58 protein-coding genes (1 of these 58 running past the window's edge) are annotated in these 56,192 nt (G+C 60.6%); 29 read left to right on the forward strand and 29 right to left on the reverse strand.

The genetic code is table 11. From position 1 onward, the window contains the following. The 5 genes from HNR11_RS13310 to HNR11_RS13330 form a co-directional block, all read right to left on the reverse strand. Positions 1-1,144: proton-conducting transporter transmembrane domain-containing protein (locus HNR11_RS13310; protein WP_179443030.1), on the reverse strand; the 1,144-nt coding region annotated here is incomplete at its 3' end. A 191-nt stretch (positions 1,145-1,335) separates the two neighbouring features. Beyond that, on the reverse strand, positions 1,336-1,791 hold the full coding sequence (locus HNR11_RS13315; protein WP_179443031.1) for a sodium:proton antiporter: 456 nt from the start codon (positions 1,789-1,791) through the stop codon (positions 1,336-1,338). Continuing rightward, positions 1,788-4,583: a hydrogen gas-evolving membrane-bound hydrogenase subunit E gene (gene mbhE, locus HNR11_RS13320; RefSeq protein WP_179443032.1), complete on the reverse strand. Its 2,796-nt coding sequence runs from the start codon at positions 4,581-4,583 to the stop codon at positions 1,788-1,790. Before mbhE ends, HNR11_RS13315 begins: the two co-directional genes overlap by 4 nt. A gap of 486 nt (positions 4,584-5,069) precedes the next feature. Then, on the reverse strand, positions 5,070-7,175 hold the full coding sequence (locus HNR11_RS13325) for a BCCT family transporter (protein ID WP_179443033.1): 2,106 nt from the start codon (positions 7,173-7,175) through the stop codon (positions 5,070-5,072). 854 nt (positions 7,176-8,029) lie between these two features. Further along, positions 8,030-8,692 (reverse strand): GntR family transcriptional regulator, encoded by a 663-nt coding sequence (locus HNR11_RS13330; protein ID WP_179443034.1) that lies wholly within the window; start codon positions 8,690-8,692, stop codon positions 8,030-8,032. 171 nt (positions 8,693-8,863) lie between these two features. Between HNR11_RS13330 and HNR11_RS13335 the strand changes: the two genes are divergently transcribed. The 10 genes from HNR11_RS13335 to HNR11_RS13380 all read left to right on the forward strand — a co-directional run bounded on the left by HNR11_RS13335 (position 8,864) and on the right by HNR11_RS13380 (position 18,778). After that, positions 8,864-9,907 carry a TRAP transporter substrate-binding protein gene (locus HNR11_RS13335; RefSeq protein WP_179443035.1) on the forward strand — a complete coding sequence of 348 codons (1,044 nt, stop codon included), beginning with the start codon at positions 8,864-8,866 and terminating at the stop codon, positions 9,905-9,907. Beyond that, the gene (locus HNR11_RS13340; RefSeq protein WP_179443036.1) at positions 9,904-10,443 is read left to right on the forward strand and encodes a TRAP transporter small permease; all 540 of its coding nucleotides are present in this window, start codon (positions 9,904-9,906) and stop codon (positions 10,441-10,443) included. The genes HNR11_RS13335 and HNR11_RS13340 overlap by 4 nt, the downstream gene beginning before the upstream one ends. Then, positions 10,443-11,714: a TRAP transporter large permease gene (locus HNR11_RS13345; RefSeq protein ID WP_179443037.1), complete on the forward strand. Its 1,272-nt coding sequence runs from the start codon at positions 10,443-10,445 to the stop codon at positions 11,712-11,714. The genes HNR11_RS13340 and HNR11_RS13345 overlap by 1 nt, the downstream gene beginning before the upstream one ends. 52 nt (positions 11,715-11,766) lie before the next feature. Beyond that, entirely contained in the window at positions 11,767-12,507 is a 741-nt protein-coding gene (locus HNR11_RS13350) for an HpcH/HpaI aldolase family protein (RefSeq protein WP_179443038.1), read from the forward strand. Positions 12,508-12,534: 27 nt separating this feature from the next. Further along, complete coding sequence (locus tag HNR11_RS13355; protein ID WP_179443039.1) at positions 12,535-13,494, forward strand: C-terminal binding protein; 960 nt, start codon at positions 12,535-12,537, stop codon at positions 13,492-13,494. 44 nt (positions 13,495-13,538) lie between these two features. Beyond that, the gene (locus tag HNR11_RS13360) at positions 13,539-14,402 is read left to right on the forward strand and encodes a ribokinase (protein WP_246310690.1); all 864 of its coding nucleotides are present in this window, start codon (positions 13,539-13,541) and stop codon (positions 14,400-14,402) included. 466 nt (positions 14,403-14,868) lie between these two features. After that, positions 14,869-15,507, forward strand: coding sequence for a type IV toxin-antitoxin system AbiEi family antitoxin domain-containing protein (locus HNR11_RS13365; protein WP_179443041.1), 639 nt, complete (start codon positions 14,869-14,871; stop codon positions 15,505-15,507). Beyond that, the gene (locus HNR11_RS13370; RefSeq protein WP_179443042.1) at positions 15,497-16,426 is read left to right on the forward strand and encodes a nucleotidyl transferase AbiEii/AbiGii toxin family protein; all 930 of its coding nucleotides are present in this window, start codon (positions 15,497-15,499) and stop codon (positions 16,424-16,426) included. The genes HNR11_RS13365 and HNR11_RS13370 overlap by 11 nt, the downstream gene beginning before the upstream one ends. A gap of 1,223 nt (positions 16,427-17,649) precedes the next feature. Next, positions 17,650-18,162: an excisionase family DNA-binding protein gene (locus HNR11_RS13375; protein WP_179443043.1), complete on the forward strand. Its 513-nt coding sequence runs from the start codon at positions 17,650-17,652 to the stop codon at positions 18,160-18,162. A 37-nt stretch (positions 18,163-18,199) separates the two neighbouring features. After that, complete coding sequence (locus HNR11_RS13380) at positions 18,200-18,778, forward strand: PIN domain-containing protein (RefSeq protein ID WP_179443044.1); 579 nt, start codon at positions 18,200-18,202, stop codon at positions 18,776-18,778. 185 nt (positions 18,779-18,963) lie between these two features. Here HNR11_RS13380 and HNR11_RS13385 read toward each other — a convergent pair whose 3' ends face one another. Further along, complete coding sequence (locus HNR11_RS13385) at positions 18,964-20,379, reverse strand: MFS transporter (protein WP_179443045.1); 1,416 nt, start codon at positions 20,377-20,379, stop codon at positions 18,964-18,966. A gap of 72 nt (positions 20,380-20,451) precedes the next feature. Between HNR11_RS13385 and HNR11_RS13390 the strand changes: the two genes are divergently transcribed. The 4 genes from HNR11_RS13390 (at position 20,452) to HNR11_RS13405 (ending at position 23,877) form a co-directional block, all read left to right on the forward strand. Next, entirely contained in the window at positions 20,452-21,384 is a 933-nt protein-coding gene (locus HNR11_RS13390) for a LysR family transcriptional regulator (RefSeq protein ID WP_179443046.1), read from the forward strand. A 192-nt stretch (positions 21,385-21,576) separates the two neighbouring features. Beyond that, positions 21,577-21,804 carry a type II toxin-antitoxin system RelB family antitoxin gene (gene relB, locus HNR11_RS13395; protein WP_179443047.1) on the forward strand — a complete coding sequence of 76 codons (228 nt, stop codon included), beginning with the start codon at positions 21,577-21,579 and terminating at the stop codon, positions 21,802-21,804. Beyond that, positions 21,788-22,051: a type II toxin-antitoxin system RelE family toxin gene (locus HNR11_RS13400; RefSeq protein WP_179443048.1), complete on the forward strand. Its 264-nt coding sequence runs from the start codon at positions 21,788-21,790 to the stop codon at positions 22,049-22,051. Before relB ends, HNR11_RS13400 begins: the two co-directional genes overlap by 17 nt. 107 nt (positions 22,052-22,158) lie before the next feature. Then, on the forward strand, positions 22,159-23,877 hold the full coding sequence (locus tag HNR11_RS13405; protein ID WP_179443049.1) for a type IV secretory system conjugative DNA transfer family protein: 1,719 nt from the start codon (positions 22,159-22,161) through the stop codon (positions 23,875-23,877). A gap of 101 nt (positions 23,878-23,978) precedes the next feature. On the opposite strand, the gene HNR11_RS13410 is transcribed toward HNR11_RS13405, so the two are convergent. The 4 genes from HNR11_RS13410 to HNR11_RS13425 are packed head-to-tail and all read right to left on the reverse strand — an operon-like array spanning position 23,979 to position 27,309. Continuing rightward, complete coding sequence (locus HNR11_RS13410) at positions 23,979-24,482, reverse strand: DUF4913 domain-containing protein (RefSeq protein ID WP_179443050.1); 504 nt, start codon at positions 24,480-24,482, stop codon at positions 23,979-23,981. Continuing rightward, complete coding sequence (locus HNR11_RS13415; RefSeq protein ID WP_179443051.1) at positions 24,479-25,411, reverse strand: hypothetical protein; 933 nt, start codon at positions 25,409-25,411, stop codon at positions 24,479-24,481. Before HNR11_RS13415 ends, HNR11_RS13410 begins: the two co-directional genes overlap by 4 nt. 21 nt (positions 25,412-25,432) lie before the next feature. After that, on the reverse strand, positions 25,433-26,920 hold the full coding sequence (locus HNR11_RS13420; protein WP_179443052.1) for a relaxase/mobilization nuclease domain-containing protein: 1,488 nt from the start codon (positions 26,918-26,920) through the stop codon (positions 25,433-25,435). Then, the gene (locus HNR11_RS13425; protein ID WP_425488279.1) at positions 26,917-27,309 is read right to left on the reverse strand and encodes a plasmid mobilization protein; all 393 of its coding nucleotides are present in this window, start codon (positions 27,307-27,309) and stop codon (positions 26,917-26,919) included. Before HNR11_RS13425 ends, HNR11_RS13420 begins: the two co-directional genes overlap by 4 nt. A 410-nt stretch (positions 27,310-27,719) precedes the next feature. Here HNR11_RS13425 and HNR11_RS13430 point away from each other — a divergent pair, with 410 nt between their 5' ends. Both HNR11_RS13430 and HNR11_RS13435 read left to right on the forward strand, forming a co-directional pair. Continuing rightward, entirely contained in the window at positions 27,720-27,983 is a 264-nt protein-coding gene (locus HNR11_RS13430) for a hypothetical protein (protein WP_179443054.1), read from the forward strand. Continuing rightward, a complete protein-coding gene (locus tag HNR11_RS13435) occupies positions 27,980-28,294 on the forward strand; it encodes a hypothetical protein (RefSeq protein WP_179443055.1) in 315 nt (104 codons plus the stop codon). The genes HNR11_RS13430 and HNR11_RS13435 overlap by 4 nt, the downstream gene beginning before the upstream one ends. A gap of 403 nt (positions 28,295-28,697) precedes the next feature. On the opposite strand, the gene HNR11_RS13440 is transcribed toward HNR11_RS13435, so the two are convergent. Both HNR11_RS13440 and HNR11_RS13445 read right to left on the reverse strand, forming a co-directional pair. Further along, entirely contained in the window at positions 28,698-29,096 is a 399-nt protein-coding gene (locus HNR11_RS13440; protein WP_179443056.1) for a hypothetical protein, read from the reverse strand. Positions 29,097-29,145: 49 nt separating this feature from the next. Next, the gene (locus tag HNR11_RS13445) at positions 29,146-29,622 is read right to left on the reverse strand and encodes a hypothetical protein (protein WP_179443057.1); all 477 of its coding nucleotides are present in this window, start codon (positions 29,620-29,622) and stop codon (positions 29,146-29,148) included. A gap of 482 nt (positions 29,623-30,104) precedes the next feature. Here HNR11_RS13445 and HNR11_RS13450 point away from each other — a divergent pair, with 482 nt between their 5' ends. The 3 genes from HNR11_RS13450 to HNR11_RS13460 all read left to right on the forward strand — a co-directional run bounded on the left by HNR11_RS13450 (position 30,105) and on the right by HNR11_RS13460 (position 32,091). Continuing rightward, a complete protein-coding gene (locus tag HNR11_RS13450) occupies positions 30,105-30,302 on the forward strand; it encodes a hypothetical protein (protein ID WP_179443058.1) in 198 nt (65 codons plus the stop codon). Between the two features lie 868 nt (positions 30,303-31,170). Further along, positions 31,171-31,767 (forward strand): hypothetical protein, encoded by a 597-nt coding sequence (locus tag HNR11_RS13455; RefSeq protein WP_179443059.1) that lies wholly within the window; start codon positions 31,171-31,173, stop codon positions 31,765-31,767. A 78-nt stretch (positions 31,768-31,845) separates the two neighbouring features. Continuing rightward, positions 31,846-32,091, forward strand: a complete 246-nt coding sequence (locus HNR11_RS13460; protein ID WP_179443060.1) for a hypothetical protein — start codon at positions 31,846-31,848, stop codon at positions 32,089-32,091. 25 nt (positions 32,092-32,116) lie between these two features. On the opposite strand, the gene HNR11_RS13465 is transcribed toward HNR11_RS13460, so the two are convergent. The 4 genes from HNR11_RS13465 to HNR11_RS13480 form a co-directional block, all read right to left on the reverse strand. Further along, complete coding sequence (locus HNR11_RS13465; protein ID WP_179443061.1) at positions 32,117-32,716, reverse strand: hypothetical protein; 600 nt, start codon at positions 32,714-32,716, stop codon at positions 32,117-32,119. Then, positions 32,713-33,801: a transglycosylase SLT domain-containing protein gene (locus tag HNR11_RS13470; RefSeq protein ID WP_179443062.1), complete on the reverse strand. Its 1,089-nt coding sequence runs from the start codon at positions 33,799-33,801 to the stop codon at positions 32,713-32,715. Before HNR11_RS13470 ends, HNR11_RS13465 begins: the two co-directional genes overlap by 4 nt. A gap of 190 nt (positions 33,802-33,991) precedes the next feature. Then, positions 33,992-34,735, reverse strand: a complete 744-nt coding sequence (locus HNR11_RS14320) for a TipAS antibiotic-recognition domain-containing protein (protein ID WP_179443063.1) — start codon at positions 34,733-34,735, stop codon at positions 33,992-33,994. Next, on the reverse strand, positions 34,732-35,220 hold the full coding sequence (locus HNR11_RS13480) for a VOC family protein (protein ID WP_179443064.1): 489 nt from the start codon (positions 35,218-35,220) through the stop codon (positions 34,732-34,734). The genes HNR11_RS14320 and HNR11_RS13480 overlap by 4 nt, the downstream gene beginning before the upstream one ends. A gap of 1,033 nt (positions 35,221-36,253) precedes the next feature. On the opposite strand from HNR11_RS13480, the gene HNR11_RS13485 reads away from it, so the two are divergent. Together HNR11_RS13485 and HNR11_RS13490 are read left to right on the forward strand one after the other, a co-directional pair. Then, positions 36,254-37,039 (forward strand): AMIN-like domain-containing (lipo)protein, encoded by a 786-nt coding sequence (locus HNR11_RS13485; protein WP_218850038.1) that lies wholly within the window; start codon positions 36,254-36,256, stop codon positions 37,037-37,039. A gap of 1,088 nt (positions 37,040-38,127) precedes the next feature. Next, positions 38,128-38,796: an AMIN-like domain-containing (lipo)protein gene (locus HNR11_RS13490; protein WP_179443066.1), complete on the forward strand. Its 669-nt coding sequence runs from the start codon at positions 38,128-38,130 to the stop codon at positions 38,794-38,796. 248 nt (positions 38,797-39,044) lie between these two features. Here HNR11_RS13490 and HNR11_RS14380 read toward each other — a convergent pair whose 3' ends face one another. The 4 genes from HNR11_RS14380 to HNR11_RS13510 form a co-directional block, all read right to left on the reverse strand. Beyond that, on the reverse strand, positions 39,045-39,623 hold the full coding sequence (locus tag HNR11_RS14380; protein ID WP_425488278.1) for a DUF4383 domain-containing protein: 579 nt from the start codon (positions 39,621-39,623) through the stop codon (positions 39,045-39,047). Beyond that, on the reverse strand, positions 39,586-40,167 hold the full coding sequence (locus tag HNR11_RS13500; protein ID WP_179443068.1) for a CBS domain-containing protein: 582 nt from the start codon (positions 40,165-40,167) through the stop codon (positions 39,586-39,588). The genes HNR11_RS14380 and HNR11_RS13500 overlap by 38 nt, the downstream gene beginning before the upstream one ends. 158 nt (positions 40,168-40,325) lie before the next feature. Further along, complete coding sequence (locus HNR11_RS13505) at positions 40,326-40,502, reverse strand: hypothetical protein (RefSeq protein ID WP_179443069.1); 177 nt, start codon at positions 40,500-40,502, stop codon at positions 40,326-40,328. Between the two features lie 64 nt (positions 40,503-40,566). After that, on the reverse strand, positions 40,567-41,004 hold the full coding sequence (locus tag HNR11_RS13510) for a hypothetical protein (protein ID WP_179443070.1): 438 nt from the start codon (positions 41,002-41,004) through the stop codon (positions 40,567-40,569). A gap of 165 nt (positions 41,005-41,169) precedes the next feature. Between HNR11_RS13510 and HNR11_RS13515 the strand changes: the two genes are divergently transcribed. From HNR11_RS13515 to HNR11_RS13530, 4 genes are all read left to right on the forward strand, one after another. Then, complete coding sequence (locus HNR11_RS13515) at positions 41,170-41,766, forward strand: MarR family winged helix-turn-helix transcriptional regulator (protein WP_179443071.1); 597 nt, start codon at positions 41,170-41,172, stop codon at positions 41,764-41,766. 582 nt (positions 41,767-42,348) lie between these two features. Next, entirely contained in the window at positions 42,349-43,209 is an 861-nt protein-coding gene (locus tag HNR11_RS13520; RefSeq protein ID WP_179443072.1) for an AMIN-like domain-containing (lipo)protein, read from the forward strand. Between the two features lie 78 nt (positions 43,210-43,287). Beyond that, positions 43,288-43,725, forward strand: a complete 438-nt coding sequence (locus HNR11_RS13525; RefSeq protein ID WP_179443073.1) for a TIR domain-containing protein — start codon at positions 43,288-43,290, stop codon at positions 43,723-43,725. A 318-nt stretch (positions 43,726-44,043) separates the two neighbouring features. Continuing rightward, a complete protein-coding gene (locus HNR11_RS13530; protein ID WP_343050699.1) occupies positions 44,044-44,751 on the forward strand; it encodes a polysaccharide deacetylase family protein in 708 nt (235 codons plus the stop codon). A 521-nt stretch (positions 44,752-45,272) separates the two neighbouring features. Here HNR11_RS13530 and HNR11_RS14385 read toward each other — a convergent pair. Beyond that, the gene (locus HNR11_RS14385; RefSeq protein ID WP_179443074.1) at positions 45,273-45,545 is read right to left on the reverse strand and encodes a helix-turn-helix domain-containing protein; all 273 of its coding nucleotides are present in this window, start codon (positions 45,543-45,545) and stop codon (positions 45,273-45,275) included. A 333-nt stretch (positions 45,546-45,878) separates the two neighbouring features. Here HNR11_RS14385 and HNR11_RS13540 point away from each other — a divergent pair, with 333 nt between their 5' ends. The 4 genes from HNR11_RS13540 to HNR11_RS13555 all read left to right on the forward strand — a co-directional run bounded on the left by HNR11_RS13540 (position 45,879) and on the right by HNR11_RS13555 (position 49,673). Further along, complete coding sequence (locus HNR11_RS13540) at positions 45,879-46,100, forward strand: hypothetical protein (RefSeq protein ID WP_179443075.1); 222 nt, start codon at positions 45,879-45,881, stop codon at positions 46,098-46,100. Next, positions 46,093-47,223, forward strand: coding sequence for a peptidoglycan recognition protein family protein (locus HNR11_RS13545; protein WP_179443076.1), 1,131 nt, complete (start codon positions 46,093-46,095; stop codon positions 47,221-47,223). Before HNR11_RS13540 ends, HNR11_RS13545 begins: the two co-directional genes overlap by 8 nt. 464 nt (positions 47,224-47,687) lie before the next feature. Beyond that, on the forward strand, positions 47,688-48,509 hold the full coding sequence (locus tag HNR11_RS13550; RefSeq protein WP_179443077.1) for a hypothetical protein: 822 nt from the start codon (positions 47,688-47,690) through the stop codon (positions 48,507-48,509). Positions 48,510-49,190: 681 nt separating this feature from the next. After that, on the forward strand, positions 49,191-49,673 hold the full coding sequence (locus HNR11_RS13555) for a DUF805 domain-containing protein (protein WP_218850039.1): 483 nt from the start codon (positions 49,191-49,193) through the stop codon (positions 49,671-49,673). Positions 49,674-50,097: 424 nt separating this feature from the next. On the opposite strand, the gene HNR11_RS13560 is transcribed toward HNR11_RS13555, so the two are convergent. The 8 genes from HNR11_RS13560 to HNR11_RS13595 form a co-directional block, all read right to left on the reverse strand. Further along, positions 50,098-51,159: a YdcF family protein gene (locus HNR11_RS13560; RefSeq protein WP_179443078.1), complete on the reverse strand. Its 1,062-nt coding sequence runs from the start codon at positions 51,157-51,159 to the stop codon at positions 50,098-50,100. Further along, positions 51,156-51,614 (reverse strand): hypothetical protein, encoded by a 459-nt coding sequence (locus tag HNR11_RS13565; protein ID WP_179443079.1) that lies wholly within the window; start codon positions 51,612-51,614, stop codon positions 51,156-51,158. Before HNR11_RS13565 ends, HNR11_RS13560 begins: the two co-directional genes overlap by 4 nt. 176 nt (positions 51,615-51,790) lie before the next feature. Further along, positions 51,791-52,654 (reverse strand): ABC transporter permease subunit, encoded by an 864-nt coding sequence (locus HNR11_RS13570; protein WP_179443080.1) that lies wholly within the window; start codon positions 52,652-52,654, stop codon positions 51,791-51,793. Next, positions 52,651-53,604, reverse strand: coding sequence for an ABC transporter ATP-binding protein (locus HNR11_RS13575; protein ID WP_179443081.1), 954 nt, complete (start codon positions 53,602-53,604; stop codon positions 52,651-52,653). Before HNR11_RS13575 ends, HNR11_RS13570 begins: the two co-directional genes overlap by 4 nt. Before the next feature lie 139 nt (positions 53,605-53,743). Then, positions 53,744-54,328: an HAAS signaling domain-containing protein gene (locus tag HNR11_RS13580; RefSeq protein ID WP_179443082.1), complete on the reverse strand. Its 585-nt coding sequence runs from the start codon at positions 54,326-54,328 to the stop codon at positions 53,744-53,746. A gap of 41 nt (positions 54,329-54,369) precedes the next feature. Next, the gene (locus HNR11_RS13585; RefSeq protein ID WP_246310691.1) at positions 54,370-54,690 is read right to left on the reverse strand and encodes a PadR family transcriptional regulator; all 321 of its coding nucleotides are present in this window, start codon (positions 54,688-54,690) and stop codon (positions 54,370-54,372) included. Between the two features lie 842 nt (positions 54,691-55,532). Next, complete coding sequence (locus HNR11_RS13590) at positions 55,533-56,000, reverse strand: hypothetical protein (RefSeq protein WP_179443084.1); 468 nt, start codon at positions 55,998-56,000, stop codon at positions 55,533-55,535. Positions 56,001-56,131: 131 nt separating this feature from the next. Then, positions 56,132-56,192 carry the 3' end of a GNAT family N-acetyltransferase gene (locus tag HNR11_RS13595; RefSeq protein WP_179443085.1) on the reverse strand. It continues 431 nt past the right edge of the window, so only the last 61 of its 492 coding nucleotides appear in the window; the start codon falls outside the window, past its right edge — the gene reads right to left on this strand; the stop codon is at positions 56,132-56,134.

Here is a 56,192-nt window from a genome sequence, read left to right on the forward strand (position 1 = left end):
GAGTATCACTGCGGACCGGGTCCGGGTCGGCGCCCCAGAAGGCTCCGTTCCAGATCTTCAACATCGAGAGCAAGGTGAATAGGCTAATCAGCACTGCGAAAGCCGCCGCGATGTAGGCCTCACTTTCCAGCGCGGCCAAGATCAGAGACATCTTGGCGATGAAGCCAGAGAAGGGTGGGACCCCGACCAGCGACAGGGCCGCAATCAAGAACACCAGACCCAGAACGGGTTCACGCCGGGCATAACCGCCAAGCTGGGAAAGCTTTCCGGTCCCGGCGTGGTGCTCCACGGCGCCACAGGCCAAAAAGAGTGCGGCTTTGACGATGATGTGATGGACCATATAGAAGATCCCGGCGGTCAGACCCAGAGGACCAAAGAACGCCAAGGGAAGCAGAATGTAGCCAACCTGGCTGGTCATGTGAAAGCTCAGAATCGAGCGCATGCCGTTCTCCCCGAGAGCGCCGAATACCCCCACAGTCATAGTGGCAAGCAAGACGATCAACCAGAGCCACTGCAGAGATGCGTCTCCGTTGTAGACCACGGAGTAGATACGGAAGATGCCGTAGACGCCAATCTTGGTCAGCAAACCAGATAACAACGCGCTGACTGCGACAGAGGCGAAGGGATAGGAACGAGGCAACCACGTGTGCACCGGCACCAGCGCGGCTTTGGCACCTAGGGCGAGCAATACGATTCCCATGGCCAGAGCCGTTGCCGTGGATTCCTGCGCGGCCCCTGCCAATTCTCCTAGGTTGACCGTTCCTGCGGTTCCGTAAACCAGCCCCACACCAGCTAAGAGCATCGCGGACACCAGCAGGTTCACTGCGAAGTAGATGCGCCCAGCATTCATCTGGGTGGCCCGTCCACTACGACTGAGCAGCACATAAGAGGGGATGAGCGCTACCTCGATCATCACAAAGAGGTTGAACAGATCCCCGGTTAAGAACGCACCGTAGACGCCACCAGAGAGGATCAGCACCAGCGGGTGGAAGTAGGGATCTTCATCGTCACCTGTAGTCATGGCAAAGAATGAGCACACCAGCACCATCAAAGCGGCCACGGCCACCATGAGGCCGGCAAAGGTATCCATCACGAAGGGGATCGAGACCCCACCTGGCCACCCTGAAACCTGTTCAGCGATCACGCTGCCATCTCGAGTGAGCGCAAATGAGTAGAGAGCACCGATGAAGATCGTGAGGTGCACTGCGGTTGCTGCGATGCGCTGGGCTAGCTTGCTCCTTCGTAATATAAGGGAGGCAGCCGCGGCGAGGATCGGAAGCCATAAAGCCGCAGGCAATAGCATTGAGATGGCTGCTTCTAGGTTCGGAGACATAGTCATCTGTAATGCCCCCCGCCCAGGTGCCCGGTGTGTGACTCCCCGATGGTGCCGCTGTCGAGAGGATCGATGTCTGCGTTCATGGTGGGGTCATTCTGTTCCGGGGTCGGAGATATATATCTTGCGGCGTCGTCCTGATGAGGATGATCCGAGGGTGTCCCGTCGTCTTCTGCTCCGTGTCCGGCCATGACGAGCATGTAGACAGTCAGCGCGAAGGTGATCACAATTGCGGTCAGGGCGAATGCCTGGACCAGCGGGTCGGAGATGACGCTGGGGTCGGTGTCTTGCCCCACATAGCCTGGCTCTCGTTGGTGCATTCCTCCTGCGGCGAGGAGGATCACGTTGACCCCGTGGCCAATCATTACGAAGCCAAACGCCACGCGGACCAGGCCTCGCTGAAGTACTAAGTACACCCCTGCTGTGACGAGCACGGTGACGAGTATCGCTGCGCTCATCGGCTTACACCTTCCCTTCGCGTTGCCCGATGTTCTTTGTCCGTCGCTGAGCTCACATGGTGTTCTTCCAACGGGGGTACCGCACCTCGGGTGAGGCGATCGAGCGCGGCTGCGACCAGTCCAAGTACGGCAAAGAAGACTCCCAGATCAAAGATCAGTGAGGTCGTCAGTGATTGGGTGAACCCGCCAACTTCCACCGCACCTTGTATTGGGCGCAGGAAGGATCCCTCGATCAATCCGACGAGTCCGCCCACAACTGCCACGATGAGCCCGGAGCTCAACAAAATAGCCGGCCTGATAGGTGGAGGATCGGCAGCGTGTCGGGGCAGTCGAGCCATCACCAGTGCCAGGCTGGCCACTAGAGCTGCGACGAAGCCTCCTCCTGGTTCATAGTGTCCCCGCCAGAGCAACCAGATCGAGACCAACCCGATGAGCGGCACCAAGATTCTGGTGGCTGTAGTCAATACGGTGCGATCCCCGGGAAGATCCATACTGGCGGTCCGTTCATTGGCTGGGGATTCGCCGCGCAACAAGGCCAGGAGCCCCACGGCGGCCACCGCGAGGACTGTGATTTCACCGAAGGTATCCAGGCCACGGAAGTCAACAAGGATGGTGTTGACCAGGTTGGTGCCGCCGGCGAGCTCCTCGGCCTCGGCTACGAAGAACTCAGCCGCAGCAGAGGGTTCGCGTCGGCCGGTCAGCAGCCAGGTGCCGGCCCCCGCGGTCACCCCGAGGACGGAGGCTGCCAGGAGACCTCCCCAGCGACGAAGCCCTGGTGCAGGGGTGAACAGGACGGGCAGGCGCCGCAACACCAGCACCGCTACCGCCACGGTGAGGATCTCGACCAATAACTGGGTCATGGCCAGGTCCACTCCTCCGAGCAGCATGAACCAGCCAGCCATGAGGAACCCGATCACTCCCAGCATCGCGACGGCGCCAAGCCTCGATCGAGTCCAACACAGACCCAGAGCAGCGAGAGCGGTGAGCGCGACTACCACCCAGTCTTCAGGCCGGGAGGTCGCAGCTGGAGGGGCGCCCTGGATGTCCCCAGCGAAGAGCACCCCCACGGCGAGAAGCACCAAGGACCCCAGTGGCCATAACAGATGGTTCGCGAGCACCCCAGTGCGTGCCGGGCGACTGACCAGCTCGCTGAACCGCAAGATCCCGGTGTAGCAGGCATCGTATGCAGCCACGCCGCTTATGGGCAGGTAGAGCCTCTGCAAAACAGTGTCTACAGGATCTTTGAAGGCATAGAGCGTCAGGCCCAGGCAGACTGTTGCGACCGACATCCACAGGGCGGGAGATGCGAAGCTATCTGGCCAGAGACTCAACCCTGCCGAGGCGTTGGCATCGAGGACCGTGGCCTGGGCAGAACGGTCGAAGAGGGGGTTGAGATAGACCACGAAGATCCCCAGGACTAGTCCACCCAACGCCGGCACCGCTGCCGGGGCGAGGAAGGCCCACCGAGGTTCGTAAAGATTTTTTTGAACGGTGACCCCGCCGAAAGCCCCTGACCAAATGCGAAAACCGTAGGCGAAGGTCACCGCCGCTGAGGTCACAGCGGTTAAACCAGCCACCCATCCCCACACTCCGGGAAGCTCCAAGAAGGCGTAGTAAGCCTCTTCCTTAGACACAAACCCGAGGAACGGTGGCAGGCCCGCCATCGAGAGCGCTGCCAATCCAGTCAACGTGGCAGTCACGGGCATCACGCGATAGAGACCAGAGAGTTCCCTGATATCGCGACTTCCTGCTTCTTTGTCGATGACCCCGACCAGCATAAATAAGGTCGCCTTAAATAAGGCGTGAGAGAAAGTATGTAGACCTGCGACGGCCAACGCCGCCGGTGTGCCAACTCCGATGAGAGCGACAATCCACCCGAGCTGACTCACTGTCGAATAGGCCAGCAACGCTTTGAGGTCGTGCTGTTTCAAAGCGAAGACAGCACCAAAGACTGTGGTGACCAATCCGATCAACACCAGAGTCACCGTCCACCACATAAAATCAGTGAACGGCTGCGAGAACCGCATCAACACATAGATCCCCGCCTTCACCAGTGTGGCTGCGTGGAGGTAGGCGCTGACCGGGGTCAACGCGACCATCGCGTCAGGGAGCCAGAAGTGGAAGGGAAACTGCGCTGACTTGGTGACAGCGGCGAAGATGATCAAGCCCCCTATCCAGGGGGCTGCTGCTGATGCTGAAACCTCCTCGGATCGAGCCAGGATCTGTGTGAGATCTGTGGTGCCGGTGACAGACCACAGCAGCACCACCGCTGCAAGTAGACCCAGTCCGCCACTGGCGGTGATGACGAATGCTCGCGTTGCTGGGCGTGCCTCGTGGAGCCCTTGTGCGCCGATAAGAAAGAACGAGCACAGCGTTGTGATCTCGAAGAAAACGAACAGCAGCACAATATCTGCCGAGAGAACCATGCCCAGCATTGCAGTGGCGAACATCGCCAACAGCATGTACAAGCGCCCGTGGTCGTACTCATCGCTGAGGTAGTGAGTGCAGTACACCATGATCAAGGCCCCGACACCGAGCACGAGTATTGTAAAAATGAGGCTCAGCCCGTCGAGGTGCAACCTCAGTGCTATGTCGAAAGTGGGGATCCAGGTCCACTCGCCGGTGACTACATCTCCATTAAAAACCTGGTGCGCGTCGCGGAGGATGAAACCCAGCGAGGCTAGAAAGAGCAGAGCCATGGGGTAACCGGCATTGCGGCCCATGCGGGCGGCTAATGGTCTTGCTAAAGCTACGGCTACGAGCATCACCAATAGCGACGTCATCAGCGTCATCAGCACGTCCTTCCGATTAAGGGGTGTCGTCCTGGTGGCACTTATATCGCTGAGTCACGGGGTGCGTACTCTTCGACCTTCTGCGCACCAAAATCTCCGGGTTTTACATCTTATCGTTTGACGATGTCAATATCTTCCGACTACCAAGTGTTTCTTCTGCAAGAACACCTAGCGGGACTCATCGACCAGGACACACTTGCCCGAGTTCAGTCACCCCCCTCGAATACTCACACCTACACGACGCCTTCTCCGCGTGGTGAGCACACTTGCCTTCCAATTTGGTCCGTTCGCCAACGACGCCTTAGGAGTGCTGAAAGCTCGCTGGGGCTACTGTCCTCACTGCCGTGAGCTCCTCCACCGCGCCCTCGTGCATCACGTCTAGGTTCACTGCCCCATCCAGACGAGAGCGGGGCCCCAGTTCCATGGGATTGGGGCCCCGCTCTCTCTTCGACAGAGCCTCGTAAAGCAGCAGCTCGATCCGCGGAATCAGTGCTGAGGGGCCTCTTCGACGCTCGCGGGAGAGCTCGGCGTTGGAGTCGACTCGGTCTCGCCGTTCCCGACGGCCTCTTCGTAGATCTGCTCAGACTCCCACTGCTGGCCCGTGGCGGATTCAGCGAACTCCGGGGTCTCGAACACCTGGTCGGCGATCGGGTCGTGGTAGGCCACGTCCTCATCCCAGCCGATGGTGCCCGTCTCCGGGTTGACCACGGTGGAGTGGGCCGGCACGTCCTGGATCGCGAAGACCATGTCATCAGCGGAGAACTCCTCGGGGGCGTCCGCCTGCTTCGATGTGGGCTTCTCCAGTCCGGAGAGCGTCGCCGAGGTGCTGCCGAGGAAGCCCTTCAGGGCGGCGCGCTGGCCGGTGACCATGGAGCGGAGGTTCCGGTGGACCTCCCGGGTCGAGTCTCCCTCGACGCCGTGACGCGCTGTGTCGACCAGCGCTGTCTTGCTCGCCGTGGGGCGGATCCGCACATAGCGCGGCATGGTCTGCGTCTCGTAGGTGAACATGCGGATCTGCGCGATCACGGCGAGCACCATCACGATGGACAGCGGAGCCGCCGCGGCGATGGAGGTCACCTGCAGCACGCGCAGCGCCGCATCGGCGGCTTCGCCTCCGGCTGCCAGCAGCACGATCGCGGTGATCGCGATGAAGATGGTCCAGAACACTCGGGTGAGCTTCGGGGTGTCGGTGCGCCCGCCGTAGGAGAGCACGTCGGTGACCAGTGATCCGGAGTCTCCCGAGGTGATGAAGAAGATCGCGATCACCAGGATTGCCACCACGGCGGTGATCGAGGCCAGCGGGAGCTGCTCGAGCAGGGTGAAGGTGGCGCCGACGGTGTCGACGTTGCCGTCCTGGACCATCACGCCCTCGGTCATCTGGTAGTAGATGCCGGAGGAGCCGAAGATCGTGAACCACAGGATGCTGACCAGCGTCGGAGCCAGCAGCACGCCCAGGACGAACTGGCGAATGGTGCGCCCGCGGGAGATCCGCGCGATGAACATGCCCACGAACGGAGCCCAGCTCATCCACCAGCCCCAGTAATAGATGGTCCAGTCTCCGGACCAGCCGGCATCCTCGCCGCCCACGTAGTTGGCGCTGGTCTCGAACATCAGCTGCGGGAAGGCCATCAGGTACTCGCCGAGGTTCCCCACAAAGGCCTGCACGAGGAACAGCGTGGGACCTGCAACGAGCACGAACAGTGCCAGGATCGCGGCCATGACCATGTTGAAGTTCGAGAGCCACTTCAGGCCCTTGTTCACACCGGAGACCACCGAGAAGGTGGCGATCGCCATGATGACCACGATGATCACGGTCAGCAGGACGGTGTTGGCAGGATCCTCGATCCAGCCCATGAAGCCCAGACCGGCCGCGATCTGCTGCGTGCCGATGCCCAGGGAGGTCACTATGCCGAAGACCGTGCCCACGATGGCGACCACGTCGATCACGTGCCCAACCCAGGATTCGATCAGCTTGCGACCGAAGATCGGCTCGAGCAGCCAGCGGACCGAGAGCGGACGTCCGCGGCGGAAGGTCATGTAGGCCAGGCCCAGCCCGACCACCACGTAGATGGCCCAGGCGTGCAGGCCCCAGTGGAAGATCGACTGGCCCATGGCGGTGCCCATGGCCGCCGAATCCCCAGCGGTCACGACCTCGCCAGCGGCGTCGGTGCCGACGGCGCCGGTGACGTCCGGGGGAGCGATGAAGTGCCACAGCGGCTCGGCCACGCCCCAGAAGACGAGTCCGATGCCCATGCCGGCGGCGAAGAGCATGGTGAACCAGGAGCCCAGGGAGAACTCAGGCTTCTCGTCGTCGCGGCCCAGCCGGATGTTGCCCACCTTGGACAGGCCGGCCCAGAGGGCGAAGACCACGAACCCGGTGGCGATCAGGACGTACCACCAGCCGATCGTGTCCACGATGGTGGCGTTGAGCGTCTCAAAGGCATCGGCTCCGTTGGCTGAGCCCCAGATGGTGGCAAAGATCAGGCCGATGACGATGATGAGCACCGCCGGGATGAATACGGGCTTGTTCAGGCCGCGCCAGGCATCAGCTGGCGACCAGTCCCGTAGTCGAGCTTCGGGTTGCGAAGCCATTAAGTCCTCCTCAGTCAGATGAAAGTGTTCTCCGATCATGGTTCGGCGAACTCTCCAATTTCACAGCTTTTCTACTTTACGCCGAGACGTTCACGACTCGATCTCACAGATGATGCTTCAGGAAGGTGATCGGACGGCAGTGAATGGAGAGAACCACATCGTCCGCGGTGAGAGCGCACGTGGGGATAGTCGCCCTGACGTGGGTGAATACCATTTTTGTCTCTCGGATACTGCCAGGGAAAGGATCGGAAGCCCAGAGGCCTCCGGTCTTTCGCAGTACTGAGAGCCGCTCGCAATCGGGGTCTTCACGTACTACACAATCTGTGTACACACAGTCCTGGACTCCATTTGGCCCAATCAAGCTAGTCTAGAAAAAGTCGTCCGGAGTCGAGACGCGAATTTTATGAGGCTTCACCGCACACGGCAGGAAGTCTTTCTCGTTATCTTAACGACCAATTCGGCGTTGGCCCTGACCGCTGTAGTCAAAACATGCCGGTCTTTCGCGCAGTTTGTGGTCGCCGGTACGGGTCCCTCGTAGTCTATCGAACACGGCATCGGGGAAGTCGGGTCTCATAGCCTCGACGCGGCGTCGGTCAGGGTTCGACTAGAGGACTAATTCAGGGCCCCGACCGGCCTGAAGGCGCTTGACTGAGACCACACCCCTCCAGAGTGAGAATCACGCACCGTCCCCATGTACTCAAAGATGTCGGATCGAGCGGTACAGGTAGTTATAAATACCGCTATACCGGGGAGTGCGGGACACGCGGTGGTGACCCTTCTTGGGGCCGTGGACCAGTCGACGGCAGGAGATCCGCCGAGCCCCGTGAAACGGACTCATGCCCCCCAAGCAGACCTCAAGTGGCCTCGCGCCGTATCGAGCGCTGCTCGAGTGAGTGGAGAAAGCGCTCTCCGGCACCGTCCAAGTGCTTCTTCAGAATCTCTCTCCATTGACCTGAACCCGCCTCGAGGTAGCGACAGAGCAGTAAGTGCTCTTCAGCAGAGGCAACGAGCCCCTCTGCCGGAAGCGGGTTAATTTCGAACAGCGCCCTCAGAGTGGGCTCCACTGTGCCCCAGATGGTCTGTAGCCGCTTCCCTCCGCCCACTTCGCAGAAGTGCCGGTGGAACTCCATATCTAGCGTCGCGAAGCGCTCCTGGTCGCCCTCCTGAGCCGCAACGAGTAACTCCCGCGCCAGAGAGGTCAATCGTCCCCAATCGACCCCCGCGGATTGAGCGGCTTCAATGCCCATGCTTTCGACCATGAACCGGATGGAGTAGACCTCTTCGATATCGGCCCTGGTCAGCGCGGAGACGCGATAGCCCTGGCTCGCTGAGTAGACCATCCCGTCGCGTTCAAGCTCGCGCAGAGCTTCTCTGACCGGCCCTCGGCTGACACCGTAGGTCTCTGCCACACGGACTTCTTTCAGGTGGGCATCCGGTTCGAGTTCTCCACTCAAGATTCCGCGGCGCAAATGATGCGCAAGCTGGGAGCCAAGCAGGGGAGTTCCAACCAAAACCATGTCCCTCATTATGTCGTACGTGCCATATCCAGCTCTTCGGGTGGAGCCGAGCATCCCACCTGGAGTGACTTGACGCACCTGATGTGAGGTGATTCACTCAACCGTGGAATGTAAACGGTTTACATTTTGAGTCCTTGTTTGTTCTACCGACGAAGTTGAGTGAGAACCACGATGCTTGAATCACTGGCCAGGACAAGAGTGCATAGGCGCACTCTGCTGGCTGCCATGGGGTTGTCCGGTGTGGCGGCGTCTCTGGCCGGGTGCGCCCCAGAAGGTCGCAGCGATGCCGAGTTCACCATTACTGCCGGCCATGGCGCCACGGTGGATCACTTCCACCACACCTCGTACCTGTATTTCCGAGACCTCATCCAAGAAGGCTCCAACGGACGCATTTCGGTCAAGGTCCATCCCAATGGTGTCTTCGGCGGCGACCGTGAGGTCATCGAGCACGTCCAGCTGAACAACTTGCAGGTCGGCCTACCCTCGGCAGCTCCGCTGGCTGCGTTCATCCCACAGATGAACCTGTGGGAGATCCCGTTCCTGTTCAACTCTGCTGAGCACGCCTACGCCACCGTCGATAGCGCCTTCGGCCAGTCCATCCTGGACCGGGCTGATCAGTTCGGGATGGTGGGCCTGGCGTATTGGGACAACGGGTTCCGAAACCTCACCACACGCAGTACTCGAGTAGAGGGTCCCGCTGATGTGGAGAATCTCTCCATTCGAACCTTGGAGAACACCGCGCACATCCGCGCTTGGCAGGCTGTTGGGGCTAATCCGACTCCCATGGCGTTTGGCGAAGTGTATGTCGGTCTCCAGCAGGGCACTATCCAGGCCCAGGAGAATCCGCTGCCGCTGATCGAGTCTCAGCGGTTCTACGAAGTCCAGCAATACGTCGTGCTCACTCGACACTTGTATAACCCAAGCCCATTTCTGATGAACCGGGACTTCTACTCCGGCCTTCCCAGCAGCCTGCAAGATCTTGTGTCCCAAGCTGCTCTTGATACCCGCGATTACTGTCGGGATCTCGGAGAGCAGGCAGACCAGAGCGCACTGGAGACCATTCAGGATGCTGGAGTCGAAGTCGTAGAACTCGAACAGAGCCAACGCGAGGCATTTGCTCCGCAGATGCAACGGGCTGCTGAAGGCTACATCGAGGCATTGGTCGGTCAGAGCATGGTCGAACAGCTCTACAGCGCCGTCGAGGAGGCTGCATGAACACCGTCGAGACTGCGTCCAGCGTCCCGGACGCTACGGTGCCGACACAGCGGCAGCGATATGCCCCCGAGGAGGTGCTGACAGCATGCGCCCTGATCATCATGGTCATCACCCTTTTCGCGCAGGTTATCGCCCGGTACTTCTTCAGTGCATCCTTCACCTGGAGCGAGGAGCTCTCCCGGTACCTCTTTGTGTGGCTGGTTTTCGTGGGGCTCGGATCGGTCACTCTGCGTGGAGAACACGTGATCGTCGACGCTGCGATCAGTCGCTTCTCCCCACGAGTCCGCCGTGGTCTATCCCAGATGACATATGGGGTTCTGTTGCTCACCAACATCCTCATTGGCCTCGCCGCAGCATTCATGGTCTACACCTTGTTCGACCTCGGTCAAAGCTCACCGGCCATGGGAATCCCGATGTGGATCATCTACCTGTCTCTGCCGGCAGGGATGACCGTGGCCAGCCTCCGATTGATCCAAATCAGCGTCAAACTCTGGCGCACCCCGTATGAGGCGAAGACTGAAGAAGGTGGCCAGTAATGGATGTCCTCACCCTGTGTCTGGTTCTTCTCGGCGCGATCGCTATCGGGCTGCCGATTGCCTATGCGCTGCTGCTCTCGTCCATCGTGTTTATCTTCGCCTTCGATCATGGTCTCTCCATGGGTCTGCTGGCCCATACCTTGACCACAGCCAACGACTCCTTCCCGATCTTGGCGGTGCCTTTCTTCATCCTCGCTGGTCTGATCATGGGTCGAGGAGGGATCTCGCAGCGACTCTTCGCTGTTGCCACTGCGTGGGTTGGACATATCAAGGGAGGAATTGGTGTTGCGGCTGTCCTCACGGCTATGTTCTTCTCCGCGATCTCTGGCTCTGGACCAGCAACCGTGGCCGCCGTGGGAGGGATCATGATCCCTGAGATGGTCAAATACGGGTACAGCAAGACATTCGCCGCTGCTCTTATCGCCGCCGCCGGCACCATGGGTGTCGTCCTTCCACCATCGATTCCACTGGTCATCTTTGGCGTCATCACTGGCACCAGCATCGGCGACCTCTTCCTCGCCGCCATCATCCCGGGACTCATCATGGGAGCTCTCCTGATCATCTGGGTCGTGACGCATGCCCGCCGACACGGCATCGAGGGAACCCCGAAGCACTCCCTACGGGAACGATTTGGTTCGCTGAACCAGGCCAAAGGCGCCCTTGCGCTCCCGGTGATCATCCTTGGCGGGATCTACGGTGGGATCTTCACTCCCACCGAGGCGGCCGTGGTCGCCGTGGTCTTCGGGACCGCACTCTCGACTCTGCTCTACCGCGAGCTCACCCTCCGGACCTTGTTCCACACCATCGTCAACGCCGCCACCACCTCAAGCGCCCTGATGGTGATCGTCGCCAGTGCCGCTGTGTTTGCGCTCCTGCTGACAATCGCTGACGCCCCGACCTACGCCATTGACGCGCTGACCTCAGTCTCGACCAACCCGGTGATCATCATGCTCATCATCACGCTCTTCATGCTGCTCTTGGGCGCGTTCATGGAAACCATCGCCGCGGTCACCATCACAGCGCCCATCTTGGTGCCCGTGATGGCTGAGATCGGCATGGACCCCATCCAGATCGGGGTAGTGCTGATCATGTTGCTCGCCCTGGGCTTCATCTCCCCACCACTGGGGGCGAACCTGTTCGTCGCCGCGAAGACCGCGGGCACCACCAGTGAGAAGACCTTCGTCGCGGTACTGCCTGGCTTCGCACTCTTGACCGGCGCGTGCCTGCTGGTCGCTTTCATCCCGGCATTGACGATGACCTTCATCAGCTAACACCCCTCGAACTTGCCTTCGACACTTGAACCCGATCGAAAGAAGACCCTTCATGACTGCTCCCACCACCGCACATGCCACCGCCTCATTTGGCATGTGGATGATGCTGCCCAGCCCAGAACTCGCCGCAGCCGCCTCGGCCGAAGGCTATGACTACGTAGCCCTGGATCGACAGCACGGCTACATCGCCCAGCACGACGTCCCGGTCTTAGCACGCGCCATCCGCAGCGCCGGTGACGCCCAGGTCACCGTGCGGTGCACCAAAGTGGACTTCGCCGAACTCGGCGCCCTAGCCGACGCAGGAGTCGACACCGTCATCGTGCCTCTCATCTCCTCGGCCGCCGACGCGGCAGAGTGCGTGCGCGCTCTGAACTACCCACCAGTGGGGGAACGCTCCTGGGGACCCACCGCCGACCTGGTGACCGGCTCCCCGGACCCCACCGACAGCACCAGACGGCCACAACTGTTGGTCATGATCGAGAACAAAGCCGGCCTCGATGCTCTGGAGGAGATCTGCACCGTCCCCGGAATCGACGGCATCTACATCGGTCCCTCAGATTTGGCGTTCGCCCTGGGACACACCCCGGGGGTCCCCCACGTCGAGATCGAGACCACCATCGAGGACATCCGCACCCGTGTCGAACACCACGGGCTGGTTGCAGCAATCCACTGCGGCTCCGGCGCAGAAGCCCAGACACGGGCGGCGCAAGGTTTCACGGTCGTGACCTCAGCTATCGACGTGCTGGCTGCCCGTGGAGCCTTCGCACACGAGCTGACCACCGCACGCCACTGAACCCCACTGCACGAGAGAAAGAGCCCCATGCGCGTCGTCGTTACCGATCACGAATTCCCCCACCTCACAGCCGAACAAGAAGCCACCACAGCACGCGGGGCTGGGTTCAGCGTCCACAACACGCGCGATGAGGACGAGGTCGTAAGCATCACCGAAGGTGCGGACGTCGTGCTGCTCGCGTTTGCCCCGATCACCGAGCGTGTGCTGCGCGGACTGGCGAAGAACGCGACCGTGATCCGCTACGGCGTCGGGTACGACACCATCGACGTCGAGGCAGCCACCCGCCACGGGGTTCGGGTCTGCAACATCCCCGACTACGGCTCCGACACGGTCGCCGACCACACGGTCATGCTCGCCCTCACGGTGTTGCGCCGGACTCTCGAGTATGACCAGACGCTGCGCGGCCCCAGCAACGGGTGGATCTCCGCCCGCGAGATTGGAGAGATCCCTGCGCTGAGTGACGTGACGTTCGGTCTGATCGGCACCGGCACGATCGGGCGGCTGGTGGCTTCCAGGATGTCCAGCTTCGGCGCCAAGCTCATCGCCTATGACCCCTACGCCGATGCTCACACGCTGGAGCAGCATGGAATCGAACAAGTCGGCTTCGATCACCTCCTGGAAGAAGCGAATATTCTCTCGCTGCATGCTCCGCTGACTCCGGAGACGCACCACATCCTCGATGAAACAGCGCTGCGGCGCACTAACCCTGGGACCATTGTGATCAACACCGCCCGCGGTCCACTGCTGGACACCCTCGCGGCCGCCGCATTGACCGAGTCCGGCCACCTAGGAGGGCTCGGACTCGATGTCTTCGAAGAAGAGCCCCTAGCCGCCAACCATCCGGTCCGGCAGGCTCCGCGAACGGTGTTGACCCCACACGCCGCGTTCTATTCCGCCCAGTCTCTGCGTAATATGCAGGACTACGCTGCCGCAGAGATCAATCGGGCACTCTCAGGACAGCCACTCCGGTGTCAGGTCAACCGTTGAGAACTGAAACGCAAAATCCACCGTCCGGATCGTCTGCCGGTCGGATGCTGGTGTACGGGTCTATCAATGAGGACATCGCACTCCAGGTCTCAGTCTTCCCCTCTCCGGGGCAGACCCTCAAAGCCCACGGCTCAGCTCGAGCGACCGGGGGCAAAGGTGCGAACCAGGCCGCGGCAGCAGCGCTACATGGCGCCAGGGTGCACATGATCGGTGCAGTAGGAGATGATCCTGCCGGCGAGGCTGCCAGGCTCGCCCTCGACGCGGCCGGCGCCGACACTACTCTGGTGCGCACCGAGCCGATCGTGCCCACCGGGACCGCGTATATCTACGTGCGCTCCGATGGGGAGAACACCATCGTCGTGGACCCCGGAGCCAACACCAAGGAAACTGTCGACGAGATTCCCGAAGAAGTCTTCGAAGAAGCTCGCTGGTGCCTGCTGAGTCTCGAGGTCCCCGAAGACCAAGTGATGAGGTTCGCCGCCAGGGCCCGTGCTCACGGTGTGAAGGTGGCACTAAACGCCTCACCCGGACTCGACGCGGCACTCGAAAAGGATCTGGTGGACGTGTTGATCGTCAATGAAGGCGAAGCTGACGCGATCGCGGGGGAGGGGTGGCGAGAGCTCGGAGATATTGCCGATCATCTCGGCGTCGAAGCGGTGGTGGTCACCCAGGGTGGAGACGGTGCCACCGTACTCCAGCGTGACGCCGCGGCCGTCCATGTTCCCGCCGAGAGAGTGAAGGTTCGCGATACCACTGGCTGTGGAGATGCCTTCGCGGGTGTCATGGTGGCGGCACTCACCGATGGGTGCAGTTACGCAGACGCTATCGGTCAGGCGGCGAGGTTCGCTGGACGGACCGCCGAGCACCCCGGGGCGATGGCTGCGTACTTCGAGCTCCACAGGGACTAGCCGAAGCTGCACGTGGCCGACCTGGCCTGTCCGGTCTGGCCGCCGTCGAGCTTATTCAGCGAGGCCGGCTCGGCCCCCAGGCTTTTGGTGAAGGACGCGCAGCAGCGGTCTGAGCATCGCACGGTCATTTCGTGGTGAGCCCACGGGACACCTCACTACGAAGCATCTTTCGCTCGGTGCTTTGGAGGTTCGATGGTCGGGTCCTGACGGCACGTTTAACTACTGCCGGCGACGCTCTTCGAGCACCGGTCAAGCATGGTGCCTCACCAATGGGAGGTGGCGCGGCCCTGCCGCGCCTTCCTAGAAGGCACCGTAGGCGTGAGGCTTCTGACGTGGCGATGTATGTGCACTGGGGTCCTTCTTGGCCAGGGTGCCCATTCTTGTACGCAAGGTGCACCCGACTCTCAATAGCACTGCAAGGCTGACTAGTACAACGTTTATTGCTCTATACGTTAATATTGTTGTCATGAGTGCGTCGACGATGGCGGCTATTGGGGTTCTGGCCGAGGACCGGTGGGGCATGTTCACCGCCGCTCAAGCCTCTGGAGTCGGAGTCAGTGCTCCCCAACTGTCGCGGCTGGTCTCGGCCGGAGCTTTGGAACGCATGACCCAAGGTGTGTACCGGGTCGTCGGAGCCCCCACTGGAGAACACGACATGCTGCGTGCGACGTGGCTCGCGCTGGGAGGTCACCTCAAGGCTGAGGATGGTGCCCCCCGTGTCGTTGCGGCAGGAACGACTGCCGCGGAGCTTCACGGTGTGGGGGATTTTTATCTAGACCTGTATGACTTCGTGGTGCCACGGCGACGAGGGACAAGGATGAGAGGCGTCCGCCTACGCGTGCGAGAACTCACCCGGTCGGAGATCACACATGTCGACGGGATGGCCGCCATGACCGTGGAGCGCATGATCGCAGATCTGGTCGAGCTCAACCAAGAGCTCTCACTGGTCGGTGACCTGATCGCTGAAGCTCATGGCAAGGGGCTTATAGCGTCGGTGTCCGGGCTCTCGTCGTATCTGCAACCACTGGCCAGACGCAATCGAGCCGCATCCGGTGAACAGTTGCGCAAGAGGCTCTTCGAGGAGGCGGGCATAGATGACAAGTAGAGATACCTATAGCAGTTGGAAAGCACTCGCCTCCGCTTTGAAGGAAGCGGCGAAGAAGGACTCGACGGCGAGCGTGGACGCTCATATGCGTTTCGCCGTGTCGGATCGTTTCCTCAGCCGTGTTTTCGCCAGTTCCGAGGACAACGAATGGACGCTCAAGGGAGGGACCGGGTTGCTCGCGCGGGTGCCGAATTCTCGTGCCACCAAGGACGTAGATCTGGTCACCACCGAGAAGGAGCTCGAAGAGGCTCAGGCAGCGTTGATCGAAGTGTCCCATCGGGACTTGGGTGACCATGTGGAGTTCAATTTTAAGTCTTCCCATCCCACTGGGGGAGGGAACAATCAGCCGAACGTGCAGGCCCGGCAGGTGGTCTTCACCTGTATAGATATCGATACGGGGAAGCGAATCGATGACGTGAAGGTCGATCTCGCTGTAGAGCAGGCGCCCACCGGGGAGGTGGAGGTCCGGCATCCATCGAACCGCCTATTGCTCGCGAAAGATGTGCCGAGCTCGCCATATCGCTTGTTTCCCGTGGCTGACCAGATTGCTGACAAGGTGTGGGCCACCGTTCAGACCTATGGTCATGGGCGATCCACACGCGAGAAGGATCTAGTGGACTTGGTAGTACTCTCCCGGACTCAGACAGTCGATCTCCTGCAGTTGCGTCAAGCGTTGGAGGCAGAGCGTCTACTGCGTGGTGAGGACAGAATCAAGACGTTCTCTGTTCCTGATACCTGGGGGCCACGGTTCAGTGTTCTCGCGCGAGCAACCGAGCTGTGTTCGGGGCTCACCACGGTTCACGCCGCCACGGATCATGTTCGGCGCCTGATCGATCCTGCTATAGCGGCTGCAGAGCCTAGGACGAACATGACGTGGTCACCCGAGACAGGCTGGGGTCCAGCCTCCACAGTCAACTAGTTCAGGGGACAGCGCCCACGGGGACCACGGCGACGACCGCGGCGAGCCCGGCGGTGACGAAGGTGATCGTGATGATGATGAGCGCGACGCTATCGCATCCCGAACTAGTCACACCAGATGGTTTTCTGGGTCAGCGGAGGCTGTTGGACTCGTCGCTCTGCTCGCGAGACAGATGGAGCGCTACATCGAGGTCGTGGGATCTGATTCGCGGGGCCATACTTCGGAAGATCCCACCCGCCGAGGGCAAGTCCCACCCTTCGCCGGTCGCCTACGTGTCGTACATATCTCGGTGCGCGTCCGCTGGGGTCGTGGATCCTCGATACGGCCACGACAAAACCCGGATGGTGCTGATGATGCAGAACCCAGACGTGCAGCAGGCGCGCTGGAAGGCCCGCCTACGGACCGACAACCTGACATAAGATAGATTATCGGCATATCGGGTGTGATTGCGCATGTGGTTGCGCCATTGATATTGAATGGTCAGCATGGGATGCTCAACGTCATGTCGTTCACAGCACCTGAGCCGGCTGACCGGCGGGCTCACCGCAAATCCGTCGAGCTTGCCGATAATGAACTGGTGTACGAGCTGCGGGAGCTACTGGGTTTCCAGCTCGTGGCAGACATCGGTCCAGTCAAAGAAACTCGAGCGGTGCGCCAGTGGGTCGAGGGCGAACGCAGGCCTTCCGCGGCGACCATGGGGCGTCTTCGCAGTGCGTACTTGGTTGCAGCGATTCTCCATGAGAACTACCCGGCGCCAGTAGTCCGGGCATGGTTCTCCGGGCTAAATCCCGACCTGGGTGACTCAACTCCAGCGGTACTCCTTCGTAGTGGGCCACCTGAGCAGACGGGGCCTGTCGTTTTGGCAGCTGCACGTGCGTTTATCGCCGCAGACCGATCTGAGGAACAGGGCCTCTAGGAGCATCATCGCGTGAGCGCCCCGTCCCGCCGGCGTGTGCGGGCGCTTCAAGGACGCCAGGTTTGCGCGCCTGACACACTGTGATCCTCGGACTTCTCCCGCGCGCCCTGGAGGGTCCAACAGCCCGTTGGACAAAGACTGACTAGGCAGTCCCCGAGACGACAAGGCCGTAGCGTTTTTCGGCTGCCCTGCCCCGGCACGAACAGATTCGAGCCAGGTTGTCCGAATCGAGGGCCAGCCAAGAGCTGGTTTCGTAACTTTCGTAAGACGGCTACAATCGGAGCTACTGAACCTGAGGAGGTCCCCCATGAGTGCACTACAGAAGCCCCATCCAAGTGGTTCCTCTGAGGCCATCACCGAGAGTGAGACCGCCGCTCAGGTCCTCAGTTTCCTCGATGCACATGAGGCGCGACATGGTGCCTTGCCTTCGCCTCGCTATTTTCTCTCTGGCGCTGACGAACACGACCGAATTGAGCTCACTGAGCAGATGCATCAGATGCTCAGGGAAATCACGGATGCCCTCTCTAGAGGTCACTCAGTCAGTGTTCTGGCTCGTGAGCAAGAGATCACGACCCAGCAGGCTGCTGAAGTGCTCGGCCTGAGTCGCCCAACGGTGGTGAAGCTCATCGATGAGGGTGAACTCGACGCCTCGATTCCTGGGAAGAACCGCCGGAAGCTGAAGCTGAAAGACGTTCTGCGGTACCGCGATGAGCTGAAGACTCGACGCAGGGACTTTATCGCTGAGTCGGCGGCCGCCTACGAAGACGTCGACGAGGACCAGGTCTCCGAACTTCTGGACCAGGCGAAGAGGGTCCAGTAAGCCGCTCGAGCACTAGGTCGATGGGATACTGAGGCGCATGTACCGTGCCGTTCTAGATACGTGCGCCTTAGTCCCCGGCCTTCAGCGGGATTTCCTTCTACAACTGGCGGCCGAACAGACTTACTCGCCGCTCTGGGGTACCGGGATACTTCATGAGTTGGACTACGTCCTCGCGAGATTAGACGCCGCACGAGAAGTCCCGAATAGTGTAGGCCGTCGGCGTCATCTTTTTACTCAGATGCAGCGTGCATTCCCGGGGGCATGCATTGAAGCCCCCAAGAGTGGGGACTACGCCCACTATCAACTGCTGGATCCTGATGATGGCCACGTGGCCCATGCGGCCATCATGGGGAAGGCTGACGCCATAGTCACTGATGATCGACGAGCAGGATTCGATCAATCTCCAACACTGGCTTCTGCTGAGGTCGAGATCCTGCCACCTCAGACTTTTGCCGCTAACACCGTGGTTGCGCACCTCGAGGCAGGAGCCCGGGCGCTCCATGCTCTTGCGAATAGGTCCGCCGCTCCTCCGCGAACGCCACAACAGATCCTTGATCTACTAGCAGCCAAGCACCGGATGATTGAGGTCGCTGAACTACTGGATGACTCGGTCTGAGGCATTCAGCGACAGCCTTTGCCTAAAGTGGGGCATCTAGACATCATCCCGCTGGCAAACCGACCTCTGGGCCGTAAGGCGGGGCTCTGTCTGCTGGGTGTAGATGGCAACATGTGAGATTCAAACAGAGTGCTCGTGAAGTCATAACCGCCAGATGCAAGTGCAGTAGCGGCGTCCTGGAGGACTCATCGACGGTGAACCGATCGCTGCTGTCCCAAGGCCATCAGGGCTGCGCCGATCCCGAACGTCGAGTAGAGGAATGCGCCTGCTCCCAGTGCGGTGTGGGCCCCGGTAGCCAGGTCTCCTTCCTGTCCAGCGCTGTAGTGCAGTGCGATCACGCCGAGTGCGGCGATGCCGATCCCGCCGCCGAGGGCGAAGGAGCTCTCTTGGATCGCGCCCGCATCTGCTGTGCGAGTAGTGGGAGCGGAGCTCATCAACGCGTTCGAGGCCAGCGCCATCACCGTTCCGGCGCCGAGACCGAGCAGTATCAGGCTGAGAGGATGCGGGGTCTGAGGCAGCGAGATCACCAGGAGCGAGCCAAGTGACGTGGAGAGGAAGCCAGCGGTCAACAGGTGGGGCTCGGCGATCCATCGAGTTAACTGTGGAGCCAGGATGCCTCCGGCCATGCTCGCTGCAGCCAAGGGCAGAAGCGCCACCCCAGCGGAGATCGCGGTGTGCGTGTCCTCGCTCAGAAGCTGCTGAGTCAGCAGGTACAGCGTTCCGTTGAAGAGCCCCGAGGTGGCCACGATGCTTAGGGCGGAGACGCTCAGCACAGGGTTCTTGAAGAGGGTGATGTCGAGGTATGGACGGCGCAGACGTGTCTGTCGCCAGCAGAAAACGACTCCTGCCGTGGCGCTTCCTATCAGCAGTGCTGGTGCGGCAGCAGGTAAGTCGTCTCGCGTGATCACTTTCAGTGCGAGGATCAGTGCGCCCAGCCCGACCGTGGAGGTCGCGATGCTGAGCGGATCCAGCTTGGGTGGTGTCGTGTTTCTCGACTCCGGCAGCACCAAGCTGGCGGCAATGAGACACAGTCCAAACACTGGCACGTTGATCCAGAAGATCCAGCTCCGCGAAAGTTCCTCGAGGAGCACTCCACCCAGGAGGGGCCCGAGGCCTGTGCCTGCGCTGAAGCTGGTGACCCAGAGCCCGTAGGCGACGCTTCGAGATCTCAGCGTGGGGAAGGAGACTCGGATGATCGCGACGGTCGCGGCGATCAGCAAGGCAGATCCGATCCCCTGGCCGATCCGTCCAGCGATCAGCATGGCCGGACCTGTGGCGGCACCCGCGATAACAGCGCTCACTAGGGCCACGCATAGTCCCGCGGTGTAGGCGCGTTTTCGTCCGTAGCGGTCTGCGAGGACGGCGCTGGGAATGATTGCCACACCTGTAGTGAGGGCATAAGCATCTGCTGTCCACAGTGCCTGGAGCGGGCTCAGAGACAGACGTTCAGTGAGCTCGGGCAACGCGGCCGCGACTTTGGTCATGTCGGTGCCACCGAAGATCAGCACCACAGTGAAGACAGCCAGGATCGCGCAGACCCGGGCGAAGGACAGTGGCTCATCATGGTGACGAAGAGGGGCAGACTGTGTGGAGTGGGACATGGACCTAGTTCATCGACGAATGAAGTCTGCGTCCAGGTTCACATAGTCACGCTGACCGTGCAGTATGAGTCCATGATTGATTCACGCTTGCAGCTGCTTCTGGCCGTCAGTGAGTACGGGACCGTGACTGCCGCAGCGGAGGCGCTCTTCCGGAGCCCCTCAGGGGTCTCCCGGCAGATCAAACAGCTCGAGGCAGAGATTGATCTCGACCTACTGGAACACGACGGGCGTCGGGTGAAGTTGACTTCGGCCGGGCAGCGATTGGTCGAACACACACGGGCATTGAACGCCCAGTGGGAATCTGCACTTAGCGACACGGCCTCTGCAGCTACCCAGCTGTGTGGTCCTGTGGTCATCGGTGGGTTCGCCACGATCTTGACCGCCGTGGTCACCCCGGCCGTGGTGCGGCTGCGTGCCGAGCACCGGCAAGTGAAGCCGGTGGCCAAGGAGATCTATTCACAAGAGATCTCGAAAGCCTTAGAGACCGGGGCGATCGATGTGGGCTTGTTCGTGGCGGATGAATCCACCAGTCGGCTTCCTGACTATCTGGAGGTCGAAGAGTTCATGGACGACCCTATAGACCTCCTGGTTCACCGGGACCACGTCTTCGCCGTACGAGATGAAGTGCGACTCGAAGAGGCGCGTCACGAGGAATGGATTACCGGGCTCCCCCATCAAGACTCGTATATGGAGCTCTACGCCGCGACCCGATCCGCCGGCTACGCACCGCGCTCCAGCCACTATGCCCAGGACCTCACAGCCACAACGGCGATGGTCGCAGCAGGGCTGGGGATCTCCGCGTTCCCGCGCATCGCACAGGAGATCTCGCACCCACAAGTCCGACGTATCCCCCTCGCCGGTGAGCATCGGCCACACCGTCGGATCATGGTGACCTTCCGCGCAGGTTCACGAGGGAACCCGCGGATCGATGCCGCTATCCACGCGATGGAGACGGTTCGAACAACGCTGGCGGATCGCACCCCAGGACCAACCACCGGCCCATAGCGAGATCCAGTTGTGAGTCACAGCGAGTTCCTCAGGTCCAGGTGAGTCGGAACTACTCGGGCGCCCGTCATCGGTCACAACTGAACGACACCGACCGTTCCCTCCGCGGCATACCCCCTAGTCGAGGGATCGCAATGAGTCCCTGCACCGGCTGATGCACGTGTAATACACTGTGGTGCAGGAGGTTCAGCCATGACGACAACCGTTCGACTACCAGCCGAGCTTGAAGCTCGCCTAGCTCGGGTGGCCGAGGGCACAGGGCGCCCGAAAAGCTACTACCTGCGCGCGTTGCTGGAAGAAAACATCGAACGCCTGGAGTGGGAACTCTCTCTCGAGCGAAAGGTCGCGGATATTCGTGCAGGCAAGCGTCAGAGATATTCACTCGAGGAAGTAGAGCGCGAGCTTGACCTGGAAGATTGAGCTCGATGAGGACGTCCGTAAGACGCTGAAGAAGCTCGACAAGCCGGTCGCTCAGCAGATTCTGCGCAAACTCCGCGAGATCGAGTCCTTAGACGATCCCATCACGATGGGTAAACCGCTCTTGTCTCACCACAAGGGGTTCTGGGTCTACCGGGTCGGGGATTTTCGAGTCCTCTGCGATATCCAGTACGGACAGCTGATGGTCCTGGTGATTGAACGTCAGCACCGCAGCGAAGCCTACAAATAGGGCTGAGAGATTCACGAGGTAACTGGCGGTCAGTCACCCTCGTGATGACGTTTGTCCCCTACTAGAAGACCGCCCCTAGAGAGACCACGCATGAGAGAGGATCTGACATGAACCAGCGCGCCGGCAGAAGAAACCAACCGGGCTCCGAGGAGACGGGCTGGATCATCCTCGGCGGTTTCATCGCGATAGTTCTACTGCTCGCCGCTGGATGGTGGGCGGCGGCGCTGATTGATCCTGCGATCACTGGCCCTGCCGGGGCTAACGATCCGCTGACGATCATCGGTGGTCAGATCACGGGTGCGCTGCCGGTCACGGCGGCGCAGCTCGTCATGTTCGGCACTATCGTCTTCGGCGTCCTGGTGCTGGTGGGGCTGCTGGTCTTTGCAGCGGTGCGCCAGCGGGGGAAGTCCTCGCGGGTCGATCACCTGGCGCGGTCTATGTCGCGGCCGAAGGATCTCAGCGGGCTCGGCATGAAGTCCCAGACGGCCGACGCGGAACGGCTGAAAGCCTCCAACGCGTCACCGGGGGTGCCGCTGGCGCGTGCGGTGGCGAACAACAAGGAGCTGCGCGCCTCGTGGGAGTGGGTGCAGACCTGGATCATGGGGCCTCGTGCGGGTAAGACCTCGTGTGTGTGCGTGCCTCAGATTGTCGAGACCAACGGGCCCGTGCTCGCGACCTCGAATAAGCGAGACATTGTGGATCTCACGCGCGGCCCGCGCCTGGCCAAGGGCCGGGTGTGGGTCCATGATCCCCAAGACATTATTGGTGAGGAACCGTCCTGGTTCTGGAACCCGCTGAGCTTCGTCAAAGACATGGAGACCGCACAGAAACTCGCGGACGTGTTCATTACCTCCGAGACCTCGGCCGGGGCCTCCCAGGATGCTTATTTCACCTCCGACGGTAAGCGTCTGCTCTCACACCTTCTACTCTCGGCCGCGTTGTCCTCGCGTCCGATCACGGACGTGTTCACCTGGGCCAATGATCCCGATGACCCGACTCCGCGGACTGCGCTGCGCAAGGCCGGCAGTCCCAATTACGCGGATGCGCTGGGCCAGATCATGCAGCTCACCCCGAAGCAGCGCGACGGCGTCTATGGCACCGTGCGCCCGTGGGTCTCGGTCCTCGGAGATGAACGGGTGATGCCGTGGCTGCGCGATCCTATGCTGCCTGGCGTGGTCGAGTTTGATCACGAAGAGTTCTCCAAGACCACGGACACGCTGTATCTGATCTCGCGTGAGGGTGGCGGATCTGCTCGGGCGATCACGGCTGCGTTGGTCATGGCCACGCTGACGACTGCGGAGAAGCGCGCTGGCCGGCTGCCTGGTGGCCGGCTTTCCCCGCCGGTCATGGCTGTTCTTGATGAGGCCGCGAACGTGGTCCGGTGGCGTGAGCTGCCGGACCTTTACTCGCACTATGGTTCGCGCGGGATCGTGGTCTCAACGTTCTTCCAAAGCTTCGTCCAAGGTGTGGAGGCGTTCGGCAAGGAAGGGATGCGCAAGCTCTGGTCCTCGGCCAATATCCGGGTGGCCGGCTCGGGGCTCTCTGAGGATGCGTTTCTGCCGTTCCTCTCCCAGCTCGTGGGCGAACGTGACGTGATCAAGCGGCAGACCAGCAGCGCGCAGCGCGGCCGGTCTACCTCGACGTCGATCCAGCGTGAACGGATTCTCGACGTCGCGGATCTCGCGGGGCTGCCCCCGGGGCGTGCGTTGCTGTTCAGCTCCGGTCAGCCGGCCGCGCTGATGAAGCTCGAACACTTCTCAGCGAAGCCTTATGCAAAGGACGTCAAGGTCTCCCAGGAGCACTACGAGGCCAAGCTCGGCCAATAATCCACGCAGTAACCCCGGGCCCTGTAGAGGCCCGTGGAACGCCGCACAGACAAATGTCCCCCCGTCCGCATTCAGCGGACGGGGGGACATTTGCGTGAGGCTTACTGTTCGCGGGGGTCGCCTGCCTCGCGGAACCACCCGTGGGGCGTGGGGTTGGTTTCCCAGGCCGGGGGCACGGTGTTGCTTTCGACCTCGGGGGGCTTGGTGTGGAGGTTCCAGAACGGCCCATCAGCGGCGGTGAGCTGGTCCATGATCGGGTAGAGGTAATCGCGGTAGAACACCGCGATTCCTGTCCCTGGTTCCAGGCGTAGATGCTCCCAGGCTTGCCAGAGTGCTTCGAGTGCGCCGCCGACCTCTTCGTAGTGCCACCAGTTCGGGTCCCAGCGGCGCTTGCTGCCCCCTAGCTCGCGCCGGTAGTGCGGCAGTAGCCAGCCGTTTACCCATGCGCCAGCGTTGGGGTAGGCCAGTGTCGGCGTTTCGTCCTCGGTGGTCTCTTCGTCCGCTGTGGTCGGCACCGGTTCGGTGGCCTCTACCGCTGGTGATTCCTCGGGCTCGTCTGGCTCGGGGATCTCTAGGTCGGGGGCGAAAGCGCTGGTGTCACTCATCGAGAGATCACCTGATCCTTGCTCTGGGTCTTCACGGCTCCGCGTGCCGGGGTGGGTCCGGTGTTTCCCTTCCCGGTGACGGCTTTCTGCGCCGACATGGGGAAGCCTTGGGCCTGGCGCTGACGCACCGCGACCAGGGCGGGATCGAGCTTCTGGATCTCGTTAAGCTCCTGCTTGCTGACTCGCGCATAGGGCTGCGGCTGCCGGCCTCCCGTGGCTTCCTCGGCGCGGGTGTGCTCGTGGTCCTGGTTGACCTCTGAGCCAGCCCGGTCAGCGGCGGCAAGGTTCGCGGTCTCTGAGGTCTTGGCCTCGGCGGCGCGGTCCTCGGCCGCGTTGACCTCTGGACCGTCCTGGGTCTTGCCGGCCTCGGCGGGCGCGGCTGCCTCTGACTGCTCGGCCGACTGCTCGGCCTCGTTGTCCAGGGTCGGTGTTTCGACCTCGGGGGTGGTGGTTTCCCGCTGCGCGTCGATGCGTCCCTGGTCCGCTTCGGCGTCGGAGCGTGCCCGGGTGAAGTAATCATCGAGGGCATCGCGCAGCGCGTGGTGTCGATCTTCCAAGGAGTTCGGATGATCGCGGTTCATCTGCTCGACGTTGATCCCGAAATCATTGCGCAGCACATCGGCGGTGTGCATGGCTGCCATGCGCGCGTCGGGCTGGGTGCGTCCAAGGTGTGAGGCCACGGTCATGTGGTCAGCGATGTTCTCACTCGACGCGGTACGCCAGAATTCGCGGCTGTAGACCTCTTGGCGCAGCCCTGATGCTAGTTGCGCTTCGCTGCGCTGCACATTGGCTTGCGCGGCAGCGCGCTGCTGCGCCTGGGCCTGATGGTCCCGGGTCGCGGATTCACGGACCTGCATCGCAGACCCGGTGAGGGTGCGCGCCATAATGGCAATGCTCTCGGTGATCTCTGACTCTTCGTTGTCTGCCATTGCTCTACCTTCCGTAGTGGCTTAACGTCCGTATCCCTGGTCTGCGCTCCCACGTCCGGGGCGATGAACACTCATAGGGGTTCGCGTGGGGGAATCCTTCGTCGGTGCAGCCGCTGTGCTGGTCGCGTTCTCCTTCTGGACCCGGATGATCTCGGCGCGAATGATCCGGTCTGCCTGGGCCAAGGCCGGCAAGGTCGCAGCACTGAGCTGCGGACGGCTGCTGGCCAGCTTGTCATCGGTCATGGCGCGGGCAAGCCGGTTGGCTTGCTGCAAAACAGCGAGCCAACTGCGCGCAGAGTTCTTGGACGCGAACCGGGCTCCCAGCCGCACCGCGTGGGCGGCGTTTCCACTGCCCTGTGAGGCACGCGCATAGTTCTCCGAGAGCTGGTGAAACACTCCCGGCTTGTCGCGCTCCATCGACATAGAGACCCGCGCGTAGATGTTCGCCAGCGCATCGGGTCCGGCGTTGCCGGCCATGAGGTGCTGCGCGCGGCGCGGCTCGAAATCAGGCGCCTTGCTCGTGCGATCTGGCTGCGCAATGGAACCGGTATGGACTCCGCGCAGCAGCCGGTCAGCGCCTTCTTTCCCTTCACCGTTGAAGCGGGCGCTGATGTAGGGCCAACCTAGGGTGCGGTCGATCTTTGATGGCGCGTAGTAGATCGTTGATTCCTTGGAACCGGGCTCGGGTGTGAGTCCAACCCGGTAGCCCACGATCCTGTCGGTAGAGCCCTTGGCGAAGCGTGGAGCGACGCGCACGCCTGAGTCCATGAGGCGTTGCACGTACTCGTGCTGGTTCGATGACGTGGCCAGTGCTGCGCGCATCCGGCGGCGCAGCTCGACCGGGGCCGGCATCGCGTGGCCCTGGCGCTGCGCGGTGGTGCGTTCGGCCGGCTTGTCCCCGGAGAGTCCACGACTCTTGTCCCTGGATTCGAGCACGACGAGACCGTGCTTCTCCTCGATCTCACCGGCGACTTTCTGAGACCGGCGCTTGTCGAAATGAACGTCTGCTTTGGTGCCGTCCTCGCGGACCATCTGCACAGCGATGTGAATGTGGTCGTTGCCGTTCTTGGACTCTCCGTGGTGGATAGCCGCCCATCGGGACGTCTTAGCGCCGTCGGGGTCGATGAAGCCCATTCCCTCAACGAAATCGTGAGCGATCTCGGCCCACTTCTCATCGCTGAGTTTTCCCTCATCAGCTTTCAGGGCCAGCGAGCAATGCCAGACGTGAGCGTCCTTCTTGCCGGTCGTCACGTACTGCGAGGTTTCCTGGTCGAACTCTTGCACTGGCACCTGAACGGTCGTGCCGTGCTGCTTGCGTGGAGCGTCGAGAACATTAGCAATGTCCAGCGCGTCATCGCGGCTCAGTGCCTTGCCTGGTTCAACGGCAAAGGTCACCAAATCGTGTCCAGCGATGAGGCGCTGATCGGTGTGCTCGTTGGCTCGACCAGGACCGGCAAGGTACATGACGAGTCCAGCCATACGACCACCCTGCGTGACGTTAGGCATCATGTGGCATCGGCCTCTTCGGGCGAGACTGCCAGGCTAGGAAGTGCGTCATCTATGCGTCGCATCGTGGCGCGCACCTGAGCCAGTGAATGAGTCAGCTCCGCGCTGATCTCCTTGGTGACAGCTTCCTCGGCGTTAGCGCGGCGAGCGAGCTGGTTGATGTTGTTGCCGATAGCCGCCAGCGAGCCCTGGAGCTGATGCAGTCGCGTGCTCAGTTCGTGGCGCTCTGACACGGACATGCCGCGATCACGCGAGAGCGCAGATTCCTTCAGGAATCGCGCGGGCGTCATGCCGGCCTGTGAAGCAGCGAAGTAGAGAGCGTTGTCCTCGAACTCGGTCAGCTTCACCTCACGACGGATCGGGCGACCGCCAGCGGCATTCGCTTGCCGCATCCGTCTTGCCAAGAAAATCACCGCCCTTTAAGCCCAGTGCAACGACGCTTGAAACCTCTAGGTTCAAGGGTGCCACAGGCCCAGCGCAGCGACAAGGAACCAAAGCGAGTTAGCCGTGCTAACTCTACAGCTTGCTCCGCCTTGCTCCGCCTCGGGTATCTTCTGGTGGTCTTTTCGGGTTTGGACGTGCGGACTCGGAAAGACAAGCGTTCTTTTCGCAGGGTGAGCTTACGGGCTGCGCAGAACCGGTCAAGCCTTCCGACCGGCTTTCGCGGCATATCCTCACTCAATCGCTGCGCTCAATCGCTCCGGTATTCCACGGACCACTCTCCAGGCTGGACCGAACCTGCTCCACCCGATATTCGGCAGTTGCCGAAAAGAACGGTGACCAACCAAACCAGGAGGAACCCATGCCACGGATCATCACTCCCAGCGAAGTAGCCAACCAACTTAACGTCGCAGAATCGGACCTTGCCGCATGGCGCAACAGTGGGTTAGGACCGGTGTGGCTGAACATCGAGCCCAACACGATTCGCTACGTCGATACTGCCGTGCATCGCTGGGTAATTTGGCAACTCGATCACCCCACACCGACACTGCACGTCACTCGATCCGATGAGGACACAACGCCCCTTCAGAATGAGCAACTACCAGACGTAGACTCAGGCTCATGAGTGAACTCACACCAGCACAGCAACATGTCCTCGATGAAGCCGAGAAGGTCAATCAGGAACGCATGGCGGCGGTCCAGGATCTCGCGGTCGCGGTCGCTCGGCGCGTGGAACTGGAACACGAACTCAGCGAGGCGAAGAAGGAAGAGAAGCGGCTGATGGTCGCGGCTGAACGTCAGGGGTGGACCCGGGCCCAGGTGGCTCGATTCTCCAAGCCGCCCAAGAGCAACACGCGCAAGAACTCAGCCAGCAGCCGAAGCGACGCACACCAGGATGAGATCGGTGGATCTCGCTCAGATGTAACTGAGGACTGAGCAGATGACTAAGCCAACGCAGGGCAAGGACACCGCAGTGTTCTTCTTCGTCGCAGCGACGTTTGTTCTCATCTTTCCCGTTGTTCTACTTCCAGACTCCCCAATATGGCTACGTATCCTCAGCCTCATAGTGGGCATCACTCTCATGGTTCTCGGATTCCCAAGACTTGCTGCCGAGCGGGCTAGGAAGAACTCAGCTCGGAATCAGCCACCGACGACCCAGGACCAATGACTCCTGAAGGTGAGCGGGGTCAGCGGGGAGCGCGAGGGGCGGCAGCCCCTCGCCGGTTCACGCCGCTCGACGCGGCGTGAACCGATGCCGCGCTAAACTCACAAAGAAAGGCCCGGACCTAGCTACTTGCTCTAGCTAGGTCCGGGCCTTCTCTCGTCTCCGGTCACTGGGTTAGGACTCGATCCCGTGGTGTCCCTCGGATGAGTTCTCCAACTCGAAACCTGAATCGATGCGCAGCATCACCCCGGCGAGGCTATCGGCGTAGATTCCATTGGCGCTGTAGTGGGTGATCGTCTCTCCCTGGCGCTGGTACTCCACGCGGATATCGTAGAGGTCCGCAACGCTTAGCGTGATCATCACCCGCATGTTGCGCGGGGCCTCTGAGCGGTCGCCGCTCTTCTTAAACGGCAGCACCCGCGCGAGAAACACCAGGGCGTGTGTCCCGTTCTGGTGGGTGTAGCTTCCGAGCTTGTGCGCTCCAAGACTCAACAACACAAGCGGCGTGACCTGGCGGCGGATCGTGGCGGCAACGTACTGGGCTTCTTCGCGGGTTTCGGTAGTGGTCGTCATGGCGGTTACTCCTTACGTGGCGGCTTGGTCTTCTGGTCGTTGCTGCGGCTTAGGCGTAGCTGGTGCCGTGCTGGGCTTCTTCGTCAATGGGCCGAGCCATTGCGAAACTGTTGATCTTCACCCAGGGCTGTGAGTGGGGGTCTTGGACCTTGCAGCGGAACGCGTCCCCGGTGAACTCTCCGCGCTTCGGGGTCGCGGTATAGGTTCCCCAGCTCTCGCCGTTCTCCTTTGCCAGTGAGATCGGGCGAATCATGACCGTCTTCGCGGTGGCCTTGGTGACTTCGTAGAAATCAATGTTGGTCTGGCCATAGCCCCAGGAGGACACCAGCACGGTTCCCACGGGCAGCCCGTGGGCCTCAGCGGTGGCGGTCTGGGCGGTGTGCGTGGCGGTGGTGGTCATCTCTGCGTCTCCTGGCTCATCGGTGCGGAACGTGGCGAGGGCTTCTACCTCTGCGTCTGAGAGGTAGTAAGTAAAGCTGCAATTGCCGGCCTTCTTGGCCTCGACCTTGGCGGCTTCCCGCGTCATGTGGACGCTAAGGATCTGGGTCACTGCGACGTTTAGAACTGCCCAACGGGCTAGTGGCTGTGTGACTGGCATCGTGGTCTCTCCCCCATCGTTTTTTCCTGCTGGCGAGCTTGTCGAGCGGCCCGTGACGGAAGGGGTACACCGAAGGCCAGCCGGCCGAAAATCTGTGAGGAAATAAGCGAGGAACGAGCGCCGATCAGAATTTCGGTTGGCGCAGACCCGGTGAGGAATGAACCGGGTTGTGCCCCCGGAGCACGGGCGTAAACTCCTAGAGCAGTAGGAAAAGCGGGGACGGTGTGCAGCGAGGAACGAGCGGAGCACCGGACCAGAACAGGCCAGGTCGATGCGAGGAACGAGCAGCGGCCCGGACCTCTAGTGCAGCGCAGCGGGTCATCGCGCTGGACAGTCCGTGGACCTTCTTGGCGGTCCGCACGGGAGTACAGCGGAGGGTGCGGGCGAAGCCTCGGCGCTAGGGTGGCTAAATGGAATCCCTCTTATTCACCATCGGCGGCGTCGTCTTGATCATTGGAGGGATCGTTGGTTCTATCCACTACAAGAAGGTCGACAAGATTTTCGACGGTGGACCCTTTCAAGACGCCCCCGCTGAGTTCCTACTACTCCCTCTGTGGGGCGTGGCCGGCATAGGGCTCTCCCGCTTCTTCGAGTGGGGTTATGTCTGACCCTTTCGTGCGGCTTCTGCGGCGGATATTATGAAGGGGACCAGTCCAGCCGGTTTCGACTGAACTGGCCCCCTTGAGCGGTCTAGAACGTGTGGCCCCGTCGATGCTTTGCAGAGCATCGGCGGGGTTTTTCGTTGCGCTGCTTGCGCAGCTCAACGACTGCTACCGCCAGATTCACTCCGGCGGTCATCAGTCCTAGACCGGCAAGGACGATAGCGGCAACCATTTCTGGCACGGCCTCGTCCTTTCGTGCGCCGAGTTTCGGCGTCTTGCGCTCACTCGTTTGTGGAGCACTCCCTGGCCCAGTCGGTCCGGGTGGGCTGTCAAGGCCGAAGAGTGCCAGCAGATTCACCGGCAACGGCGAGGGTCGGGAAAGTTCTGGCGCGAAATAAGGGAGCTTGCGACCGCGCGCCCGAAGTTTTCCGCCCCTCGGTCCCGAGGCACGAGGGACTGAATCTGGTGACACGTGCCTTGACAGGTCGGGCCCCGGACCCGACTAGGCTTAGGAGGCTCAACAGCGACCCCAGGTGACCACACGGGGGTTTCGTCGGGGTTCCGCGCAGCGGGACACCGACACCCACACAGCCGGCAGGCCGTCCCCTGATGCCGTGCGCGGCTCCCCGATTCCTCTAGGGCCGGAAGATGGCACCCTGGCTCATCATCCTTATTGGCACCGTCGTGTTCGTCGGCGGAATCATCGGGTCCTTCCGCTACCGAACCATCCACAAGCGCTTCTTCCAAGGTCACATCTTCCAAGACGCCCCTCCCGAATTTCTGCTTCTCCCGCTCTGGGGAGGAGCAGGTATAGGTGGAGTGTTCATACTCATGGGCATTTTTCGATGACGAGGTGATGGGTAGGGTCAGGACGATGAGGACTGGACCAGCACCGGCACGGCTGCGCCGCTGGTTCGCTCTGGCGTGGCTGATGTCCCAAGCCTTCACCAAGCACCAACCGGGCGCGATCCTGGCCTACCCGGTCACCCTTCTCACTGTCGGGATCTATCTCCCGCGCCGACAGGTCTACGAGACAGACGACGGCACCGGAATGGTGATCTTCGGACGCTTCCGCATCAGCAATGAACTCAGCGCGGCCGCACTGGTGTTCCTCGCCTTCTTGGGTGTCGTAGTACTGACCGGGGTCACGATTGGCCCTTGGGGACTAAACGTGGCCGCGCTGCTGTGGCTGCCCTTCACGCTGGGTCTTGCTCAACTCGATTCCGGGGCGTTGTCGATGACACCGGTCGGCCCTGAGACTCCGCGCGGTGAGCGATGGCAGGTCGCAGCACTGGCGCAGCGTCCCGATACCCGTCTCACCGCCTTACTTCTGACCCGGAGTCTTCTGGCGTCCTTGCCCTCTGGTGCGGTGGCAGTCGCCGCTGCCGCAGATGACCGGCTCTTGGCGGCGTATCAGCGGTTGGGCTTCACCAAGGGAAAGCGGAGGCGGGTCTACCGAGTGACCCGATGAGCCGAACGTCAGACCCGTAAGGTTGTCCGAAATGCCTCCGACGTGGGAGTTTGCATAGTCGTCTCGTAGAGTGAACCGATGAGTCGAAAAGGAACCCCAGGGAATTGGGCCAAGGGTGTCATCGGAAATCGAGCGGCCAGAATTGCGGTGCTCGTGGTGGCATTGCTCTTTGCGGGAGGCTTTTGGCTCCTTCAAAACACCGGGGTGATCGAGCCCAGTGAGACGGTCGCCATCGTGGGCGTTGCCCTCTTCGTGCTAGTCGCGTTCCCCGTCGCGCTTCTCACCGGTCGGTCTAGCGACAAGGCACTGAACCGAGAAAAGTAGCCCTTTCAGGGCTAGCACCAAGTCCTCACACCGTGTCGTAGTTGAAGTCGCTGACCAACAGTTCGCCGTCGTCGGTGGTCTCGAAGTTGAAGAAGTACAACCTGCGCTCAGTGGGGTTGGTGATCACGTCCCCGTCTTCGGTGACCCATATCCAGGTCACCTCGATGGACACGACCTCGTTAGAGGTCGCCCGGTTCGGCGTTGCGGTCGGCTGACTGGTCGCGCCGGCTGCGGCGGCGTCGAGCCATGCGGCCCCGGTGGCGGGGCGCTCGGGCGCGGTGATCGAGTCGGCAAGTTCCTCGGTCATGAGATCCGCTGCGCGCATTTCGGCTGCGGTGCGGTTGTAGTCCTTGTTGGGGTCCCAGGTGGTCATGATCTCTGCGACCTTCATCCCCAGTTCTTCCATTGCCTCACGATCCGCTGCCAAGGGGTCTTCGTCCTGACCCTCGTCCAAGGTCTCTTCGGCCGGCTCGGGCTGGACCTGCGTCGGGCTCGGCTCGGGGCTCTGCTCGGGTTCCTGCGCGGTGGGCTCATTTGAGGACACTGCGACGTAGGCGAACGCTCCCCCAGCGGCACCCAGGACCAGCACGGCGACGATGATGGCAATGATGGCGTTGCGGCTCATGAGTCGATGCCCTTTTCTCTCAGCAGTGGTGTGGGGTCTACCAGGTTGTCCCATCCTGGGGTGGCTTCGTCACCTTCGGGGATGCCGACCTGGAAGTGCAGATGATCCCCGGCCGATGAACCGGTGTTGCCCTGGGTGCACAGCGGTGTACCTGGTGCCACGGTATCGCCGGGGCCAACGTCGATGCTGTTGGCCGCGCAGTGGGCGAACTCGACATGCAGCCCAGGGGCATCGGGCATTTTCCCGAGCACGACCCAGCCGAGTTGTTCCCAGCCGTTGATCACTCCGGTGGCGCGGATCTCGAGATCCATTGGGGCCACGATGGTGGCACCAGTGGGGCCGGCGAAGTCCAGGCCTCGGTGATCGGAGACTCCACCGGAGCAGTTCAAGGCGTTGAGGATCGGGCAGGATCGAGCACCGAAACCAGAAGTCATGGTGGATCCCGGTAGCGGGTGGGTCCACTCCCCTGTGCCAAGCTCTCCGATCTCTTGGCCTCCCACGGGTGAGCAATCGGCCGAGTAGTTGCCTTGAGCACTTCCCATGATGGTTTCCACGTACTCTTCGGTCTCAGTGAAGCCGGGGATTCCTCCGGCGCTTTGGACCGCGCCGGGGCCGGCGTTGTACGCCGCGAGGGCCAGTTCTGCGAGTTCGCGCTCATTGCCGGCAAGGTCAGCGACTTCGTCGGAGACTGAGGCCATATAGCGGCCCATCGCCGCTATCGAGTCCTCGGGGTTGAAGGGGTCTCCCCCGTCGCCGTAGGTCTCCCAGGTCTGGGGCATGAACTGAGCGATTCCCTCGGCTCCTACGGGGCTCACAGCGTCGGGGTTCCAGGATGATTCGGCGTCGATCTGCGCCGCCAGGAGATCCACGGAGAGACTTGATTCAGCGGCCGCGGAATCAAGGGCCTCCCGGTATTCCTCCGGGATCGCGGAGGCATCCTCCGTGGTGCCGGGTCGGCAGGAGGCTTGCGGCTCGGGTTCTTCTCCCCCGCTGATCGCTATGACCAGGATGAACAGCGGTACGCCGATCAGGACAGCGAGGATGCCTAACGTGAGGCCACACCCTGAACCGTCGTTCTCCGCCATAGACTCCCCCGTTGCGAATTATCCAATTCGCAGTGTATTGCAAGGTCTATGGTTCTAACGGGCGTCAAGATTGCTATGCATTCTTCAATTGCTTAAGACTGGTATCAAGCGGGGCGCAGCAAGTGTTGCGCGGGGTATACCCCAGCGCAGAACCACACTGCATTATGCAGTACGCGTCGCTGGGGTCCGCTTAGGAAATGTTCTCCCTTTGCTTAGTGGCCCAGTGCTGTATCGCTTGGTAAACGATCTCGGCGGCGGCTTGGCCTCCGTAGACGTTGGAGAAGCGCTCATCGGCGGTGTATAGCTGAGCCAGTCCCAAGTAAGCGTCAGTGGTCAGGACTGTTGTCTTCCAGTTTTCAGAAACCCACTGATGGTGTTGGCTCACGAGTTCTTGGAAATGCGGACTCGTCGGTTCCTCGCCGGCCTGCGCTGCGCGACGAAGGGCGTCGTTAATGTTCACCGCAGTTGCTTCCTCTTGGTTATCTGTCGCGTGCAGGGGGGAGATGTCTTGCCATGCCTCATCTCCCCATCGTTTGCGAACCTCTGTTTCATGGGTTGAGTGGTCGAAGTTGGCGAAGAGTTCGTGGAGCGTCATAGTGCTTCCCTGGTCTATGGCGTGAAGAAGTTGTTCGACCGCGAAGAGCTGCCGGTCTGTCTCATCTCGACGTTGTTTGAGTAACAAGGCGTGAGAACGAACAATCGCGGACAGATTCTGGTTCTCTACGATTGCTCGCTTGATAGCGGGCAGTGGCATATCGATAGCCCGCAGGGACAGGATGCGGTAGATACGGGCAACCTCATCCTCTCCGTAATGGCGGTAGCCATTAGGGTCCACTCGCGATGGACGGAGAAGGCCGACCTGTTCATAGTGGCGCAGAGTCCGACTCGTGAGCCCGGTTGCCCGGGCGACCTCGCGGATTGGCCACTCGCTCACGACTGAGTATCTTCCATCGTCGAATCGGTGGTGTTGAAGTCACCAGTGACTTTCTCAGCGACCCAACTGCGTGCCTGTTCTTCCTCTGCTGTGCGCGGTTGCGTGAGTACTATCCGATTTCCGTCAAAGTCGGTGATGGTCAGGTCTGTGCTGAACCAGGGAGTGTCCTCCGGACCCTCGGTGGAGACCTTTGCCGCGCGGAGTTGGGCTGCGAGCTCGTTGAGATCAATCGGCCCTGCCATGAAGGATAGAGAGGTGGAGCCGTTTCGAGGTTCGCCTTGTACTAGGAGTAGGTCTTGGTACTTCATCCGACGAAGGTGAATGAGCTGGGGCTCACCTGTGGGCCCCGGAATCGTCGCAAGATCAACGAATCCGGCCTGAGCGTAGACGTTTCTGGCGGCAGAGAGATCTCGAACGACGAATGTGGCGAACATCGGCATTTGGTAGATCGAGCGGTCCGCTGTCGGGGTGTCGGTTGTTGTCATAGTGCCAAGCATTGCGGTTGACGCTACGGAAGAGTCAATACCGATGGTCGGGGCGCGCCGGCTTCAAGCGGCAAGCACTTCGGGCAAAGGACGCTAGTGGCGGGCCTGCCGTTCCCGCAACCTTACGGGTGTGGCTCATGGGTATGCCCATACGCGACAGTCCACGGGCTCAGACAAGGTATGTCTCTGTAGGGTGTCCGCGCAGACCAATGAGGCAGATCTGCGCAAGGGTCTGGACGAAATGAGACACTCAAATGCGAGTTCCGATGCAAATAAGATGTACCGAGCTACAGGTCACACCGCGATCGCAGGATGCCAACTATGGACAGCACACACCGTAGATTTAGTGGGAGAAATACTAGCCAACATAGTTTTTATACTCTTAGGTCTTGTGATCGCTGTATTTGCACACAAGTTCAACGATCAGTACGACGAGTACTGGTCTAAAGCAACCTCAAAAAGCAAAGAAGACGTGCAACGATTTAGAAGTAGCACACCCTTCATGAGAGTGGTCGGCGGCATCGCCGCAGGAGCGGGATTAATCCTTCTAGCAACCAATCTCCTCGGGTAACGACACCACTCCCAAAGCTGGGACGCTCGATAGCATCGACCGTTATGAACAACGGTACGGACGGCCTAATTTTCCTCATCCTGGGCGTAGTACCCCTGGTGTTTCATAGACCCTTAGGGTCATTCGTGCTCCACGCAAACACCAAGCTTTACCCCAAGGCAGGCAAAGCCCTGGCGGAGCACACCAGCCCTAGAGCGATGCTCTACCCAGCAATAGCCTTCATAGTCCTCGGCGTAATTTTGATGATCCACGAGTAATCGCCATTACTGAGAGTCCGGCGCTTGTGTCTCACAAGCCTTGGGCTGAGCGTCATTTCTCAGGTCGTCCTTCTGTGCATCCACACATTCCCCCTAGTCACAGGCGGCTAACGATTAGCGTGAGAGGTTGCCGTCGCATACCCGGCCCAGCCTACGGTGAAGCCAGACCCATGACCGGAAAACGTTCTTGGAGAGAAAACCCCCTATGAGACACCGTGCCGTATTCCTCACCGCTTCTATCGCCGCAGGGACCCTCGTCTTGGCAAGCTGCGCGTCCCCAGATGAGGAGTCTGAACCGGCAGCGACCTCGGCCTCACCGTCACCCACGGTCGAAGAAAGCAGCCCTCAGGAGACCGAAGCACCCGAGCCCTCCCCCGAAGAGACCGAGACTGACGAAGAAGACGGATCTTCCGAATCAGAAGAAGAGGGTTCGACGGCACCAGAAGACGAGCCCACCACCTCTGAGGACCCTGCCGAGGACCGCAACGGCGACGGTGATCCCTCGGAGGCTTCTGAAGATGATGCGCCTGACTTGAGCCAATTCGGAGCAGGACCCCAAGACGACGAGTTTGCATCCGACTCCGAAGAGCGCAGCACCTTGATCGCTATTCGTCATGGGCAGCACCAGGGGTATGAACGGCTGGTCCTGGAGTTCTCCGATGCTCCCCCTACAAGTGTCTACGCGCGTTTCGTTGACGAGGCCATTTCAGGCATGCCTGATGTGGGGGACACCTCGGACCAAATGGAGGGTCTCGAAGTTCTCGAACTGAGAGTCAACGGAATAGTGGAGGAAGACCCACAGCACGCCCCAGAGCTGCATTCAGGGGAACACTGGTACCCACCACAGAGTGATCTCGTTGCTGAGGTCTCACTTGGAATGCTGTTTGAAGGCATGGGCACCTATTTCGTCGGGCTCAACGCCGAGACCGAATATCAGCTGACACTGGCGAACGACCCGCATCGAATCATCGTGGACTTCGCCACCCAGTAGCGCTCCAAGACCTCCCAGTGCCACGCTAGTTCGTCCTGCCGGCCGCTCAGACCCAGTCTCGTAACCCTTTGGTTGCAAGACATGGATGCTCACCGAGCGTCAGTCACCTTGGCGATTTAGGATCCGTGGCACTCAAATAGTGTTGCCTGGATCAACCTTCGAGTTCCGATACGAGTAATTGATCGCGGCTTGATACAAGACGCCAAATGCACCTGTTGCCAGCAGCACCCAATCATCAGTACGACCAGCGGCAACCTGGTACACCCCTGCGGCGACCAATACGGCTGAGAAAACGAATACCAGCCACCGCAAGCGGTACGCGATAGTCAATTGCACAGGAACTCCCACATCACTCGGTGACGAACTACACCTCAGCACGGTATCAACGGCACATTGCTTCAATCCTGAACTACGGGACCACCCGCATCGAAAGTGCGTTTCAACCCTTAGGTTGCAAGGCATCGGGGAGGATTGTCCGTCCGAGGTTGCGGTTCCGGATACCGTAGGGATCTATGAGTAGCCTCTGGGACGGTCTAGCCATTCTTGTATTTGGCCTGGTGTTCCTGGTTTTCCACCGGCCCCTGGGGTCATTCGTGCTGGAAACGAACGCTAAGCTGTTCCCCACGGCGGGCACCTTCATGAAGGAAAACACCGATCCCCGGGTAATGATCTTCCCCGCTATAGGGTTCATTGCCTTCGGCGTCCTCCTTATGCTGCGTGACTAATCTCCTCTGCCGCCGATATGCGCAAGCGCCTCGCAAAACTGGTCCCGCAGAATCACGGTCCAAGACGTCTCGTAACCCTTGGGTGAGCGCCATTTCTCGGGCAGTCGTTCTGGCACATCGACACATTCCCCCTAGTCACAGGCGGCTAACGATTCGCCCTAGAGGTTGTCGGCGCATACCCGGTCCTGCCTACGGTGAAGTCAGACGGATGACCCGAAGACGTTGTGGAGACATAACCCGATGACCCGCCACGCCACATTCCTCACAGCTTCTATCGCAGCTGGGACCCTTGTCCTGGCAAGCTGCAACTCCCCAGACGAGGACTCTGAACGGGCAGCAACCTCGCCTCCTCCGTCCCCCACGGTGGAAGAAAGCAGCCCCGAAGAGATCGAGACGCCTGAGCCCTCCCCCGAGGACACCGAGGCTGAAGAAGACGACGAATCCTCCACATCAGACGGAGATGAGCCTTCTGAGCCAGACGATGAGTCCACTCCCGTCGAGGAGACGCCCGAAAGCTCCCCTGGCACCGATGGGTCCCAGCAGGAAGAACCAGCGGGACAGGATGACCTCTCTGAGTTCTCCCAAGAGGTCAGTGCTACCGAGGATTTCCCTCACACCTCGGGCACGTGGGAGGAAGCACAGCACCTCGTTGAGGTGCGGGTTGGTCAACATGAAGGCTATGACCGGGTTGTCTTCGAGCACAGCGAGCCGAGTGAACTGGCGTACCAGGTGGAGTACGTGGACCGTCCCACCGACCAAGGCATGGGCGAACCCATTGATGTGCCCGGGAACGCCTATTTGGCGGTTTCTGTGAGTGGTCTAGGCATCGGACCTGGTCAGCAGGATCCTGATGCGGTGCTATCTGGTGCCATAGAGGACGTTCAGTCGCAGTCGGCACTTGTCCAAGGCGTACACGCGCAGGGGCCATTCGAAAGTCAAAGCACCTACTTCGTCGGACTCGATCAGCCGCGCGATTTCAGAGTGCAAATGGCCGAAGACCCTAACCGGATCATTCTTGATCTCGCGCACTAATTCTCCGGTGGGCGCCCCTAGGTCTCCTCGCTCCTCGACTGTCTCGTAAGGCTTGGGTTGCAAGACACTCGATGAGACACCTCTCCCCCGGCCTAAGTTCCGGGAGATCTCACGGGTTGGAGGGAGCGACCCGCCTCGCAACAAGGTCTTCGAACGCGCAATGCACACGAGCTTGGTTGCGAGACAGCCTTCGGAGTCGTTCGAGCCGCTGCCGGAGTGGTCTCGCTCGTGACGGTGTTGGCTAAGTCTTAGGGATGCTCTTCCGGGGCCGCCAGCACCCCTCGCTCCCGGATACTGCGCAACCAGAACCCGATCACTGTCACGATCGCAGCTACACCAAGTTGGAGCCACCCTGCGTTCACCCAGCCGCTCAGTGGGGACACCACCGGCTCTTCGAAGATGAACCGCATCAGCGCCCAGACCAACAAGACCACACCAGAGAACAGGACATACCTCCGCGCGGCCTCTGCACGAGACAACAGACTCAAAACCACCCCGACCACCCCTAGTAGGAGGTGGGCTGCGTGGGCCCACCACATAGTGGGCACAACACTGGGTCGAGAAGCAGCGGCGGTCACCGGACCGGTGTCAAACCCCTGGGGACCACTCACGTCTAAGAGAACTCCGAGGACCCCCAGGGCGAACAATCCGAAGCCGACGGACAGAGCGGTCAAACGGGCGAACCTCTCCCGTTTAGTGTCCGCGGGAACAGTCCAAGCTGGAAACGACCGACGGCCCCGATCTTCACGGTCCCGCTCGATCTCGCTCACAGTTGCTGCGCCGCCGTCGTTACGCGGCGCTGAGACCGAGGCGATCAGTCGACTCACCCGGGTCTGCGACCGGCCCCGTCATGGCCGGTGTCGCCGTTTCCCCCTCAGTCGACGCCGTCAACTCGCGGAGCTCAGTGCTCGCCAGGAGTTCAGCGTGCCCCGAGGGCTGAGTGTTCTGCAGGGTCCCGGTGTTCTGCGAATGTTCGGTGAGTTCTGAGATCACGGCGGAGGACTCCGCCCGAGCAATCGCAGCACTGGTGAGCATCCCACGCAAGACACGGCCCTGGATCACCGGGGCATACTCCACCTGGTGTGTGGCCATGAGATTCAGCGCCTCTTCAACCGTGGTCTCGGTGGAAACGACCGGCGCGGTAGTGCGCATCAGGTGCTGGGCCCGCAGGGAGTACGCCAGGTCTCCCATAGAGGCCAGCACCCGGTCGAGCTCGCTCTGGGCCACGACCCCAAGGAACTCTCCGCCGGTATCGCACAGCGGTAATGCCTCGTGACCCGTTCGCTGAAGGGCTGAGGCAACCTCCGTCAGAGATGCGTCGATCAGCAGCCGTTCGGGGCGGGGATCCATCAGGTCTTCAATGACGTGCACGCGTAGCTCTCCTATGCGGGGGTCGATACGAAATAAGAAGGGGCGGGTCGGAGCTGGTCCGACCTGTTGTCATCAGCTTTATGGGCGCCCTACACACGGGCTCGGGCCACCAGCGGCCACGAAACCAACTATGTCGGCCGGTCCGAGGTGATCGCAGTTCAGGATGGATGTGCTTGAGAAGGCGCCTCGAGAGTCAAGGGCCGGGTTTCGGCAGTGGTCGCTGCAACGGTGGGTGAGAAAATGGTGATCAGTGCTTTAGCGCTGATCAAGAGCGCGGAGACCAACAAGGCTGCGAGGACGAACGCGTTCAGTGTGTGTATCAGTGCCATGTCCATGACGAGGTCCTTCGATCAGAGTGTCAACGACTAGATAGCTCAGCTGCTGAGAAGGCCCCGGAGCTCAACCAGAGGTGGTTGAGGAGGGGGCGACCTTGAACTGGAGATCGCGGGAGGCAAAGGTTTCCCCGAGCATCCGTTCGACGTTGGGGATCACGCCGTGATCGATGAGTTCCATCACCGCAGAAGGATCGATCTCGGCCACCAGCGTGCAGGTCAAGTGGAAGACCAGCTCTGAAGGGGCACCGGAGATCTCCACGATGGCGGATTCCACATCCTTGTGTGCCATCAAACCTGCCGCGGAGGCCTTGGCCATCTGGTCGTAGCGCTGAAGGCCACGGGGAGCCACACCGGCCTGAGGGTGTGCTGCGAGATCTCGACGCTGATCATCGAGGACCTGGTCGTTTATGACGTCGTCCTTGACGTCGTCTGCCAGCGGGTGAGTGCTGGGCGTTGAAGTCTGCGGGGGGATTGGTTCTGCGTACGTCTGCGTGTCGTCCATCGTGTCTCTCCTGCACCCACTGGGTCTGCCGCGCGATCCACCCTCTTCGGTGGCCAACGCCCAAACTCTCTTGAATAGAACATCCCCCTGTAACAGTTAGACGCTATAACGGTTAGACCGTGTAATGCAATCGTGTATAGTGCTGGCGATAAGGAGGCGATCGCGATGAGTCAGACCGACTCGAGCACCGCAACACCGTCGAAGGTCGTAACTGTAGAGTCCACCGATCACCACGCATTGGCGCCTGTTCAGGACCATGAAGCAGCTGAGGCAACGGCCCTCTCTGGGGATCCAGGCGGATATTGGTACGGGCGCAATGAGGAGTCGTTCTCCTCGATCGATCTGCTCAATCTCTTGCGTCAGTACCGTGAGGCTGAGAAGCAGATGCGCGCCAGGACCAGGGAATCAATGCGGATGGGTGAGACCGACCTTGTAGCCCTTCGCTTCCTGGTCAAGGAACGCTCTGCAGGCCGGGTACCGCGCCAGCGTGATCTCGCTGCAGCTCTGCAACTGACCCCGGCTTCGACGAGCGTTCTGGTCGATCGCCTGTCGAAGGACGGGTACATCCGTCGGATCCCGCACCCTGCAGACCGCCGGTCAGTCGGACTACGGGTTCTCGGTGAGACCGACCGCGAGGTCAAAGCCACACTGAGTGGCATGCATGCCCGCATGATTGCCGAAACCGAAGCCCTCTCAGAGGAAGAGCGCTCCGGTGCGGCCCGTTTCTTGCGTGGACTCATCCGTAGCGTCAGCGAGCACTAGACCGGGCGTGTGGTAGCAACACGGAGCGCTGGCAGATCAAGTTGGATCAGGCAAGGTATTTAGTGCTGTGAGGTCTACCCGAGAGGGGTAGTTCTTCGAGCCCGATATTCCGGGAGCGATGATCTCGACTAGGCAAGAATCTCTTGTGGATCACCAATGCGCCCAGGGCGCCGCCATGAAGGGACTCATCGATCCAGCGCGAATTGGGGCCTTTTAGATCTTCGCAGAGCCTGGTGCGACACGAATCTCGCGTGAGACGGTGATGTCACCGGTGTTTGTGTGGCTCCGGTGGCCCGCCCGAGGCGCATCCCTGGGCGGGCCTCTCTTCACCCCATCGGAGCTGGCGGGCTGCACAGTAGTTTCCGTGGCTTGCCTCTGAAGCCAGGGCTGGTCTGTCTGAGAGATTAACATCAGGCGGGCTCCTTAGCCCGCCGCTCTACTCAGCAGAGCCACACGCTAGGGGGATTCCTGAGCGAGCGATTATTTGAGCAGGGTATACATGCTGGGAATCCGCAAACGACATCACGCCTGGTCACAAGCCACTAACAATCCGTCAAATCAGTTGTCTCAGGGAACCAGGTCATGACTACGGTGGATCTGCCACCCGTATGTCCTCGACTCTTGGAGACACTCTCAATGATCAGGCGACCCGCGCTCTTTACTGCTGCGCTTACTGCCAGCGCCCTGGCACTGACAAGCTGCGGCTCGGCCGACGAGGATGCAGACACGGTCGCTTCCACCCCGGACCAGTCCTCCACTGAAACAGAGTCACCCTCCACCTCAACCGGCGCCGGCCCCACAGCTGAGGGTGACGATGATGACGGGGACGAGGCGGTCACTGAGGAGGAGCCCGAGGTCGAGGACGAAACCGAGACTCCCGACCCGTCTCCCTCTGAGGGGCAGGCATCGCCCACTGAAGACGAGTCGAACGGTGATGAACCAAGCGGAGATATCTCCAGCTCTCTCGATCCTGAGGAATTCACCCTGAACGGCGTTACTCAGGAAGCTGAGCAGGGCTCTGATATTACTGACCTGGGTGAACTGGTCGATGTCCGGGTCGGGGTCCACGACCAGTACGAGCGACTGGTGATTGAGTTCACCGGTAGCGGGGCGCCGAACTCGTTTAGTACTGAGTTCACAGATGACCCCATGATCCGGATGACCGAGGAGCCCCTCGAGATCCCCGGGGACTCCGCCCTGTACTTGCGCATCAGCAACCTCTACGCCGGAGCTTTTGAAGACAGTCCCGCTGGTGATGACCGGCTCGCGCTTGAAGAGCAACCCGTCGTGTTGGAGAACAGCAGCATCTTCACCGAAGTCCACTATGGCGGTCGCACGGAGGCTCTCGGAGAGTTCTACATCGGTATCGATACCGAACGACCGGTCCGCGTCGAGGCTCTGGATGACCCCTCGCGCATCGTCTTCGACGTCTCGACCCCCTAGAAACCCTGGCCCATTCAACCTGCCGCGGCCTGGACCTCTGCTGTGCCCGATAACGACTAGTGAAGCGAGACTGAATCTATGCCGCGGAGCACCTTCTTTAGCTTCCACCCCGAGCATGAGCCCTTTAGGTCGACCATCGTGTGCGAGAGCCCCCAACTGGAGGAACGCCATAAGGCTTGGATCCGATCCTCGCGGTGGAACCGGGTCAGTCCGGCAGATGACTCCACCACGGCTCATCTGCTGCTGAAGAGCCTGAAGCACACCGCTGTCACGGCGGTGTTGATCGGCCCGGACACCACGAACCATCGATGGGTCCAACACTTGATCGAGATAAGCCGTAAGCGGGGGAACGGGCTGTTCGGCATCTACCTGCATAACATCAAGAACGAGGAAGGACAGATAGCACCCAAAGGAGAGAACCCGTTACCACCGGGGTGCCCCACCTACGACTGGGTCTTTGACCACGGTCCGAGCAACCTCGCGGCATGGGTCGACGCGGCCTACTATGCACCCTGACCCCCGGCTCCCCCGCCAGGAGCTCGAAGCACATCCAAACAGCAACGTGAGCACTCCTCGAGAGCCTGCAGCGCGTCTATGACCAATGCCACCGAGAACGACTCTTTTTCGGAAGTGTCTGCCCCACACCTTGGGACCCCCAACTCCAGCGGAGCTCACCTAGATCGCCGTGCCGCACTAGCCATGTTCGGTTCAGGTGTGGTGGTCTCCGCGATCTCCGCCTGCTCCAGGGGCCCCTCGAAACCAGCACCAACGCCTGCTGCCACGAAGACCGCCCCACCAGTGCCGTCAGCGGCCCCGGACCAAGGCCAGACCGGTGTGGCGTCGCGGGAGGAGATCATCGCGAATTACCAGAACGTCGCACCCGGAGAGTTCGGACCAGACATCCCTGGAATCAAGGTTGCACTCCCTCCGGGCAGCACGGTCGCTGCGATCACTCTTGATGCCTGTGGTGGCCCCAACGGTTCAGGACTTGATCGGCAGATCCTGGACACCCTGCGGTATTTCCAGATCCCGGCGACGCTGTTCATCAACCAACGGTGGGCCCAAGAGCACCCCGAAACGATGGGGGAACTTGTCGACGATACGTTGTTCGATATCGAGAATCACGGCACAAAACATCTGCCCCTGTCGGTGGATGGTCAGGCCGTCTACGGGATCGAGGGAACCCGTTCCGTTGGGGAGGTCTATGACGAGATCATGGGCAACCAGGAGTACCTACGATCTGAGTATGGCGTCCAATGCCAGTTCTTCCGGCCCGGCACCGCGTTTCTTGATGAGACCTCGGCGCAAATTTGTCTTGACCTGGGTCTGACACCTGCGGGGTTCAGCCTCAACCTCGATAATGGGGCGACTCTTCCTGCGGAGAGCGTGGAGGAACGGGTGACTCATTTTGCCGGTGGGGATATCGGGCTGGGTCACTTCAATATCCCCTCGTCCGGGACTGGCACAGGCCTGGCAAGAGCACTCCCGCAGCTCATGGAACGAGACATTGAGTTCGCCACTCTCCGGCAGGCAACGCGGTGACGTTCAAAAACACAATGTGCGCACAATGGGAGTAACAGCGGCCCCCACTGACGAAGGCTGAGCCCGCAAGGAGGTAGGGCTATTTCCTGTTCGAGCGCACTCTCGTGGGGCTCAGACCGTAGAACCTCGAAGACTTGGTCGAAGGGTTCACATTCCGTCTGTCGTTCTCCACGGTGTTGGCGAGAACCTCTGTCCTGGAACTCCACAGTCATTGCACCGTACGGCGGACTAATAGGGCCCACGGTGCTTTCGCATCATGTCTGATGATGAGGTGAGCCTCCTTGCGGCTTATAACCCCGGCGTGACTACACCAAGAGCGTCTGACTAGTCGCTTGGTGCACATAGGCTCCATTAGAGGCAGTTGGTTCTGTCGTTGAACGGGGATATCCCTGAGGTATCCAGCGGGAACTTATGTCCGTACCCCCGAGTAATGTCAGCTTATGTTTGCCCCACCTAACTCATTGCACACACTCCCGCATCCTTTCTACGACCGCGAGCTCACGATGACTGATATAGCAGCGTTAGCGATCGCCCTTGAGGTCACCCCACTGGAGGTCTTGAAGTCTCTCCATCGTTCTGGAGATTAGACACTCGACATCCACTTGAAGCACTGAGGCGATGGAGAACAGGTGGGAGACCGGTATGTCACGTTTCCCGTTGAGATACCGGTGGACGGTGGAGTCCGCCAGTCCAGAAGCGACTGCGACGTCCTTCATCGTCATCTGACGAGCGGCTCGTTCGGCGCGGAGTTGCGCCGCTAGAGCGGACGCAAATTCTGATGCTCGATTATCCATTCATTCATTGTATACCCCCTTCGGACATCAGAACTGTCCAAATGGGCATACTTCGCCGTTGCAACTGTCCGTTCGAGCAATTAATGTATCCATATGGACAGATCCAGACTGGTTTCGCATCGCATCCGAGATGCACTACTCAACGCAAATCGAACCCAGGAATGGCTGTCCATGAAAACAGGAATAAGCCATAGGACACTATGCCGCAAAATGAGTACACGGACTGATTTTACAGTCACGGAAGTATGGAAAATATCAACTGCTTTAAATCTAGGATTGACTACTTTTTTTGAGGCGACAGGTGATGAGAGGCACGGAAATTTGTGAACTAGCATGAGAAAAATTCCAGACGCCAAAATAAGGATAATAATTTACCATGTTGTGGCCGCCGCACTATTCGTGGCACTTGTTACCGATTCAATTACGGCACAGCAGGTTAACGAGTATCTTTATGTTTTGACTCTAATACTTGGTATTGGTGGAGTTGAAGTGGCTGCAAGAACTGCCAAGTTGAAAACAAATAAAAAAGAGGATTTTGAGGATAAAAATGGTTAACATTATTAGTCGTGAAGAGTGGGGCGCTACCCAGGTCGATGGGAATGGAAGTCGACAGCCTTCGAACCTCGTCAGGGTTCTCCACCACTCGGCTGGGCCGACCCCTTCAACGGGAAACAGCCTGTCTGCCGACATCGCCGTCGTCCAGAACCTTGAGGTTATTGGGCAAAACCGGTTCGAGCGTGGGATTTCATATACCTTCATTGTGACCCCCGCTGGACGAGTCTTCGAAGGTCACTCGATTGGTCGGGTCGGCACTCACACACTGGGCCAGAACTCTACCGGCGCCGGTATCTGCATTCCCGGCGATTACACCTCGCAGGACATCTCGACCGCCGCTGAAAATGCGCTGATCGAACTGCTCCAGGAGGGTGTGGACAGAGGCTGGTGGACTAGCTCATCCATCAGTGGTGGACATCGGGACTACGTCGCAGGGGAATGCCCAGGAGACATCCTGTACTCCCGGATCGATGAGATCAATGCTCGCGCGCAGGGGGGATCACCCGACCCCGGCGACCCGGATGATGACAACGGTGGTGGCGTCACCCCGGGGCCGTTCACCGGTTTTATCCGTGCCACCGCCGATGGTGATCTCCGTGTAGGACCCTCTTCCAGCAGCAGCTTCGTACGGACTGTCCTTGAGGGCCAGATCATGCTTGCCGCAGAAGGAGAGGCAGAGTGGTGGACTCGAGTCGGCGATTATTGGTTCCCCAACCGCCGGGTGCAGTCCAGCGGTGGCGTGGTTGCTCGCGGACTTCTGCACGGACAGTGGCCAGACCGAGACATGCGTGTCGTCGGAGAGATCGGCACCGAAGCTGACTTCGCTTGGCGGGAACTACTCGCGCAGGTGGGCTTCAACACGGGCAACGCATACCTGGACCGCCACGCCTGGCTGGGTTCACGAGGGTACTCCGGAGCGCACACACAGCGCCTCCAGCAGTTCCTCCGGGATCGGATCGATCCCAACGACGGCCTGCCCTTCTACCGAAACGCAGCGGGTACAGGTCCTGGTGAAGTGGACAACTCCAGGGGTCCGCGCACAAATCAGGGAGAGATCCGTTTCCTGAACTGGCAGCGAGAGTTCTTCGACAACGTTGAATACTACTCACACTATTCTTCGTAAATCGAATAATAGTGAGGCTGCATAAATAAATCTTGGTGGCCCAGTACGTGAAACTTGCACCTACTGGGCCACCAGGTGTCTTTTCGCTTTGGATACTGAAACCACACTTTGATTATTAAAGGCCTCCCAGAGCATTCGTCCGGTAAGGCCCCAGCCCTTGTCCAGATGCCCCGGTGTCGCTGCTGTCAGCTCGCTAGCCTTGACCCCTTCGGCACGCCATCCGACTAGGACATCGTCTTTGCTCTCAAATCGGGAGTAACCCCTAAATCGGTGGTCGCGAGACGAGTGTCGCCGAGCGTAAGGGAGTGCCGGGGAAGCAATCTGGTAGAGGACTACTAGGCCTAAGTGACCAGTTAGTTGTCACAGCGAAATATTTCCGTCGACAAGTGAGCTGAGTTACTCTGAACGAGTCGCGGTCGAGGTCCTCGAACGCGATCAAACCATTGTGACGAGGAGTCCCTCTGATGCGTAAATCCAAATTCTTCGCAGTCCCGACACTGGCCTTAGGAGCGATGCTCCTCAGCGCTGGCCCCGCAATGGCCCACTCCGGCCATGGCCCCGAGACCGACGGCGCCGCCACCCTTGATGAGAGCCAGACCTGGTCCTCCCAGGCGTCCCTGGCGTCCTTGAACAACAGCGGAACCATCGGCGATGTCCTGATCGAGGGCCAGGGCAACCAGGCCACGGTCTACATGACAGTCGAAGGCGCCGCCGAGACCTTCATGGACGGGCCTTTCCCCCATGCCCAGCACATCCACTTCGGCGCCCAGGGTGTTTGCCCACCAGACAGCGCGGACCAGAACGGCGACGGTGCGGTCAACGTCGAAGAAGGCGCACCCTTCTACGGCGGCATCGGATCCTCGCTGACCATCGAGGGTGACACCTCGGCCGATTCAGCTCTGGCCGTGGAGCGCTTCCCCGGTGGCAGCAGCTACACCTACGAACGGACTATCGAGCTTCCTGATGACGTAGTGGACTCCATTTCGAGTGGCACCGGCGTCGTCGTGGTCCACGGTGTCGATCCAACACTCCTGAGTGAGGAGGCCGCGAATGCTCCCTCGGAGCTTGATGAGTCGCTGCCCCTGGCCGCGACCCTGCCCGCAGCCTGTGGCACGCTGCTTGCCTCGCAGATGGAGCAGATGCCTGAGGGGGGCGCTGACACCGGCGTGGCTGGCGGAAGCTCTGAGGGTACCGGGATGGCCCTGGCAGCAGGTGGTGGAGCCCTGGCTTTGGGCGCCATCGGTGCCGGCGCCTACGTGATGCGTAAGCGCACCAGCGAATCGTGATCTCGAGCCGACAAGGGTAGACTCGCCCCAAGTGACTCACGTCACCTGAGTAATGAGATTATTCGCAGGTGCGAAGTAGTGGCCTCGCGGGACTTCAATAGTCCTGTGGGGCCACTACTGTTCTATCACTCTTGGCGCTGCTTACCACCCTGTTGCCGAAGCGTCCGTGGCGTCTATTTCTCGACGGATATACCCGACATGGGTCAGTAGGGCGGAGCAACAAAGCAGCTGCGCGTAAGCCGATCCTTGAGCGTGCATCACGCGCGGCACTGTAGTCATACTTGAGGCCACGGCTCACCTCTCGGATCGGAGCGGACAGATCATAGAGCCAAGTGGTTCCTGACCCGCGCCGCGGGTCGAATCAGCTCGGGCAGGTCCAGCCCACGGGTTCTATGGTTAATACCGAAGCACCAACCCTGATGAGTCAAAAACGTATCCCGGCGACACTTCCCTCCCCTCGACCGGTGAAACCCTCGGTTCAGCCCTACGCATGCCTCTCCTCGGCATTGCCTACGTTCGTCTACGGGGTAGCTGGGCGTTCGATTCCCCGGCTTACACCACGGAACTGGCGGGATTGACCCCAATGGAGTACGAAGCAATCATGAGCCCCGGCGTCGCTCTCGCGGCGTGACTTTAACTGTCACCTATCGGTGCGGCAGACCCTGTAAGAAGTTCGATCCGATGATGTCGACTGTGGTCTCCCACAACGCAGCGGCGTTCTTCGCGTTACGAGCGGCACCGGAGGGCTTGCGTACTGCCGGAGGGTATGCCTCACGCAGTGAGTACTGGTGGGTTGCCCTTGCACAGTTCGTCCTCTATCTCGTCCTTGCCGGGATCTACGCAGCAGTCTTCACAAGCCTCCTCGATGGTTCTCCGAATCTTGAGACCTACAACACCGGGATGAGTGCGGGATTTGAAGCTGAGGGTGGCGCAGCCGTGGCCCTGATGGCGATCAGCCTGGTCAACCTCGGCGTAGCTCTTGCGCTTCTGATCCCCACCTTGTCAGTGACATGGCGTCGCCTCCATGACGCGGGGTTCCCCGGCCCTTTCTACTTCTTGGCCCTCATCCCTGTCATCGGTCCTATTCTGCTGCTGGTCTTTTTGGCGTTCCCCACCCGCCAAGAACGACACAAAACCATCTGGACAGACCCGATCAACGACTAGGGCAGGCCCCCAAGCGAGTTACGAAGCAACCGGGCCTCACACGGTGGGGCGCAGGCTCTGAAGCCTCCATGTTCTGTCGTGCAGATGACTCCCCAGACGAAGTCGATCCAGAAAGGTCAATGAGGTGCACGGAAACTCATTCCTCAGCAGGCCGCCAAGTCAGCGTGGCGTGGTCCGATCTCGCCCTCAGCGCTAGGGGTACTAGGCACCCGTGTGGTTCGGGTCTACGGTGCACAGTCGGAACGCGCATCTAATCGTCGACTTCACTTTGGACAGCCTCGCGACCCTCGACGCCTACTCTGTCCAGCGGGTTCACAGGTATGCCCCAGGGACGGAGGCGACGTATCGGCCACCACCTTGCGAGACGCTACAGGGGATGGGTCTGTCTCACGATCCGACCCCGGTTCTGCACCAGGACCAGCTGTTACTGTGGCGCCACTACGGCCGAGAGGAACGCGACGGCAGCGACACTGAGAGCCCCTATGAGAACCACCGCAGCAATGTGGAATCGCAGCTGGTCACGCAGGATCCCGATAAACTCTCGGATCACGGCACTGGGCAAGAAGTACCATGCCGTTTTCGCCCCGATGACGTGTGCCCGCATGCCCAGCTGTCGGGTCAGGAGAGCAGCTCGAAATGCGTGATAGCTGCTGGTGACCACCAACACGGGAGACTGTGGGTCCGATACCAGCGCGCGGGAGAACTCGAGGTTCTCTGCTGTATTTCTTGACGCCGTCTCTGGGATGACCTGGTCCGGTTCAGTGCCCTGGCCGATCAGGTAATCACGCATCGCCTGACCTTCAGGCACTGGTTCGTCCGGGCCCTGTCCACCACTGGTGACCAGCAGCGGCGCCTCGTATCGGCGCTGTGCCTCTAAGCCCTTGTCCAATCTGCCTGCCAGCAATGGCGGGACCCGACCGTCGATCAGACCTGCCCCAAGCACGATGACCGCCTCCGGGGTGAGTCGGACCGGTCTCCATCGGTACAGCAGAGAAGCCACCAGAAAGACCGCGAAGCAGAATCCGAAGTACCCCACCAGCAGCGTGACGGCCAGGTGCAGTCCATAGCGGATCAAGTAGCCCACATCGTCGCGGACGATCCCGTCGGGTTCAAGCAGCCGCAAAGTCGTCGGAAGAACCACCAAGGCTACGCCCCCGAGCAGAGCCAGAGCGTTACCGAGAGAGCGGCTCTCCCGCCGAAGCACGGTCACCCCGCTCCACAGGAGAAACACAGTCAAGACCGGGTAACCCAGGACGTTGCCTGCCACCAGGATCACCAGCACGGTGACGCCAGTGCCCAGGAGCACCCCCGAGTGTCCAAGCTCCAGCGCGAGGAATCCACCAGCGACCAAAGCGATCAGCGCTGCGGCCATTCCCAGGATGAACGCCCCGAGCCGGCGGCCGTCCCGGACGTACTTCCCCAACCCCCAGCCTGCTGCTACGACACCCAACAGCAGCGCAATCCCCCACACCCAGGACAGCGTCATCCCTGGTCATCCTGAGCCGGGACGGTGGCGCTGCATTCCACGGCTTCACCAGGAGCGCTTGATTCTGCTTCCACCAACGTTTCAGAGTCATCGATGATCACAGCGCATCCCAGGACGACGCCGGGGACACCAGCAACAGAGACCGACACGTCGTCATCGACTCGACCGAGTGTTTCAAACTGTGCCGGTTCAGAGCTCTCAGTCACGGTGGTCGCAACGGTCTCTTGCTCGCTGAGACCTGTTTCACGCCATTGGTACTCAACGCGCAGGTTCTCGCTCCCAGCCTCTCCTGAAACCGTGTGGATTTCGTAGGTCACCGCGCGTGAGTCCTCGAAGAAACCGCAGCTGCTCAGAGCGAGACCAAGGGTCATCCCCACGACGCTGATGGAGATGCCGGATCGCATCTTCTTGGTCGCTGTTGGGCCTGTGTGCCCGTAGGTGCTGATGACGGTCATGCTCATTCTCCTCAGATGCTCATCGGTGGCCCGCGATGACTGGACGCGGGTGGGTTTGAAGAAGGGGTGCCTGATCTCAGGCGCCTAGAGGACGCGGGGCACCTGTGTGCGAGGACCTTGATGGGATCTCGTCGTTGGTGCCGAGGCGTCGGCGCTGCCGGTCTTTGCTTGTCTCGTTAGGCGTCACTGCGCGTGAAGCGCAGCGCTCCCAGTGTGAGTGGGACGCCCACCCAGATCAGTAGGCCGATACCTGCCTGCCAAGGCTCTAAGGCTGCGATGAGGCCACCCTGACCAGTCCCTGGGTTGACAAGAGTGTTCACCAGGTTCGTGTACTCGACCTGCAGCAGGGTCTCTACCCAGGCGGCGCCACCGGTGATGTCATAGAGGATCACCGTCACGATCTGCATCACGAACAGAATGATTGCCAGTACGACGATGCCTCCGGCCGCGCTGCGCAGCAGCACTCCTAAGCCGAAGCCCAGCAGCGCGGTCAGCGTCACCGTGGCCCAGGTCGCGGCGTACATCGCAGCGATCTCAGCATCGAAGATGTCCCCCGGGCTCAATGACTCAGCGATAAAGCTGGTCAGCAGGTGACTCGCTACGACTAGAATGGCCGCCACTACAGCCGCCCACATCACAAGAGCCACAGCCTTAGCACTGAGCAACAGTGATCGCCGCGGCACTACGGTCACACTTGATCGGATAGCCCCGGTGGAGCACTCCGTGGAGATTGCGATCACACCAAGAGAGCCCAGTAAGAACATGGCGAAGTAGCTGCCGGCTTGGCCCTGGGTCGCTACCTCCATGGCGTCGCCAGCGCTGCCGGGATTATCGGCCATAAGGTGCTGGACGGAGAACGCCACCACACCGGCCATGAAACCGCCCAGGCCGATGGTGATGACCGAGAGCCACCAGCAGGTGCGCAGCGCGTTGAGCTTGACGATCTCTGATCGGATGGCCCCAGTCAGGCTTACCCCGGGGGATGTGGTGTCTACGGAGAAAGTCCGCGCAGCTGCAGTGTTGGTATGTGTGGGGTTCACTGTGTGACCTCCTGCTGGGTGGCTTCCTGCTGGGTGGCCTCCTGGGTGGTGCCGCCGGAGCGGTATTCAACGTGGTCGCCGGTGAGTTTCATGTATTGGTCCTCGAGGCTGGTCTCCTGCGGGGCTAGCTCGTGGAGCACGACCTGGGTATCTAGTGCGCGGCGTCCGATGATGCGGGGGTCCAGCCCACCGACCTTCAGGGTCTCTGCATCCAGGTGGGTGATGGTCACACCGTCAGCGCTCAGGGCATTGGCCAGATCAGCGGCCTGCTCTGTGCGCACCAAGACCTGCTGATCTTCTGCGTCGAGGAGCTCATGGATAGGAGCGTCGGCGATGAGACGTCCGCGACCCAGGACGATCAGGTGATCTGCTGTCTGAGACATTTCGCTCATCAGATGCGAGGAGAAGAAGACCGTACGGCCTTCAGCAGCCATATCTCGGGCCAGGCGGCGCACCCAGCGCACACCTTCGGGGTCAAGCCCATTGACAGGTTCATCGAAGATCAACACCGCAGGGTCTCCCAAGAGCGCCGCGGCGATCCCCAGCCGCTGGTTCATACCCAGGGAGTAGCCCTTGATGCGTTTGCCGGCTGCCTCGCCCAGGCCGGTGAGGTCGATGACCTCTTGGACCCGTTTGTTGCTGATCTTGTGGGTTGCAGCGAGGGCTTTCAGGTGCGCCTTGCCGGTGCGCCCCGGGTGGGTGGCCCCGGCGTCGAGGACGGCGCCCACGGTGCGCATCGGCGCTTTGTGCTGGGCGTAGGGTTTTCCATCGATCGTGATGGATCCAGAGGTCGGCCTGTCCAGGCCCACCCCCATGCGCATCGTGGTGGACTTCCCGGAACCATTCGGACCGAGGAAGCCTGTGACCTTCCCCGGCTGCAGTTGGAAACTGATGCCATCGACTGCGGTCTTTGCTCCGTACCTCTTATGGAGGTTCTCAGCGGTGATCAAGTGTTCGACTCCCTTACTGCTTTACTGCTTTATTGCGTTACTTCGTTGCACGTTCTTGTTCGTCGCGTGATTCTGACCCTCAGTAGATACGGGTCAATGTTCTGAGGTGCGGGCTAGCCGGATCCTGCCCAGGCGAGCCTCAAGGTTTCACGGGGTGACGGTCATCTGGTGAGCGTCGTCGAGCCGCGACGCGCAGCAGGTGAACCATCGGCACCACAAGTAGAACGATGGAGAACAGGCCCGTCAGTAAGATCCAGGCCGGTGCCGGCGAGAACTGCGGGATCGCGTGGGTCGCAAACAGGAATGCAAACGGTGGGGCGATCGCTGCTGGCCATGCGAGTGTGCCGGCCCAGCGATCGGTCATGGTCCATCGGGGGCCATTCCAGATCATGATCACTCCGGCAATCCAGCCCACCACCGGTACGACGAACCCGCCTAGTGATAGAACCAGCACAGAGAGCACGTCGTAGAAGAGGCTGCCATCGGTCCGTCCCCTGGGTAGGACACCAGCTTCTTCCCGCGCAGCGTCCGCAATCGACTCTGGGGTTCCCAGATCATCGAGCATCTGAAGCACACTGGCTTCATCGGGTGCCTGCGAGACGGCCTCAGAGAGGTGAGTGTCAATATCACTCAACAGCTCGGCGCGATGTCCCGCAGGTAAGTCGGAGGTGGCCTGTGTTAACCGTTCGCGGTAGTCGGCAATGAGCCGCTCAGCGTCGTTCATATCGGTCTTCCTCGAAGTAATCGGTGTAGTCATCGACGGGTTCACGCTTGGCCTTTCTGGAGCAGCTGATCCACGGCCTCCCGGAAGTGGACCCATTCCTCACGGAACGTCTCCAGAGATCGTTGCCCCTGGTCGGTCAACCGGTAGTACCGGCGCGGGGGGCCCGCGGGTGATTCCTGCCAGGTGGTGGCCACTAAGCCGTCGTCACGTAGCCGTGAGAGCAATGGGTAGATGGTGCCCTGGCTCGCAGCGAGAGCTTCGGTGTCAGCGAGATCGCTGACCAACTCGACGGCGTATCGTTCCCGCTCATCTAGCAGGGCCAGCACGCAGAAGACGACGGTGCCGCGCCGCAGCTCTGACATCGACTTCTTTGCTCGACCAGGTTCCATGTCATACAAAGTACCTGGTTGTCTCGACTTGTTACAAGATAAACTCCGCCAAGGACTACTGCGGACACCACGGGAGGCCGCGGGGGTTCCGTGGGCCCGACCTAAACGAAGAACGAAGGAGCAGGGTTTCCAGGTTCTCGACGATGCCCCGCGACGCGTCAGCACCACCCTGCGGCGCCCGCCGCTGCCGATCGCCTCGATACCAGCGAAGTCATGCTCCTGGCTTCAGTGCTCACGCAATGTCCCCCTACCCGTTGCGGCGGGAGATCTCCGGCAGTGGCCCGTGAGCCGATGATCCGATAATCAACCGTGTGGCGCGCAGCGGGCCACCGATCGCCTCTGAGGTTCTTGTGTCGTCGCAGGACTATCCTTTCCACTGCGAGATACGCTGGAGAAAGAAATACTGTGGATGAAAGCCTAACCGCCATGGCTTTCCTGCAAAGGAGATTGCGATGAGTAGAGACGGACGAATACGTAGAAGCGCTGTCGGTATGACGATGGCAATCGGCTTCGTCGTTGCGGGGTGCACCACAACTTCGGAGACCACCACGTCCACAGAGGAGTTCCGCGACATCGCTAGCATTGAGACCAACGTGGATGTCGACACCGAAGCAGAACTCGACGCTTTCCTTAGGTCTGGTGCGCCTAAGACGATCTACATGGATGAATCGGGGGAATTTAGCAAGGTCGAAGAAGGCAACCAGCGCCCCGATTTCCGATCATCAGAAGGTGGCCCGTGTCAGGTTCACGATCTGTGTCTGCCTGGTCGGTAGGCTCAGCGACCGGCCAGTCGCTGGGGCGTTAGCCCATCCGAGTTACCGATCGCCCCCGGACCAACGCACAGAAGTGTCACACATCGTTGTCTCAGCAGCTCGTTCATGCTCGCAGACACCGTCCACCAGGTCTCGATCACCGATTGGCTCGCCGAGGTCGATATCGGTCGGGACGACCTCATTCCCCGGGCAGTCGGCGGGGCCTTCTAGGGGTTCAACAGCCGCTTCAATGACGATCTGATCTTCACCGGTATCGACCTCGACATCGACAATCTCACCCGTTTCCCCGCTCGCACAACCGAGTCTCTGGATGCCAATCTCAATGACCTCATCATCTGGACTCGCCGAACCTGGGTCGCTGAGCTCCCCTGTCGCATGGCCTTCATAGCTGGGCTCCTCCTCGGCTAGCGTGCCAGAGGGTTCGGAGCTGTCTGGCGCTTCGCCTTCCCCACAACCGACGAGGAAAAGCGCCAGGGCGAAAAGTCCGGCTCTAGCGGTATGGGTGCGCATGCGGGACTCCCCATTGGGGTCAAGGGGTTTACTTCCAACTCGAGGGTAGGGGGCGAAGTTGAGACGTCTGCTATTCGCTGCGACCAAAAGGCCTCGACTACTGATCAGAGCAGTGCCCGTAAACGGATCGCCTAGTGTGCCGTGGAATCAGCAACGGGCACCGGCTGCTCCTTCCGTGCTGCAAAGAGAATC

Source organism: Nesterenkonia sandarakina (assembly GCF_013410215.1).
In the GTDB taxonomy this organism is placed as follows: Bacteria; Actinomycetota; Actinomycetes; order Actinomycetales; family Micrococcaceae; genus Nesterenkonia; species Nesterenkonia sandarakina.

Coding starts and splice junctions, on each gene's coding strand:
- HNR11_RS13505 (WP_179443069.1), bottom strand. CDS start 40,502: ATGGACATGGCACTGATACACACACTGAACGCGTTCGTCCTCGCAGCC.
- HNR11_RS13415 (WP_179443051.1), bottom strand. CDS start 25,411: ATGGCAGACAACGAAGAGTCAGAGATCACCGAGAGCATTGCCATTATG.
- HNR11_RS13510 (WP_179443070.1), bottom strand. CDS start 41,004: ATGGACGACACGCAGACGTACGCAGAACCAATCCCCCCGCAGACTTCA.
- HNR11_RS13585 (WP_246310691.1), bottom strand. CDS start 54,690: ATGTCAGAGCTGCGGCGCGGCACCGTCGTCTTCTGCGTGCTGGCCCTG.
- HNR11_RS13560 (WP_179443078.1), bottom strand. CDS start 51,159: ATGACGCTGTCCTGGGTGTGGGGGATTGCGCTGCTGTTGGGTGTCGTA.
- HNR11_RS13350 (WP_179443038.1), top strand. CDS start 11,767: ATGACTGCTCCCACCACCGCACATGCCACCGCCTCATTTGGCATGTGG.
- HNR11_RS13420 (WP_179443052.1), bottom strand. CDS start 26,920: ATGATGCCTAACGTCACGCAGGGTGGTCGTATGGCTGGACTCGTCATG.
- HNR11_RS13540 (WP_179443075.1), top strand. CDS start 45,879: ATGAGAAAAATTCCAGACGCCAAAATAAGGATAATAATTTACCATGTT.
- HNR11_RS13470 (WP_179443062.1), bottom strand. CDS start 33,801: ATGGCGGAGAACGACGGTTCAGGGTGTGGCCTCACGTTAGGCATCCTC.
- HNR11_RS13590 (WP_179443084.1), bottom strand. CDS start 56,000: ATGCGCACCCATACCGCTAGAGCCGGACTTTTCGCCCTGGCGCTTTTC.
- HNR11_RS13435 (WP_179443055.1), top strand. CDS start 27,980: ATGAGTGAACTCACACCAGCACAGCAACATGTCCTCGATGAAGCCGAG.
- HNR11_RS13370 (WP_179443042.1), top strand. CDS start 15,497: ATGACAAGTAGAGATACCTATAGCAGTTGGAAAGCACTCGCCTCCGCT.
- HNR11_RS13425 (WP_425488279.1), bottom strand. CDS start 27,309: ATGCGGCAAGCGAATGCCGCTGGCGGTCGCCCGATCCGTCGTGAGGTG.
- HNR11_RS13365 (WP_179443041.1), top strand. CDS start 14,869: ATGAGTGCGTCGACGATGGCGGCTATTGGGGTTCTGGCCGAGGACCGG.
- HNR11_RS13465 (WP_179443061.1), bottom strand. CDS start 32,716: ATGAGCCGCAACGCCATCATTGCCATCATCGTCGCCGTGCTGGTCCTG.
- HNR11_RS13515 (WP_179443071.1), top strand. CDS start 41,170: ATGAGTCAGACCGACTCGAGCACCGCAACACCGTCGAAGGTCGTAACT.
- HNR11_RS13355 (WP_179443039.1), top strand. CDS start 12,535: ATGCGCGTCGTCGTTACCGATCACGAATTCCCCCACCTCACAGCCGAA.
- HNR11_RS13345 (WP_179443037.1), top strand. CDS start 10,443: ATGGATGTCCTCACCCTGTGTCTGGTTCTTCTCGGCGCGATCGCTATC.
- HNR11_RS13380 (WP_179443044.1), top strand. CDS start 18,200: ATGTACCGTGCCGTTCTAGATACGTGCGCCTTAGTCCCCGGCCTTCAG.
- HNR11_RS13520 (WP_179443072.1), top strand. CDS start 42,349: ATGACTACGGTGGATCTGCCACCCGTATGTCCTCGACTCTTGGAGACA.
- relB (WP_179443047.1), top strand. CDS start 21,577: ATGACGACAACCGTTCGACTACCAGCCGAGCTTGAAGCTCGCCTAGCT.
- HNR11_RS13550 (WP_179443077.1), top strand. CDS start 47,688: ATGCGTAAATCCAAATTCTTCGCAGTCCCGACACTGGCCTTAGGAGCG.
- HNR11_RS13410 (WP_179443050.1), bottom strand. CDS start 24,482: ATGAGTGACACCAGCGCTTTCGCCCCCGACCTAGAGATCCCCGAGCCA.
- HNR11_RS13340 (WP_179443036.1), top strand. CDS start 9,904: ATGAACACCGTCGAGACTGCGTCCAGCGTCCCGGACGCTACGGTGCCG.
- HNR11_RS13360 (WP_246310690.1), top strand. CDS start 13,539: ATGCTGGTGTACGGGTCTATCAATGAGGACATCGCACTCCAGGTCTCA.
- HNR11_RS13385 (WP_179443045.1), bottom strand. CDS start 20,379: ATGTCCCACTCCACACAGTCTGCCCCTCTTCGTCACCATGATGAGCCA.
- HNR11_RS13375 (WP_179443043.1), top strand. CDS start 17,650: ATGAGTGCACTACAGAAGCCCCATCCAAGTGGTTCCTCTGAGGCCATC.
- HNR11_RS13405 (WP_179443049.1), top strand. CDS start 22,159: ATGAACCAGCGCGCCGGCAGAAGAAACCAACCGGGCTCCGAGGAGACG.
- HNR11_RS13335 (WP_179443035.1), top strand. CDS start 8,864: ATGCTTGAATCACTGGCCAGGACAAGAGTGCATAGGCGCACTCTGCTG.
- HNR11_RS13315 (WP_179443031.1), bottom strand. CDS start 1,791: ATGAGCGCAGCGATACTCGTCACCGTGCTCGTCACAGCAGGGGTGTAC.
- HNR11_RS13330 (WP_179443034.1), bottom strand. CDS start 8,692: ATGGTTTTGGTTGGAACTCCCCTGCTTGGCTCCCAGCTTGCGCATCAT.
- HNR11_RS13580 (WP_179443082.1), bottom strand. CDS start 54,328: ATGAACGACGCTGAGCGGCTCATTGCCGACTACCGCGAACGGTTAACA.
- HNR11_RS13555 (WP_218850039.1), top strand. CDS start 49,191: ATGATGTCGACTGTGGTCTCCCACAACGCAGCGGCGTTCTTCGCGTTA.
- HNR11_RS13480 (WP_179443064.1), bottom strand. CDS start 35,220: ATGACAACAACCGACACCCCGACAGCGGACCGCTCGATCTACCAAATG.
- HNR11_RS13455 (WP_179443059.1), top strand. CDS start 31,171: ATGAGGACTGGACCAGCACCGGCACGGCTGCGCCGCTGGTTCGCTCTG.
- HNR11_RS13440 (WP_179443056.1), bottom strand. CDS start 29,096: ATGACGACCACTACCGAAACCCGCGAAGAAGCCCAGTACGTTGCCGCC.
- HNR11_RS13445 (WP_179443057.1), bottom strand. CDS start 29,622: ATGACGCGGGAAGCCGCCAAGGTCGAGGCCAAGAAGGCCGGCAATTGC.
- HNR11_RS13430 (WP_179443054.1), top strand. CDS start 27,720: ATGCCACGGATCATCACTCCCAGCGAAGTAGCCAACCAACTTAACGTC.
- HNR11_RS13460 (WP_179443060.1), top strand. CDS start 31,846: ATGAGTCGAAAAGGAACCCCAGGGAATTGGGCCAAGGGTGTCATCGGA.
- HNR11_RS13545 (WP_179443076.1), top strand. CDS start 46,093: ATGGTTAACATTATTAGTCGTGAAGAGTGGGGCGCTACCCAGGTCGAT.
- HNR11_RS14385 (WP_179443074.1), bottom strand. CDS start 45,545: ATGGATAATCGAGCATCAGAATTTGCGTCCGCTCTAGCGGCGCAACTC.
- HNR11_RS13325 (WP_179443033.1), bottom strand. CDS start 7,175: ATGGCTTCGCAACCCGAAGCTCGACTACGGGACTGGTCGCCAGCTGAT.
- HNR11_RS13450 (WP_179443058.1), top strand. CDS start 30,105: ATGGAATCCCTCTTATTCACCATCGGCGGCGTCGTCTTGATCATTGGA.
- mbhE (WP_179443032.1), bottom strand. CDS start 4,583: ATGACGCTGATGACGTCGCTATTGGTGATGCTCGTAGCCGTAGCTTTA.
- HNR11_RS13390 (WP_179443046.1), top strand. CDS start 20,452: ATGATTGATTCACGCTTGCAGCTGCTTCTGGCCGTCAGTGAGTACGGG.
- HNR11_RS13525 (WP_179443073.1), top strand. CDS start 43,288: ATGCCGCGGAGCACCTTCTTTAGCTTCCACCCCGAGCATGAGCCCTTT.
- HNR11_RS13565 (WP_179443079.1), bottom strand. CDS start 51,614: ATGACCGTCATCAGCACCTACGGGCACACAGGCCCAACAGCGACCAAG.
- HNR11_RS13485 (WP_218850038.1), top strand. CDS start 36,254: ATGAGACACCGTGCCGTATTCCTCACCGCTTCTATCGCCGCAGGGACC.